The sequence below is a fragment of the Bacillus sp. LQ01 genome (genome assembly GCF_057624735.1).
On sequence record NZ_JBYEZL010000001.1, the window covers coordinates 343,870 to 401,540 of the forward strand.

Annotated in this window: 62 protein-coding genes and 5 pseudogenes (2 of these 67 only partly in view); 53 read left to right on the forward strand and 14 right to left on the reverse strand. The window is 35.3% G+C overall.

Features of this window, described 5'->3' with window-relative positions; all coding sequences use genetic code 11:
- From AC22L0_RS01845 to AC22L0_RS01855, 3 genes are all read left to right on the forward strand, one after another.
- A protein-coding gene (locus AC22L0_RS01845; RefSeq protein WP_487272103.1) for a YhgE/Pip family protein crosses the window boundary here: on the forward strand, positions 1-252 show its end. 3,084 nt of this gene lie to the left of the window's left edge; the window shows 252 of its 3,336 coding nt (coding positions 3,085-3,336); its start codon lies beyond the left edge, outside the window; its stop codon occupies positions 250-252.
- A 145-nt stretch (positions 253-397) separates the two neighbouring features.
- On the forward strand, positions 398-610 hold the full coding sequence (locus tag AC22L0_RS01850; protein ID WP_001986098.1) for a hypothetical protein: 213 nt from the start codon (positions 398-400) through the stop codon (positions 608-610).
- 4 nt (positions 611-614) lie between these two features.
- Positions 615-920, forward strand: a complete 306-nt coding sequence (locus AC22L0_RS01855; RefSeq protein ID WP_000140291.1) for a DUF2087 domain-containing protein — start codon at positions 615-617, stop codon at positions 918-920.
- Between the two features lie 26 nt (positions 921-946).
- Here the strand turns inward: AC22L0_RS01855 and AC22L0_RS01860 are convergent, their stop codons facing one another.
- Positions 947-1,300 carry a PH domain-containing protein gene (locus tag AC22L0_RS01860; protein WP_001068220.1) on the reverse strand — a complete coding sequence of 118 codons (354 nt, stop codon included), beginning with the start codon at positions 1,298-1,300 and terminating at the stop codon, positions 947-949.
- Between the two features lie 133 nt (positions 1,301-1,433).
- Here AC22L0_RS01860 and AC22L0_RS01865 point away from each other — a divergent pair, with 133 nt between their 5' ends.
- Complete coding sequence (locus AC22L0_RS01865) at positions 1,434-1,943, forward strand: GNAT family N-acetyltransferase (protein ID WP_000620018.1); 510 nt, start codon at positions 1,434-1,436, stop codon at positions 1,941-1,943.
- A gap of 194 nt (positions 1,944-2,137) precedes the next feature.
- Positions 2,138-3,151, forward strand: coding sequence for a LacI family DNA-binding transcriptional regulator (locus AC22L0_RS01870; RefSeq protein ID WP_000103715.1), 1,014 nt, complete (start codon positions 2,138-2,140; stop codon positions 3,149-3,151).
- A 39-nt stretch (positions 3,152-3,190) separates the two neighbouring features.
- Here the strand turns inward: AC22L0_RS01870 and yhfH are convergent, their stop codons facing one another.
- Positions 3,191-3,319: a protein YhfH gene (yhfH, locus tag AC22L0_RS01875; protein WP_000567010.1), complete on the reverse strand. Its 129-nt coding sequence runs from the start codon at positions 3,317-3,319 to the stop codon at positions 3,191-3,193.
- 180 nt (positions 3,320-3,499) lie between these two features.
- Here yhfH and AC22L0_RS01880 point away from each other — a divergent pair, with 180 nt between their 5' ends.
- From AC22L0_RS01880 to AC22L0_RS01920, 9 genes are all read left to right on the forward strand, one after another.
- Complete coding sequence (locus tag AC22L0_RS01880; RefSeq protein ID WP_000784680.1) at positions 3,500-4,234, forward strand: MBL fold metallo-hydrolase; 735 nt, start codon at positions 3,500-3,502, stop codon at positions 4,232-4,234.
- Positions 4,235-4,243: 9 nt separating this feature from the next.
- Complete coding sequence (gene lplA / locus AC22L0_RS01885) at positions 4,244-5,233, forward strand: lipoate--protein ligase (RefSeq protein WP_000897281.1); 990 nt, start codon at positions 4,244-4,246, stop codon at positions 5,231-5,233.
- A gap of 260 nt (positions 5,234-5,493) precedes the next feature.
- A complete protein-coding gene (locus tag AC22L0_RS01890) occupies positions 5,494-5,922 on the forward strand; it encodes a hypothetical protein (RefSeq protein WP_098522297.1) in 429 nt (142 codons plus the stop codon).
- A gap of 161 nt (positions 5,923-6,083) precedes the next feature.
- On the forward strand, positions 6,084-7,616 hold the full coding sequence (locus tag AC22L0_RS01895) for a fatty acid--CoA ligase family protein (RefSeq protein WP_044584217.1): 1,533 nt from the start codon (positions 6,084-6,086) through the stop codon (positions 7,614-7,616).
- Positions 7,617-7,782: 166 nt separating this feature from the next.
- Positions 7,783-7,959: a hypothetical protein gene (locus AC22L0_RS01900; protein WP_001999272.1), complete on the forward strand. Its 177-nt coding sequence runs from the start codon at positions 7,783-7,785 to the stop codon at positions 7,957-7,959.
- A 174-nt stretch (positions 7,960-8,133) separates the two neighbouring features.
- On the forward strand, positions 8,134-9,189 hold the full coding sequence (locus AC22L0_RS01905) for a sulfate ABC transporter substrate-binding protein (RefSeq protein ID WP_000758703.1): 1,056 nt from the start codon (positions 8,134-8,136) through the stop codon (positions 9,187-9,189).
- A 34-nt stretch (positions 9,190-9,223) separates the two neighbouring features.
- Positions 9,224-10,051 (forward strand): sulfate ABC transporter permease subunit CysT, encoded by an 828-nt coding sequence (gene cysT / locus AC22L0_RS01910; protein WP_001227879.1) that lies wholly within the window; start codon positions 9,224-9,226, stop codon positions 10,049-10,051.
- Between the two features lie 11 nt (positions 10,052-10,062).
- Entirely contained in the window at positions 10,063-10,920 is an 858-nt protein-coding gene (cysW, locus tag AC22L0_RS01915; protein WP_098347874.1) for a sulfate ABC transporter permease subunit CysW, read from the forward strand.
- Positions 10,921-10,931: 11 nt separating this feature from the next.
- On the forward strand, positions 10,932-12,005 hold the full coding sequence (locus tag AC22L0_RS01920; protein ID WP_098375691.1) for a sulfate/molybdate ABC transporter ATP-binding protein: 1,074 nt from the start codon (positions 10,932-10,934) through the stop codon (positions 12,003-12,005).
- Between the two features lie 209 nt (positions 12,006-12,214).
- On the opposite strand, the gene AC22L0_RS01925 is transcribed toward AC22L0_RS01920, so the two are convergent.
- Positions 12,215-12,802, reverse strand: a complete 588-nt coding sequence (locus AC22L0_RS01925) for a hypothetical protein (RefSeq protein WP_118414187.1) — start codon at positions 12,800-12,802, stop codon at positions 12,215-12,217.
- 155 nt (positions 12,803-12,957) lie between these two features.
- On the opposite strand from AC22L0_RS01925, the pseudogene AC22L0_RS01930 reads away from it, so the two are divergent.
- From AC22L0_RS01930 to AC22L0_RS01940, 3 genes and pseudogenes are all read left to right on the forward strand, one after another.
- Positions 12,958-14,064: pseudogene (locus AC22L0_RS01930) on the forward strand (RHS repeat domain-containing protein); the annotation flags it as partial.
- 287 nt (positions 14,065-14,351) lie between these two features.
- Complete coding sequence (locus AC22L0_RS01935; RefSeq protein WP_098481674.1) at positions 14,352-15,143, forward strand: internalin; 792 nt, start codon at positions 14,352-14,354, stop codon at positions 15,141-15,143.
- A 119-nt stretch (positions 15,144-15,262) separates the two neighbouring features.
- Entirely contained in the window at positions 15,263-15,628 is a 366-nt protein-coding gene (locus AC22L0_RS01940) for a ribonuclease E inhibitor RraB (protein WP_098481675.1), read from the forward strand.
- A 42-nt stretch (positions 15,629-15,670) separates the two neighbouring features.
- Here AC22L0_RS01940 and AC22L0_RS01945 read toward each other — a convergent pair.
- Positions 15,671-15,763 (reverse strand): annotated as a pseudogene (locus AC22L0_RS01945) (IS6 family transposase); the annotation flags it as partial.
- Between the two features lie 8 nt (positions 15,764-15,771).
- Between AC22L0_RS01945 and AC22L0_RS01950 the strand changes: the two are divergent.
- From AC22L0_RS01950 to AC22L0_RS02015, 14 genes and pseudogenes are all read left to right on the forward strand, one after another.
- Positions 15,772-15,954: pseudogene (locus tag AC22L0_RS01950) on the forward strand (RHS repeat-associated core domain-containing protein); the annotation flags it as partial.
- Positions 15,955-15,957: 3 nt separating this feature from the next.
- Positions 15,958-16,401, forward strand: a complete 444-nt coding sequence (locus AC22L0_RS01955) for an RHS repeat-associated core domain-containing protein (RefSeq protein WP_170950092.1) — start codon at positions 15,958-15,960, stop codon at positions 16,399-16,401.
- 107 nt (positions 16,402-16,508) lie between these two features.
- On the forward strand, positions 16,509-16,754 hold the full coding sequence (locus AC22L0_RS01960) for a hypothetical protein (protein WP_000475559.1): 246 nt from the start codon (positions 16,509-16,511) through the stop codon (positions 16,752-16,754).
- 220 nt (positions 16,755-16,974) lie between these two features.
- A complete protein-coding gene (locus tag AC22L0_RS01965) occupies positions 16,975-17,193 on the forward strand; it encodes a hypothetical protein (RefSeq protein ID WP_016109469.1) in 219 nt (72 codons plus the stop codon).
- A 49-nt stretch (positions 17,194-17,242) separates the two neighbouring features.
- Positions 17,243-17,722: a hypothetical protein gene (locus tag AC22L0_RS01970; RefSeq protein ID WP_063246187.1), complete on the forward strand. Its 480-nt coding sequence runs from the start codon at positions 17,243-17,245 to the stop codon at positions 17,720-17,722.
- 222 nt (positions 17,723-17,944) lie between these two features.
- Positions 17,945-18,478, forward strand: a complete 534-nt coding sequence (locus tag AC22L0_RS01975; protein WP_000397228.1) for a hypothetical protein — start codon at positions 17,945-17,947, stop codon at positions 18,476-18,478.
- Between the two features lie 218 nt (positions 18,479-18,696).
- Positions 18,697-19,068, forward strand: a complete 372-nt coding sequence (locus AC22L0_RS01980) for a hypothetical protein (protein ID WP_000264707.1) — start codon at positions 18,697-18,699, stop codon at positions 19,066-19,068.
- A 154-nt stretch (positions 19,069-19,222) separates the two neighbouring features.
- Positions 19,223-19,860: pseudogene (locus AC22L0_RS01985) on the forward strand (hypothetical protein).
- Between the two features lie 407 nt (positions 19,861-20,267).
- Positions 20,268-20,708, forward strand: coding sequence for a DUF7832 domain-containing protein (locus tag AC22L0_RS01990; RefSeq protein ID WP_000487868.1), 441 nt, complete (start codon positions 20,268-20,270; stop codon positions 20,706-20,708).
- 75 nt (positions 20,709-20,783) lie between these two features.
- On the forward strand, positions 20,784-21,101 hold the full coding sequence (locus AC22L0_RS01995; RefSeq protein ID WP_000671650.1) for a ribonuclease E inhibitor RraB: 318 nt from the start codon (positions 20,784-20,786) through the stop codon (positions 21,099-21,101).
- 267 nt (positions 21,102-21,368) lie between these two features.
- Entirely contained in the window at positions 21,369-21,833 is a 465-nt protein-coding gene (locus AC22L0_RS02000; protein WP_139894366.1) for a DUF6882 domain-containing protein, read from the forward strand.
- Positions 21,834-21,943: 110 nt separating this feature from the next.
- A complete protein-coding gene (locus AC22L0_RS02005; protein ID WP_211477957.1) occupies positions 21,944-22,618 on the forward strand; it encodes a hypothetical protein in 675 nt (224 codons plus the stop codon).
- A gap of 40 nt (positions 22,619-22,658) precedes the next feature.
- A complete protein-coding gene (locus AC22L0_RS02010; RefSeq protein WP_139894367.1) occupies positions 22,659-23,285 on the forward strand; it encodes a suppressor of fused domain protein in 627 nt (208 codons plus the stop codon).
- 354 nt (positions 23,286-23,639) lie between these two features.
- Complete coding sequence (locus tag AC22L0_RS02015) at positions 23,640-23,804, forward strand: hypothetical protein (protein WP_000011711.1); 165 nt, start codon at positions 23,640-23,642, stop codon at positions 23,802-23,804.
- Between the two features lie 43 nt (positions 23,805-23,847).
- On the opposite strand, the gene cytK2 is transcribed toward AC22L0_RS02015, so the two are convergent.
- Positions 23,848-24,858: a beta-channel forming cytolysin CytK2 gene (cytK2, locus tag AC22L0_RS02020; RefSeq protein ID WP_139894368.1), complete on the reverse strand. Its 1,011-nt coding sequence runs from the start codon at positions 24,856-24,858 to the stop codon at positions 23,848-23,850.
- Between the two features lie 105 nt (positions 24,859-24,963).
- Between cytK2 and AC22L0_RS02025 the strand changes: the two genes are divergently transcribed.
- On the forward strand, positions 24,964-25,101 hold the full coding sequence (locus AC22L0_RS02025; RefSeq protein WP_002060916.1) for a hypothetical protein: 138 nt from the start codon (positions 24,964-24,966) through the stop codon (positions 25,099-25,101).
- 28 nt (positions 25,102-25,129) lie between these two features.
- Here AC22L0_RS02025 and AC22L0_RS02030 read toward each other — a convergent pair whose 3' ends face one another.
- Positions 25,130-25,675: a TetR/AcrR family transcriptional regulator gene (locus AC22L0_RS02030; protein WP_000410998.1), complete on the reverse strand. Its 546-nt coding sequence runs from the start codon at positions 25,673-25,675 to the stop codon at positions 25,130-25,132.
- A gap of 169 nt (positions 25,676-25,844) precedes the next feature.
- On the opposite strand from AC22L0_RS02030, the gene AC22L0_RS02035 reads away from it, so the two are divergent.
- The 3 genes from AC22L0_RS02035 (at position 25,845) to AC22L0_RS02045 (ending at position 29,127) form a co-directional block, all read left to right on the forward strand.
- On the forward strand, positions 25,845-26,762 hold the full coding sequence (locus AC22L0_RS02035) for an alpha/beta hydrolase (protein WP_139894369.1): 918 nt from the start codon (positions 25,845-25,847) through the stop codon (positions 26,760-26,762).
- A 146-nt stretch (positions 26,763-26,908) separates the two neighbouring features.
- The gene (locus AC22L0_RS02040) at positions 26,909-28,015 is read left to right on the forward strand and encodes a metallophosphoesterase (RefSeq protein WP_000793735.1); all 1,107 of its coding nucleotides are present in this window, start codon (positions 26,909-26,911) and stop codon (positions 28,013-28,015) included.
- 134 nt (positions 28,016-28,149) lie between these two features.
- Complete coding sequence (locus AC22L0_RS02045) at positions 28,150-29,127, forward strand: HD domain-containing protein (RefSeq protein ID WP_000587070.1); 978 nt, start codon at positions 28,150-28,152, stop codon at positions 29,125-29,127.
- 43 nt (positions 29,128-29,170) lie between these two features.
- On the opposite strand, the gene AC22L0_RS02050 is transcribed toward AC22L0_RS02045, so the two are convergent.
- Together AC22L0_RS02050 and AC22L0_RS02055 are read right to left on the reverse strand one after the other, a co-directional pair.
- Positions 29,171-30,295: an anti-sigma factor gene (locus tag AC22L0_RS02050; RefSeq protein ID WP_097994892.1), complete on the reverse strand. Its 1,125-nt coding sequence runs from the start codon at positions 30,293-30,295 to the stop codon at positions 29,171-29,173.
- A 5-nt stretch (positions 30,296-30,300) separates the two neighbouring features.
- Positions 30,301-30,786: an RNA polymerase sigma factor gene (locus tag AC22L0_RS02055; protein ID WP_048568235.1), complete on the reverse strand. Its 486-nt coding sequence runs from the start codon at positions 30,784-30,786 to the stop codon at positions 30,301-30,303.
- A 136-nt stretch (positions 30,787-30,922) separates the two neighbouring features.
- On the opposite strand from AC22L0_RS02055, the gene AC22L0_RS02060 reads away from it, so the two are divergent.
- Both AC22L0_RS02060 and AC22L0_RS02065 read left to right on the forward strand, forming a co-directional pair.
- A complete protein-coding gene (locus tag AC22L0_RS02060) occupies positions 30,923-31,825 on the forward strand; it encodes an AraC family transcriptional regulator (RefSeq protein WP_000446844.1) in 903 nt (300 codons plus the stop codon).
- Between the two features lie 60 nt (positions 31,826-31,885).
- Positions 31,886-32,251, forward strand: a complete 366-nt coding sequence (locus tag AC22L0_RS02065; RefSeq protein ID WP_000473642.1) for a VOC family protein — start codon at positions 31,886-31,888, stop codon at positions 32,249-32,251.
- Between the two features lie 312 nt (positions 32,252-32,563).
- Here the strand turns inward: AC22L0_RS02065 and AC22L0_RS02070 are convergent, their stop codons facing one another.
- Together AC22L0_RS02070 and AC22L0_RS02075 are read right to left on the reverse strand one after the other, a co-directional pair.
- Entirely contained in the window at positions 32,564-34,306 is a 1,743-nt protein-coding gene (locus tag AC22L0_RS02070; protein ID WP_001010440.1) for a sensor histidine kinase, read from the reverse strand.
- A gap of 9 nt (positions 34,307-34,315) precedes the next feature.
- The gene (locus tag AC22L0_RS02075; RefSeq protein WP_000283870.1) at positions 34,316-35,020 is read right to left on the reverse strand and encodes a response regulator transcription factor; all 705 of its coding nucleotides are present in this window, start codon (positions 35,018-35,020) and stop codon (positions 34,316-34,318) included.
- Between the two features lie 140 nt (positions 35,021-35,160).
- Between AC22L0_RS02075 and AC22L0_RS02080 the strand changes: the two genes are divergently transcribed.
- The 10 genes and pseudogenes from AC22L0_RS02080 to aceA all read left to right on the forward strand — a co-directional run bounded on the left by AC22L0_RS02080 (position 35,161) and on the right by aceA (position 45,171).
- The gene (locus AC22L0_RS02080) at positions 35,161-36,009 is read left to right on the forward strand and encodes a CPBP family intramembrane glutamic endopeptidase (RefSeq protein WP_001067984.1); all 849 of its coding nucleotides are present in this window, start codon (positions 35,161-35,163) and stop codon (positions 36,007-36,009) included.
- A 1-nt stretch (position 36,010) separates the two neighbouring features.
- Positions 36,011-36,367, forward strand: coding sequence for a hypothetical protein (locus AC22L0_RS02085; RefSeq protein ID WP_000754332.1), 357 nt, complete (start codon positions 36,011-36,013; stop codon positions 36,365-36,367).
- 31 nt (positions 36,368-36,398) lie between these two features.
- Positions 36,399-36,698, forward strand: coding sequence for a DUF2101 family protein (locus tag AC22L0_RS02090; protein WP_001006050.1), 300 nt, complete (start codon positions 36,399-36,401; stop codon positions 36,696-36,698).
- 228 nt (positions 36,699-36,926) lie between these two features.
- Complete coding sequence (locus AC22L0_RS02095; protein ID WP_025709860.1) at positions 36,927-38,195, forward strand: M48 family metallopeptidase; 1,269 nt, start codon at positions 36,927-36,929, stop codon at positions 38,193-38,195.
- Positions 38,196-38,331: 136 nt separating this feature from the next.
- Positions 38,332-39,111 (forward strand): annotated as a pseudogene (locus AC22L0_RS02100) (MCP four helix bundle domain-containing protein); the annotation flags it as partial.
- A gap of 156 nt (positions 39,112-39,267) precedes the next feature.
- Positions 39,268-40,059: a methyl-accepting chemotaxis protein gene (locus AC22L0_RS02105; protein WP_404978265.1), complete on the forward strand. Its 792-nt coding sequence runs from the start codon at positions 39,268-39,270 to the stop codon at positions 40,057-40,059.
- Positions 40,060-40,498: 439 nt separating this feature from the next.
- Entirely contained in the window at positions 40,499-41,155 is a 657-nt protein-coding gene (locus AC22L0_RS02110; RefSeq protein WP_000727094.1) for an S-layer homology domain-containing protein, read from the forward strand.
- Between the two features lie 138 nt (positions 41,156-41,293).
- Entirely contained in the window at positions 41,294-42,061 is a 768-nt protein-coding gene (locus tag AC22L0_RS02115; RefSeq protein ID WP_114159535.1) for an S-layer homology domain-containing protein, read from the forward strand.
- A 219-nt stretch (positions 42,062-42,280) separates the two neighbouring features.
- A complete protein-coding gene (aceB, locus tag AC22L0_RS02120; protein ID WP_000107348.1) occupies positions 42,281-43,870 on the forward strand; it encodes a malate synthase A in 1,590 nt (529 codons plus the stop codon).
- Between the two features lie 23 nt (positions 43,871-43,893).
- Positions 43,894-45,171 carry an isocitrate lyase gene (gene aceA, locus AC22L0_RS02125; protein WP_487272118.1) on the forward strand — a complete coding sequence of 426 codons (1,278 nt, stop codon included), beginning with the start codon at positions 43,894-43,896 and terminating at the stop codon, positions 45,169-45,171.
- Positions 45,172-45,280: 109 nt separating this feature from the next.
- On the opposite strand, the gene AC22L0_RS02130 is transcribed toward aceA, so the two are convergent.
- Together AC22L0_RS02130 and AC22L0_RS02135 are read right to left on the reverse strand one after the other, a co-directional pair.
- A complete protein-coding gene (locus tag AC22L0_RS02130) occupies positions 45,281-46,072 on the reverse strand; it encodes a phosphotransferase (protein WP_000073788.1) in 792 nt (263 codons plus the stop codon).
- Between the two features lie 19 nt (positions 46,073-46,091).
- Entirely contained in the window at positions 46,092-46,586 is a 495-nt protein-coding gene (locus AC22L0_RS02135; protein WP_487272120.1) for a DUF6584 family protein, read from the reverse strand.
- A gap of 283 nt (positions 46,587-46,869) precedes the next feature.
- Here AC22L0_RS02135 and cspA point away from each other — a divergent pair, with 283 nt between their 5' ends.
- Complete coding sequence (gene cspA, locus AC22L0_RS02140) at positions 46,870-47,073, forward strand: RNA chaperone/antiterminator CspA (RefSeq protein ID WP_000301518.1); 204 nt, start codon at positions 46,870-46,872, stop codon at positions 47,071-47,073.
- Positions 47,074-47,270: 197 nt separating this feature from the next.
- On the opposite strand, the gene AC22L0_RS02145 is transcribed toward cspA, so the two are convergent.
- Together AC22L0_RS02145 and AC22L0_RS02150 are read right to left on the reverse strand one after the other, a co-directional pair.
- On the reverse strand, positions 47,271-47,474 hold the full coding sequence (locus AC22L0_RS02145; protein WP_000356922.1) for a hypothetical protein: 204 nt from the start codon (positions 47,472-47,474) through the stop codon (positions 47,271-47,273).
- A gap of 348 nt (positions 47,475-47,822) precedes the next feature.
- On the reverse strand, positions 47,823-48,008 hold the full coding sequence (locus AC22L0_RS02150; RefSeq protein ID WP_000391373.1) for a hypothetical protein: 186 nt from the start codon (positions 48,006-48,008) through the stop codon (positions 47,823-47,825).
- 284 nt (positions 48,009-48,292) lie between these two features.
- Here AC22L0_RS02150 and AC22L0_RS02155 point away from each other — a divergent pair, with 284 nt between their 5' ends.
- From AC22L0_RS02155 to addA, 5 genes are all read left to right on the forward strand, one after another.
- Positions 48,293-48,874 (forward strand): competence protein ComK, encoded by a 582-nt coding sequence (locus tag AC22L0_RS02155; protein WP_000444439.1) that lies wholly within the window; start codon positions 48,293-48,295, stop codon positions 48,872-48,874.
- A 336-nt stretch (positions 48,875-49,210) separates the two neighbouring features.
- Positions 49,211-49,804, forward strand: coding sequence for a TVP38/TMEM64 family protein (locus AC22L0_RS02160; RefSeq protein ID WP_000347517.1), 594 nt, complete (start codon positions 49,211-49,213; stop codon positions 49,802-49,804).
- Between the two features lie 56 nt (positions 49,805-49,860).
- Complete coding sequence (gene lepB, locus AC22L0_RS02165; protein WP_000751910.1) at positions 49,861-50,424, forward strand: signal peptidase I; 564 nt, start codon at positions 49,861-49,863, stop codon at positions 50,422-50,424.
- A gap of 116 nt (positions 50,425-50,540) precedes the next feature.
- Positions 50,541-54,056 carry a helicase-exonuclease AddAB subunit AddB gene (gene addB, locus AC22L0_RS02170; protein WP_000058605.1) on the forward strand — a complete coding sequence of 1,172 codons (3,516 nt, stop codon included), beginning with the start codon at positions 50,541-50,543 and terminating at the stop codon, positions 54,054-54,056.
- On the forward strand, positions 54,053-57,671 hold the 5' portion of the coding sequence (addA, locus tag AC22L0_RS02175) for a helicase-exonuclease AddAB subunit AddA (protein ID WP_487272123.1). 107 nt of this gene lie beyond the right edge of the window; only the first 3,619 of its 3,726 coding nucleotides appear in the window; the start codon lies at positions 54,053-54,055; its stop codon lies off the right edge, out of view. Before addB ends, addA begins: the two co-directional genes overlap by 4 nt.

Consider the following 57,671-nt stretch of genomic DNA (forward strand, 5'->3'; position numbering starts at 1 on the left):
AGTGCCGGAACATTCCCGCTAGAATTGATTCCGAAGTTTTTACAACCATTCAATGCTTGGTTACCGATGACATACTCTGTATCAGGATTGAAAGCAGTCGTATCGAGTGGAGACTTTGACTTCATGTGGCAAAACATAGGAATGCTCATGATCTTTATCGTTGTATTATCACTTGGAACGATCGCTTCCTTAACTTTGATGCACAAACGACAATTTAAAAATGTTGCTGAAAATCAATCGGTTGAAGCGTAGATAAAAGCACCTTTTTGGTGCTTTTTTATTTTAATAGAGGGCACATCTTTTCCTTAGTTCATCTATAAATCTTTCTAAAAGCTATAGAAACGAAAGAAAAGGAATTACAACAATTTACAGAGAAACATAGGGTAGAGGAGTTGATATGATGAAAGGCAATCTTACTTATTATTTTATCGTAAATCCGCTAATAATCTTTCTTGTTTACGCCCTTTCACCTATATTGTTTGATAAAGAAGTATATACAAGTATGAAAGATGCATTTGGAATACTTACGTTCTATTATGTGTTAATGGGTGGATATTACTTTATTGATATTTTAAGTGAAAAGATAAAGAAAAAAAGTGATGGAGGATAACAAAATGACTGAAAGTGAAATGAAATTCCGGGATACGACCATTCGTAACTTTTTCGATAAAGAGGATCGTTTAAAATCGATTCCAGGTCAAAAGAAGAAAAAACTAGTATTGTTAGAGCATTTAATTAGCAAGTTAAATGCTGAAAATCAATATACAGAAAAAGAAATTAATACATTTATAAAACAATATCATGATGATTTTTGTACAATTAGACGTGAATTTATTGTACAGGGGTTTATGAATAGAGAGGATAATATGTACTGTATAAACGGGAGGGAAGTTTGGACGAAGTGGGAGGAGTTAAAATAATGAATCAGCGAGGGGATCCCCGCTGATTATAAGCCTGTGCTAGTCTTGCTGTTTCTTTGTAGTAAGTCTATGAACGCTTCAACATTCGAACTTGTAATGTATCCAAGCGTTATATATTCATCTTCATAGTAAAATATTATTTTTTTGTCAAAGATTCTTCTCTTCGTTTCTATGGATAGAATTTTTTCATAATCAAATTCGGCAATGAATGTGTTTTTATATTGGCTAAAAAAGAGAAGTCTTTGATTAGTAGCAAGTAACATGCCAGGATACGGGACTTTATGCGTAATCATATAGCCAGTAAGTGAACATTTTAAAGTAGATAAAATCTTTTCTTCTTTATGTAATAGTTGTTTTGCAGCTGTTAAGATTGGATTCATTGCATACATTCCTTTTATTTTGATGTATGAATATTGTATCAAGAGTAAAAAGATTCTCAATATGCAATATTGCATATTGGACGTTTTATAGTTTTAATATTATTTTTTAAAAGAAAAAGTACGAGGTGATTCAATGATACGATTAGCAAAAGAGGCTGATGCAGAAGCAATAATGAACATTAGAAAAGAAATTATATTATCGGAAAATACTACAAAGTTTTTCATAGTATCTCCAAAGAAATTACCGAATGATATTGATGCAGAAAGAGAAAAGATACGGAAAAGTAATGAGAAAGGTAATCTTTATATTGTGTATGAAGTAGATTATAAGGTGGTAGGCTTTTTACTTTTCAACCGATATGAACTAGAACGGTTACAACACGCAGGCACAATGGGAATGGGGATTAAAGAGGCGTATTGTAATCAAGGCATCGGCACGAAATTAATTGAATTTCTTATTAGTTGGGCTAAAGGGCAGAAAGGTTTAGAGAAAATTTGCTTAGGTGTAGTTTCTGTTAATGATCGGGCAATTAAAGTGTACAAACGTATGGGTTTTGTAGAAGAAGGAAGACAACGAAAGCAAATTAAATATGAAGATGGATCATATGGAGATGATGTATTGATGGGCTTTTATATTAAATAAAGAATATATGGTATTAAGAAAAGGAATGTACATAACGTAAATTTCTAAAAGCAGTATATTGCCCCTGCATTAACAGACTTTTACCTATGTATAATATTAATATAGTAAAATCATAACAACCGATATTGCAGTTTCCAATAATATACTATATAATCAATTTAAGAAAACGTTTTCATGCAAAGGGGGAGAATTTCGTGTCGACTATAGAGGACGTGGCGAAATTAGCAGGGTTATCAAGGACAACGGTTTCTAGGGTGATTAATAATCATCCATATGTTTCAGATGAGAAGAAAAAAAGGGTTCAATTAGCAATGAAGCATTTAGGCTTCGTTCCTAATTCTGCGGCGAGAAGGCTTCGTAAACAAAAAACGGAAACAATTGCGGTGCTAGTTCCAAGGATTACAAATCCTTTCTTCAGTAGATTTATTGAAGCAATCGAGATTGCTGCTTCTGAACATAAATATAAACTGATTATTTGTCAAACAAGATATTTACCGGAAAAAGAGATGGAGTATTTACAATTATTATCTACGAAACAAGTAGATGGGATTATTCTATGTTCACTAGAAAATCCGTGGGAAGATGTAGAGCCATACTTACAGCACGGTCCAATCGTGTTGTGTAATGAATATATTGAGGAAGCAAATATTCCAACAGTGAAGTTTGATCATGCGCAAGGAGCATACATAGCTGCGAAGCATGTGTTAGATCAAGGATATCGTAATCTTATTTTTTGCCGTGGTAACGAAACCAAAGTCGTTAGCCAGCAGCGAAAAATGGGCTTTTTACGTGCAATAACTGAGAAGAGCCGCCAAGTAGAAGCGATTGACTTTCTTGAAAACGCTTTCTCTTGGGAAGATGGAAAACGAATATTCCATGAAGTATTAAAGGACAAAAAAAATCCTACCGCGATTTTGGCAGGAGGCGATGAGGTAGCAGCTGGAATTATCTCAGAGGCGAAACGCCATAACTGGAGCATTCCAGATGATCTCGCTGTTATCGGTTTTGATAATCAAATATTATCGCAGATTACAGAACCAGGTATTACGACAATTGAACAGCCAATTGATGAAATGGCCAGAAAAGTTGTCGACCTGATGATGGATAAAATCCATACGAAAAATTATCGAAAAAAAGAATTGTATGAGTTTGAACTGGAGCTCTTGGTGAAAGGTTCAACGATGAAGGATAAGATGTTATTAGCCTAGTAGACTATGTCTGCTAGGTTTTTTTATGTTCACAAACTACTATTCTTCGTGAACGCAATCGTCACATTTGTTATGGTATGCTTCGTGCTGCTCATCAATTTCTTTCCCGCAGTGTGCACAAGTTTTCGTCGGTAAATTTCTGAAAAACTCCATTGGTTGATCGATCATGTCAATCCCTCCATTTCCATTTATTACTATCATTGTATTAGTACAAAAAATAAAAGTCAACAACTGTTTTATAACAAAATTGAAAAATAATGAAAAAGTTTAGGAAATGGATTATAGTTAACAATGTAGGATGTAAGTAAAACATGCATTTCTACTCGGTTTTAGAAAGGATGGATACATATGAAAATGACTGTTGTCGGCTTTTGGGGCGGCTTTCCAGAAGCGGGAGAAGCAACGTCGGGGTATTTGTTTGAACACGATGGTTTTCGTTTACTTGTAGACTGTGGTAGTGGTGTACTAGCACAGCTTCAAAAATATATAACACCATCTCATATAGATGCAGTTGTACTGTCACACTATCATCACGATCATGTTGCGGACATTGGGGTATTGCAATATGCGAGATTAATTATGAGCGGGGCGAAGGGGCAACTACCGGAATTACCAATATACGGTCATACGTTTGACGAGAATGGATTCCATTCTTTAACACATGAACCACATACGAAAGGAATCGCGTACAATCCAGAAGAAACACTTCAAGTTGGACCGTTCTCGATTTCGTTCTTAAAAACTGTTCATCCTGTTACATGCTTTGCGATGCGTATTACAGCTGGAGATGATGCTGTAGTATACAGCGCTGATTCAAGTTATATTCCTGAATTCATTCCATTCACGAAAGATGCTGATCTTTTCATTTGTGAGTGTAATATGTATGCACATCAAGAGGCTGCAAAAGCAGGGCATATGAATAGTACAGAAGTAGCAAGTATTGCAAAAGATGCAAATGTAAAAGAACTTTTATTAACGCACTTACCGCATACAGGCAACCCATCTGATTTAGTAACAGAAGCAAAACAAATTTTCAGTGGCCACATTACGCTAGCGCATAGTGGCTACGTATGGAACTCATGAGGTGATACGATGTTATTTATTGATAATAAAGGAATTACAGATCCTAGAATAAACTTAGCGATTGAAGAATATTGTGTGAAGAATTTAGATATTAACGAAACATATTTACTGTTTTACATTAATGAGCCTTCGATTATCATTGGTAAAAACCAAAACACAGTAGAAGAAATTAATGCAGATTACGTAAAAGAAAAAGGTATTCATGTCGTTCGTCGTCTATCAGGCGGAGGCGCAGTATATCATGATTTAGGAAACTTAAACTTCAGTTTTATTACAAAAGATGATGGAGACAGTTTCAGCAACTTCAAAAAATTCACAGAGCCTGTAACGAAAGCGCTTAGTAAATTAGGCGTAAATGCAGAACTAAGTGGTCGTAACGACATTTTAGCTGAAGGTAGAAAAATTTCAGGTAACGCGCAGTTCTCAACGAAAGGTCGTATGTTCAGTCACGGTACGTTACTATTTGACTCTGAAATCGATCACGTCGTATCGGCATTAAAAGTAAAAATGGATAAGATTCAATCAAAAGGTATTAAATCAATCCGTAGCCGCGTTGCGAACATTACAGAGTTCCTAAATGAAGAAATGACGACAGAAGAGTTTAGACAACTTCTTCTAGAAACAATTTTCGAAGGAGAAACAGAAATCCCAACGTATGAATTAACAGAAGAGGATTGGAAAGAGATCCATAAACTTTCTGAAGAACGCTACCAAAATTGGGATTGGAACTACGGAAAATCACCGAAGTTCAACTTACAACATTCACACCGCTTCCCAGTTGGACAAGTTGACGTTCGTCTTGAAGTGAAAAAAGGAACAGTAACAGAATGTAAAATTTACGGCGACTTCTTCGGTTCACTAGATGTTCATGATATCGAAGAGCGTCTAACAGGCGTTCAATTCGATAAAGATGCATTCACTGTAGCTTTAGAAGGCGTAGATATCGCACGTTACTTCGGTAACATTACAACAGAAGATTTCTTACATTTATTCTTCTAAAAATGAGGGAGGCTGCCATCACGGGCAGCCTCTTTCTTTTTGCGTAGATTGTCAGGTTTTGTCGGTAAGTCGATATAACTGAAAAATCGCTGATATAAATTGAGTTGCGCTGATATATTTGGAAAATCGCCGATATAAATTGAGTTGCGCTGATATAACTGAAAAATCGCTCATATAATTTCATTTACCACAAAACATAAAATCACAGGACATTTGCCCCTCGTAAAGGAATATATATATTCAAAAGGAGGCGAATCGAAATGAAAAGGGTAATGTACGTTGTATTATTACTCAGCTTCGTCGTCGGAATGACAGCGTGTAGCAGTGGATCGCCCTCAAGTCGTACAATTTTGTCTATCGGAAAACCAGCGGAGGATAATGTCATATATTTTACGCATACAGATAACAAACGAAAGATACATGATATACAAGACATGTTTCAAAATAAGAAGTGGAAAAGAAATGAAACATTCAGCACTGTTAATAAAACACCAGATGTCGTCTTATCAATAGATGAAGATAACAAAGGGTTACCGGCATTATATGTTACCGTGTATTTTCATGAAAATGGAGCGGACGTTTTGAATTTGTATGGGGAGTATACGAGCTTAAATAAAGAGGAACTTGAAAATCTTAGAAAAAAGATGAGTGCATATTATCCTAAAATGATTTTTGGTCTAGTGTTATAAATTACTTGTAAATAAAATCCCCTTATTTTTCCAAAGTAAACTAAGAGAAGGTGATCTGTCTATATGCAGTTAATAGAATATCACTTGCCACTTTAATTTTCTTTTAATATAATTAATTTAGAATTTTTAAATATTCTAAAATTTATAAAGGTGGGGTTTTTGTGAATCTCGTTCAATCTTTGGCTGAAACGGCAAAAAAGAAGGGGGAAAAACCGGCTTATATATTTATGGATCAGTCGGTCTCATATGACCAATTAAACAAAATGGTCACAAGGTTTTCTAGCAATTTAGCAGAAATGGGCATTGGAAAAGGGGACAATGTCGCATTAGTTGTTGGGAACTCACCACATTTTTTGGTCGGTTTATACGGAACAATGAAAGCCGGAGCAACTGTTATTCCAGTTAATCCAATTTATACAGCAGACGAAATGCATTATATTTTACAAAATGGAGATGTAAAAACAATCATCGTACTCGACGTCCTTCTACCTGTTATACAATCTCTTACAACAAGACTTCCTTCATTAGAAAACATCATCATATGCGAAACCTCATCAGATTTTAACCATACAGAAACCGAAAAAATGAAAACGTTTACTAGTTTTGTGGGGACTGGAGATACAACTTACGAAGGTCCTGAACTAGATGAAGAAGATGTAGCGGTTATTCTATACACATCGGGCACAACTGGAAAACCGAAAGGCGCTATGTTAACACATAAAAATTTATATAGTAATGCGAACGATGTGGCGTCGTATTTACAATATACGGCTGATGACCGCGTTGTTGCGGCACTGCCTATGTTCCATGTATTCTGTTTAACAGTTGCGGTAAATGCACCGATTGTGAACGGGGCAACGATTTTAATGTTACCGAAATTTAGTCCGAAAGAAGTATTCCGTATTTGTCGTACGTACGAACCAACGATCTTTGCTGGCGTACCGACGATGTACAATTATTTATATTTATTTGAAGAAGCAAGCGCAGAAGATGTGAAGACGCTTCGCCTTTGTATTTCCGGTGGTGCATCGATGCCTGTTGCTCTTCTGCAAAACTTTGAAAAACGTTTTAACGTTATTGTTTCAGAAGGATACGGTTTATCAGAAGCATCACCAGTTACTTGTTTCAATCCGCTAGATCGTCCTCGGAAACCAGGATCAATTGGCACAAATATTTGGCATGTAGAAAATAAAATTGTAAATGAACTTGGGGAAGAAGTACCTGTCGGCGCAGTCGGTGAATTAATTGTTCGCGGACCTAACGTTATGAAAGGATACTATAATGCACCAGAAGATACAGCTGCGACATTGAAAGACGGCTGGCTATATACAGGTGACTTGGCGAAAATGGATGAAGAAGGTTACTTCTATATCGTGGATCGTAAAAAAGATATCGTCTTAGTTGGCGGTTATAACGTATACCCTCGTGAAGTAGAAGAAGTATTATATACGCACGAATCAGTAGCGGAAGTTGTCGTAATCGGTGTTCCTGATGAAAACTTAGGAGAAGCTGTGCGAGCGTACGTCGTTTTGAAGCAAGCAAACGTAACAGAAGAAGAACTAATGCATTACTGTAGGTTACATTTAGCGAAATATAAAGTGCCGAAAAGCATTGAGTTTTTAATAGAATTGCCGAAGAATACGACGGGTAAGTTGTTAAGAAGAGCATTGAGAGAGAAAGCGATGCAAGTGTAAAAATGAGGCAACCATCTTTGGAGGTGGTTGCCTCATTTTTTTTGTATTGATTAAGCGGTGGTGCCATATATTTAAACCTGTATATGACCAACAAGGAGGGGACATACGTAGAACAGAAGAAATTAACGCTTACGTCGGGTGCAATATCTTATTTGTGAAATTATGGATGAACTCTGAAAGTGATAAGAACGGTAATTTTAATCAAAATGGAGTAGTGGACTGTGAATCAATGGCTACGGTGTTAGTAAATGCATATAAATTAGAATGGAATGAAAATAGTAAGTTACCAAAAGAATTTGCTGATTTGAAAAATCATTGGGCTCAACGTATGCCAATATTTTAGTTTAATAAGAAAATTCAAATTCCAAGTTGACACATGTGAATTACAGAATTAAAATGAAAAGAAATCGAATAGAATACATTAGAAGCTAATCAGATAAACTGAAGGCGCACAATGTTCACATTTGTGAATATATTGTGTGCCTTTTTCTATTGTATAAACTAAGGGGGCTTAACGATGAAAAAGTGGGGTAAGACAGCGTTTATGAAAAGTACAGGTGTTTTATTATCAGCAGTTGTACTTTTATCAGGGTGTGGTTCGGCAACATCCACTAGTAATTCTGAAGGAAGTGGAGATAAAAAAACAGTTGAGCTTTTAAATGTTTCTTATGATCCAACGAGGGAGTTATATCAAGATTTCAATAAAGATTTTGCGAAGTATTGGAAAGAGAAGCACGGGCAAACAGTAAATGTAAAACAATCACACGGGGGATCTGGAAGTCAAGCGCGCTCTGTTATTGATGGCTTAGAAGCAGACGTTGTTACACTAGCACTTGCTTATGATATTGATGCGATTAGTAAGAAAAAACAATTAGCAGAAGATTGGCAGAAGCGACTTGCGAATAATTCCACTCCATACACGTCAACAATTGTATTTCTTGTTCGAAAAGGAAACCCGAAAGGCATTAAAGACTGGGATGATTTAACGAAAAAAGGTGTGTCTGTCATTACACCAAACCCAAAAACATCAGGCGGGGCACGTTGGAACTATTTAGCGGCGTGGGGATACGCACTGAAAAAATATAATAATAGTGAAGATAAGGCGAAAGAGTTTGTTAGCCAAATTTATAAAAACGTAGAAGTATTAGATTCAGGAGCGCGCGGAGCAACGACAACATTTGTTGAAAAAGGAATTGGTGACGTATTAATCGCATGGGAAAATGAAGCGTTATTATCCCAAAAAGAGCTTGGAAAAGATAAATTTGAAATTGTAACCCCTTCTATTAGTGTACTTGCAGAACCACCAGTAGCGGTTGTAGATAAAGTCGTTGATAAAAAAGGAACGAAAAAAGTAGCAGAAGGGTATCTTGAATATTTGTACTCAGAAAAAGGACAGGAAATTGCGGCAAAAAACTTTTATCGTCCACGTAATGAAAAAGTAGCAGAAAAATATACATCTCAATTTCCGAAAGTTCAATTATTTACAGTAGATGAACTATTTGGTGGCTGGAAAAAAGCGCAGGAGAAACACTTTAATGACGGCGGCGTATTCGATAAAATTTATCAAAAATAATGCGTACTGCTAAAGGGGGATGAGGTGAAAGAGGATGAGGAAGAAACGTGTTTTACCAGGGTTTGGATTATCGCTTGGATTTACAATGTTGTACATGAGTTTATTCGTACTTATACCACTTTCTATCGTATTTATTCAAACTTCACAGTTAGGTTGGAAGAAGTTCGCTGGGGTTATAACGAACGAGCGTGTGTTGCATTCCTATCAAGTTAGTTTTACAACTTCATTTGCAGCTGCTATTGTAAATGCCATTTTCGGTTTATTAATAGCATGGGTGCTCGTACGCTACAAATTTCCGGGAAAAAGACTATTAGATGGACTCATTGATTTACCGTTTGCACTTCCGACAGCTGTAGCTGGTATTACACTTACAACGCTTTATGCGGAAAATGGATGGATTGGGAAAATATTTAGTCTGTTTCATATAAAAGTAGCTTTTACACCACTCGGAATTATCGTTGCGCTTACTTTTATCGGTTTACCATTTGTCGTTCGAATGGTGCAACCAGTGCTGCAAAATATTGATAAAGAAGTAGAAGAGGCAGCTTCGAGTTTAGGTGCATCCCGCTTACAAATATTTGTGAAAATCATTTTACCAGAAATCTTTCCCGCTCTTCTTGCCGGTTTTTCACTCGCATTTGCAAGAGCATTAGGAGAATACGGATCTGTCGTTTTCATCGCAGGTAATATGCCGATGAAAACAGAAATTGCACCACTGATGATTATGACGAAACTAGAACAATATGATTACGCGGGGGCAACAGCTGTAGCGACCGTGATGCTTATTATTTCCCTTCTTTTCCTTCTTCTTATTAATATGATTCAAAGCTGGAGTAGAAGGCATGAACTAAAAAGTGAATAGGAGGAGAGAAAATGGAACCAACATTATTAGAAAAGAAAATAGTAAAAAGCGTATCAGCTAAAAAAGAATCTAAGCTTGTACCAGGCGTATTAATTACGATTACAGTTTTATTTTTATCTCTCTTTCTATTACTGCCACTCATAACTATTTTTCTAAAAGCCTTTGAAAGAGGGATGGGTGTATACATTGCCGCTATTACAGATCAAGAAGCATTTTCAGCAATTAGATTAACGCTTCTCGTTGCGTTAATCGTTGTGCCGCTTAATACGATATTTGGGGTAGCGGCCGCGTGGCTTATTACAAAGTTTCAGTTTAAAGGAAAACAAATATTACTCTCTCTTATTGAACTGCCGTTTGCTGTGTCACCAGTTATCGCAGGATTAGTATTCGTCTTACTTTTCACACCGAGGGGTGCTCTTGGCGAATGGTTACTTGAACATGGAGTGAAACTCATTTTCTCTGTACCAGGCATTATTATCGCAACAATCTTTGTAACCTTCCCGTTCGTTGCACGTGAATTAATTCCAATTATGCAGGCGCAAGGGAAAAGTGAAGAAGAGGCAGCTTTATCACTTGGCGCAAGTGGCTGGAAAATGTTTTGGCGCGTTACGCTTCCAAATATAAAATGGGGTCTTTTATACGGCATGATTCTATGTAATGCCCGTGCTATCGGTGAGTTTGGAGCCGTTTCTGTCGTATCAGGTCACGTGCGTGGCATTACGAACACGATGCCGCTCCATATTGAAATTTTGTACAATGAATATCAATTTTCAGCAGCATTTGCAGTAGCGACGTTAATGTCATTAATTGCAGTGTTTACACTCGTTATAAAAAACTGGATTGAATGGCGAATAGAAAAACGACAATAAGGGGGATTACGGTGAGTATTCAAATTCAAGGTGTATCAAAGCAATATGGTACATTTCAAGCACTAACAGACATTCATTTGGATATTCCAAAAGGTGAACTTGTTGCCTTATTAGGCCCGTCAGGTTCTGGGAAAACGACGTTATTACGCATTATTGCAGGATTAGAAGAAGCGGATGGAGGTTCTATTTCATTTGATGGAGAAGATTTAACAGACATTCACGTGAAAAACAGGCAAGTCGGTTTCGTCTTTCAGCACTATGCGCTCTTTAAGCATATGAATGTATTTGAGAATGTCGCTTTCGGTTTAAAAGTAAGAAAGAAAAGCTTAAGACCGTCAGCAGAAGCGATAGAAGAAAAGGTAACAGAATTATTAAAGCTTGTAAAAATGGATGGCTTTGCTAAACGTTATCCAGCGCAATTATCTGGTGGACAACGTCAACGTATTGCACTAGCCCGGGCACTTGCAGTCGAACCGAAAATTTTATTACTCGATGAACCGTTCGGTGCACTTGATGCAAAGGTGAGAAAAGAATTACGCAGATGGCTCCGAAAATTACATGACGAATTTCAAATTACGAGCGTATTCGTAACACATGATCAAGAAGAAGCGTTAGACGTTGCAGACCGCATCGTTGTAATGAATGAAGGTTGCATTGAACAAATGGGAACACCGGAAGAAGTATATGAAAACCCAGCAAGTCCGTTTGTATATGACTTTTTAGGAAATGTAAATTTATTTCACGGCCGCGTTCATAAAGGAAAGCTAAATGTAGGATCGGTCGAACTAGAAGCACCAGAGCATAAGCACGTTTCCAACGTAGACGGAATAGCCTACGTAAGGCCGCATGACTTATCAATCTCTCGTACGAAACAAAGCATAGATGCAATCCCGGCAAAAGTATCTTATTCTCACGCAGTCGGACCTGTCGTATATGTAGAATTAAAACGAGACGGAACAGATGAATATTTAGAAGCAGAAATTACGAAAGAACAGTTCAAGCAGCTGAACATTCAAGCGGGTGATTTCGTATACGTACAGCCGAAAGAAGTGAAAGTGTTTATTCCGGAGGATTTTGTAATTTAAGAGTGTTCACTCTTAAATTACAAAATCTATTAATAAGAAAAGGTCTCCTAAAATATCTTTTAGGAGACCTTTTCTTTGTTTATCGTAATAACTTTTTCTCATATGAAATGTAGTAGGAAGTTTGTATATATAATAGCGGAGCGTGTTCGAACAACTATTTGATATGAGTAGTAATGAAGATATTCTTCCTACTTTCTTACATAAAATTTTTAATTTTGGATATTTGTATCATATGTTTCTGCAACAAACACAAAGTCTACATGCTCTTTATCAATAAAAATACTTGTTTTAGATGGAAGACCTGTTATGGTAGAAACAATATCAACCTCAACAAGGTCAAATCCTACACGATAAGCATCTGCAATTTCAATTCCACCAGTTAGAAAATGCAATCCATCCCCAAATGACTTAAATACAAATACATTTTCTTTCAAACTTTTATTATCCATTTCAATCCATTCTTCGTTAATATAAATCTTAAATGTCGTGCACTTTGGAACACACTCGATGTGATGTATCCCTTTATAACTATTAAGCGAAAACATATAGGTATGAGTTTCTTTAAAGTTAATATCTATCCCGTATTTAAAAGCAAAGGTTTTATATACCATTTCATAAAACAATGGCATTACAATATCATCCCATGCGTCATAGGCAAAAGCATGAATTGGTATTAGATGAGGATATAAACTTACAATCGCTTTTTGAAAATTAAGTAAGATGGTTGTATCTGTAATTTCTTTTAAAGAATCATCTATTTCATGGTCATAATCTTTCGGAATTCTGTTATCAATCATATGACAAACTCCTTACATAGTCTTCTATATACTACGTTTTTCCGCATCATCAGTTTGTGCCTTCTTCAACTAAATTGCAAGTTTAACCGATGATTCCAAAAAAGCCCTTGTCTTATTTTATCAATTGTTAAATGTATTTATCTTTAAACTTCAATACGAAGTTTAAACATGAAGGTGCGGGCGGAAAAGTAACAGAAACAAACTTTGTATATGACCCGATTAACCAACTATTAAACGAGGCATTACCAAACGGAACAACTAAATCATACACATATGATGGATTTGGAAACCGTACAAGTGTGAAAGTTGTAGAGAATGGAAAAGAAACAAAGTCTATAGCAGCAACATTCAATGAAGGAAATCAGCTTGTAAAATTCGGAAATGAATCGTTAACGTATGATGCGAATGGTAATCGTACGTCTGATGGAAAGTATAAATATACATGGAATGAAGATGACCAACTTGTATCTATTACAAAACAAGGTGAGAGCAATGCCTTCGCAACTTATAAGTATGATGAGGATAATCGTCGTATTGAAAAGAGTGTGAATGGTCAAGTAACACGCTACTTCTATGATGGAGACAGCATTAATCCGTTATATGAGACGGATGGTAGTGGAACTGTACTTCGTCAATATGTATACTCAACAAGTGGTACGCGCCTAGCGATGAAATCAAAAGGACAAACGTTATACTATCACTACAACCCTCGTGGTGATGTCGTTGCGATGACAGATCAAAATAGAGAAGTTGTAGCAACGTATGAATATGATTCGTGGGGTAACGTATTAAAGAGCGAAGTAAAAGGTATCGCAGCAGACAATCCATTTGGATATGCGGGATACATGTATGATAAAGAAATTGGCATGTACTACTTGATTGCGAGATACTATAACCCAGACCATGGTGTATTCTTGTCGGTGGATCCTGATCCGGGTGATGAAGATGATCCTGTTACGATGAATGGGTATACTTATGCGGATAATAATCCGGCGATGATGACGGATCCAGATGGGCATGCTGCTTGGTTAGTTGTTAATGCTGGTTTTGCGCTTTATGATGGATATGGAGCGTATAAATCAGGTAAGAATTGGAAAGGTGTAGTAGCGGCAGGCGCTATTGGGTTTGTTGGCGGCTCAAGGATTAAAGCTGCAAAACATACTGTTTATGTTTTGAAAAATAGTGCAGGTAAAGTGGAGTACGTTGGGAGAACGATTAGTCCAGCTGTTAGAAAAATAGCGCATAGAGCAAGTACATCCTGACTTGAAATTTACACGTGTAAGGCGCAATTTAAGTTATTCTGAGGCCAGAGGGATGGAACATCGATTCTATCTAAAATATGGTGGCCAAAAAGAGTTAAGAAATAGAATTAGACCCATAGGTAAAAAGAATAAAAAATATAAATCTTATATGCAGCAAAGTGGTACAAAATATAAAAAGTGGAAGTAAGTGAACATTTCATTTTTAATAGAGTGGGGCAAAATGATTTATTTTCATTGATGTTGAATTATTGTCACTTTTAAACTAACTAGTATTTGGAGGAGATTATATGTTTCCATTAGGTAAACAACCTAAGGTTACTAGAGATTTAGTTGGAGTTAATACTGATGTACAAAAGTTATCTGTTGATGGTGAAACAAAGAATATAGAACTTTTAGGCAAGTTGAAAATTCAGGAATTATGGGTTTTTGCAGTGAATCAGGAGCAATTTGATAATATTATGACGCATGTTAATCCTGAATTACTATATGTTTATAAAATGAGAGTAGAAAATTTATCGATTCTACAGATGATGTCTAATCTTAGGGAAGTATATTTGTGTTGGAATACTAAAAATACTGATTTGTGGAATTTTATTTATAATAAAAATCTTACTTATCTATTAATAGAAGACTTCTCGAAATTAGAAGATTTAACACCAATAAAAGATGGAGGAAACTTAGGAGGTCTTTATTTAGGAGGCGGGATAACAAAAGCACTTAATGTAAAAACGTTGGAGCCAATTGGTGACTTAGTACGATTAAATGAGCTAACTTTAATGAATATTAAAGTTAAAGATCATTCTTTAGAGCCATTAATGAATTTGAAAAAGCTTAAGAAATTAAACTTATCCAATCAATTCCCTATGGAAGAATATGCTAAATTATCGGTCGTATTACAAAATACAGAATGTGAATTTTTTAAACCATATGTACGCATGGAGTCCACAGAAGGAAAGGATATAATGATGATTGGTAGAAAAAGACCTTTTCTTAATTCAAAGACAGATATTGAGAAAATAAAAAAATATGAACAAGAATTCAAAAATATACAAGATGAATTTAGAAATAAAATCAAATGAATTTTGTAACTAAATGAAAATATATAAAGTGAAATATTTAACAGGCAAAAGACAAATTAGAAAAGAAACATGGGTTTGTCGAAGAAATACACTATAAATTGGTCTGAAGGAGATTTATAATGTTAGAAACAATTCATGAAAAACAGGAACGAGAAAAACAGGACATAGCAACGCTAACTGCTTTGAAGAACGCAGGATCTAATTTAACAAAGGTACATTACCTAGAACATTACTTTTTAGTAGATACAATAGAGATTGCAGAACAAATTGCAGAGGTACTACATGTAAAAGGTTATGATATTTATGAACCATCTGAACAACTTTCAGAAGATGGGTTACGTTACTATGTATTTATAGTGGGGAAAAATTGTATACCAACAAAAGAAAAGGTTTGGGAAGAAACAAAACATATGGCGGAGTTAGCGATTTTATATAGTGGAACATGTACTAGTTATGATGGCTGGGAAACACAAGTAATAGAATAAGTTCGGTGGTAAGTTTTGAAAAAAGCATAAACAGAACAATGTTTAGGTAATAGCTAGTAATTGTTGAAGTTCATTGTACATTGAAAAGGCGGAGTCTCTCGGAAGGCTTCGCCTTTGTTTATATAAGATATAAATTAGTCTTATTATTCTACCACTACGATGCACGTGGCGATGTAGTAGCGATGACAGATCAAAATGGACAAGTGGTAGCAAACTATGAATATGATGCTTAGGGAAATGTCCTAAAGGGCGACGCAAAAGGAATAGCAGCAGACAATCCATTTGGATATGCGGGATACATGTATGATAAAGAAATTGGCATGTATTAATTGATTGCGAGGTACTATAATCCAGAACATGGTGTGTTCTTATCGGTGGATCCGGATGGGCATTGTGCATATCGTCCTTGGGGGACGACACAATTGTGGGTTTATGATGACAGAACAGCTTATGCAAACTCTAGGGGAGTAAAAGCGGGAATAAAGGGTTGGGCAGAGAGCTATAGTTTTAATTTTATGGGTGGAGGGAATTTTGTTAGTAAATTGGGATCGTTTATAACGGGAGCATCTAAAGAGTGGAAACAATCTAAAACAAAATCTACGGTAAAGGCATCCCAAGTAAAAGTTGGAAATCGAAAAGCGATGCAAAGTGTGCTGAAAAGTGCAGGTAAACAAGCAATAAAGGCTGTTATAGTAAGAGGTAGTAATAAAGCTGTAGGAGTATCATCTAAGGTGATTTTAAATGCTGTTAAAACTGGCGAAAAAGTGCGGTAGAACTAAATATACTAGTAAACAGGCTGTAGTAGTTTTAAATAAAAAAGGTAAAGTAATTACAACTTTTGCTAAAGGTTCAAAATACATAAGGAAAGGAAAAAATAAGGTTGTTTAAATTAAATAAAGAGATGCACATTTTATTGAAACAGACATTAGAATCACAAAATAAACATTTACTATGGTTAAATGTTTATGAAGACTTAAGTATGATAGAAACTGAAAAAATAAATAAATTGAGAGATATTATAGCAGATGAATTAATGGAGAAAGGTTTTGATGAACGAGACAATATAAACGATTTGGGAAGAGCATTAGAAGAGCTAATTGATATCTTAGGAAATTTAATACCTTAGAAGATGTTAAGCTGTATGGCAACGTTTTTAGCAGATGGAAAGTTCCGTTAATTACAGAATGAAAGATTATATAACTTTTAACAATGCGCTTAATACGAATGTAGCTATGATTAGAGGGTTTTGTATGTGTAAAATAACTTCAAAAATATAAGGATATATTTTGAGGGTGTATGATTATATAGTATATATATTGATTCGAATATTTAAAAGGAGGGGAAACATGGGGAAAATAATAGGGATTATTCTGATTATAGGTGGTATGATTCCATTAATTTATGCAATGATGCAAATCTATCGGCAATGGAAAGAAAAAGGGTCTTCTTTTGCTCTTAAATTAATAATTTTCCTAGCCGTAAGCATTTTGCTAGATACTGCAACAACTATTATATTGTGTATAGTAACAGTATTCATTGGTATTTGTTTAATTAGCTACACATAATAAGTTCAAGAAGGCTAACTTATCGATTGTTACTAATTGGAGGGATTGGATGAACTTCATTTTACATGGATCTAAACATACAGTTTTAGCTTCCGTTTTTGACTCATTTCAAGGTAGGGAAAAAGAGTTTAATTGGCTTATAACAGACATGGAGATTGTCGCACATCAGGAAGAGAAACTTATCCGAGATTATCCTAAAATGTCGTATCCAATAGTTTGGATAGCAGGTGAAGATCTTTCAAATCTCGTAAAAAAATATAATCCTCAATTTATTTGGGGCGTACTATCTGCATTTGATAAGTCTATAAACATTGATATTCATAATTTGCTTGTAGAGCCCTATGCAAATGGAAACGAAGGGCTCTGGGTACCAAGTCCAAATATTCAGCACCCTCAAGCAAAACTTGAAATTGTTTGTTGGGATTCCAGTTTGATGTTGTTATTAAGTAACGATATAAATATTGATGATAAATTTAGAAATTACTTTAAAGAAGCTAGGGATTTAAATGCCTATAATTCGGAATTTTGATTTTAATGGAGACAACATTAATCCGTTATACGAAACAGATATGAAAAAGGGAACGGTATGCATACTCTACAAGTAGCGTATTATAAGGTGAAAAGCGGATTCTCTGTGAGGAGAATTAGATTATTATTGATTTATAAAAACAATTAGGAATAATAAACTTAATATTATTAAGTAAGAATAGGATGGGAATAAATATAACTTTGAGAGAAAAGAAGGTGTATTATGGAGTTTACATTCGAAAAGGTTCAATGTATTGAAGATGCAAATATATATCGTGTTAGTAATGTAACTGATATTTATGAAATAGATTTATTTGATGATGATAATCGTAATGTTGATAATTTAAGTTTACTTGTTCAAGAGAGGATTAATCAGTTTATTGTACATGTAGATAAATCTGAGGAAAAAAATGTGAAAGAAGAAATAGAGTCTAAAAACATTTCCTACACAGTTTTTGATTCGGGAAGAAGGAACCTTTTCTTTGTTTTTGATTCTATACCAAGGACAGAAGTATCATATATAATCAAGTATTTTTATGGTGTAAGTATAGAAAATACTTTTGCTATTATCAGTTTAGGAAATAGCGTTGGTATTAAACTAGAGGAAATAAATCAAAGTAAATTGATGAAGTGTTTAATGGGAGAATGTGTTGTACCACAAATCGAATTAGTTCCATCATCGGCGTGTGCATTTATCCAATATGATGGTGCGCTTTTAACAATTGCTAGTAATAATTTTGATATTTGTGCAACATGAAAATAATAAGATGTAATTAAATGATTTTTTTAGCGCAAGGAGATACAAGAGGATAGTTTCTAAGCTATTAAATGATAGTTTAGGATACATGACAATGTTACATATTAGTATGGTGTAGATGCAAAATGATTGTCGAATCTTTCTAGTGAAAATAGAATAGCTGCATTAAAAATTTACAATGAACCTTATGCTATAGGAAAAGAAAGAGGGAATTGTTGATGTGGATAGCGTTTCTAGAATTTTTAGAGTTTATTATAGTTTTGAGTTTAAGTCTTATATTAACATTGGTCGTTTTTTTTCAAGAAAATTATCTGTTTGATATTAAAGAAAGTATTACCAATAATAGGATCTTGTTAATTATTCAAGTCACACGTATTTTAATGGGAATGTGGATAGTATTTGTTACGGAAACTACTATAATTGCTGTCTCAAAAGTGACTGCAATTCAATTAATTATTTTACTTCTTTTTTGGGCATGTTCGAAGTATGTACAAAAAACTCGTGAAAATTGGCTAATTACTATAGTTGCTTTTGTTATTTATGGTGTTGGTACATACTTGTATATTCAGTTTGCTTTTAGAGGCTATTAATATATCACCAGAAAAGTTAGTGGTTAGAAAGATGCATTTGTTAAATGTGTATATGAAGGAAGAGCGAATATAGGCTCTTTTTTCTTTATATATAGGATAGGACATGTATCTAATCCTCGTGGGACAAATTAAAATAGAGAGCGGAAGGAATTATATGAACAAAAAAGAATTAAAATTAAAGCTACTGCAAGGTCTAGGTGAAGCATTAAAAGAAAACGGTTATAAGACTAGAATTACACAACAAGACCTGGTGAAAAAATTTGATAAAGGAAAAATCGGTATACATTTAGCCTTTATCAATCACCTAGAAGATTTTGATGTGACGGTGGATGTGGGAATTCGTTTTGATGAATTAGAAAATATGAAAAATCAATGGGCTGACGGTTTAACAATTAGAGAGAAAAAGGAGACCTATATACAATTGGAGTTGATTTAGGGAATTTAGTCTATAGAGAGCAAAAAAGGTGGCGTGTTGAAAAGGAAGAAGATATTTTACCTGTTACTATGGATATTTTAAAAGAAGTTAAGGAATACTTCATTCCATATATTGATAAGTATGTAGATATGGAAAATGTATTTGATTTATGTGTAAGAGATGATGATGAGGCTGGATTAATAGGGACAATATTTGATGGGACGCGAGCACAAAATGCTATTGGATTAGCCTTGTTATTAAATAAAGAAGAGATATTAGAACAAATCATTGAGAAAAAGAGAGAGTATTTAAAGACGAGGGATAAATTTGAATTGGAGTTATTTGAAAACTTTCTTTCTAATATGAATCTAGGATAAACAAGGTTAGTTATTCATTTTCGTGATTATAGTGGGGTTAATTGTTTATATCTGGTTTTTCTGGTTGGAAAAACATTAAACTCTAGATTTTCTATTAATCATAAATATTGGTAGCCCCTAGAAGGAAACATTTGACATTTTTATGATTAGATACAAACTTCGAATGTAACTTATAGGGGTTTTTATTTACAGGTTTTATAATACTGGAAAGCCCATATCGAATTTTAGCCGGTTTGAGATAGTGCCTGCGAGTGATGATGGTGCACTGTAACCTTGAGCAGTAGCGATAGACTTAGCCTTTGGAAGCAAAAACCCCACAGAGTCTAGTCAACTTACCTTTTTAAAAAGTGTATCAAAGAATTATTTATTTGAGCTCAATTATATTATGTGAAATAGGAGTGAGAATCTTGTTCCAAACAATAATTTACGATAAAGCTAAATATCATTATGAAGGAGATTTCCCACAAGAATTACCGATGGAGCAAGCATTTGTACATACTGGAATGTTCTTAGGTTGGATTATTGATAATAATTTATTTAGTGATGAATTTTTAGAAGAGACCGAAGAGGAAATTAATAAATTTAAGCTTAGAAAAATGACTGGGACTCAAGTTTATATGTTCTGGGATGGGGTTTTAAGCGATGACATGTTAAATGATGAAGGGAATCAATTTGCAATAGATTATTTTGATTTTGAAAAAGGTTTATATTTAGATGATTATGATGATGTATTTTTAGAGTGTGATACATTATATCAAGTGCAAGATACTTGGGAAAATTACTTTAAATTAAAAGAAGTGATCGATATTAGGTATACAGAATGGAAAAAACTTAAAAATAACGGGTAAAGAGGACTTTAAGTAATGGAATATTTTTTGTTCCAAATGAAGGTTTATTATATGCTATAGAAAAGGGGAGAAATAATGAAATTCCCAAAAGATGAAGATGGACAAGTATTAAATATGTTATACAAGCAAGGTATAGATTTTAATAAAAAACATATAGTAGATTTCTTTATTGCAATTCCTGATCAAGGTAATGGAGAAAAAATAATTGGCAGACTACAAGAGCTGGGCTTAAATTGTGAATTAGATTATAATGAAGAATTTGAAGATTGGACATGTACTTGTTCTAAAGAAATGTTCTTGATTTATGAGGATATTGTAGAGATGCAAAAGGAATTGAATAAACTGGGTGAAGAGTTTGGTGGATATACAGATGGTTGGGGTGCATTTGTGTAATGTTGAATTTATTTATCGTGATAAAATAAATTAGACGGAGTAAAGAAACTATTTATGGAAAGAAGGGCTTATATAAGTTCTTCTTTCTTTGTATATATTAAGATATCTTAGTGATAGAAACGTATATGATATGTGGGCGGGGGGCTATTGGTAAAAGCCCGATTGGTAAGGGCTAATTAAAGTTTCACTTTATATAGGTTTTGAGAGAGTAAGATATAAGATATATTGTTTGTAGTGGAGATCTTGAATGAAGGGAGCGTGTGATAATTGGCAATGACGGATGAACAATTCGAGAATTATCTTGTTATGTGTTATGACAAATTAGAAAGTAAACAGCAAAAATTCATTTCAGATTATAATATCTATAACTTTGATGAGTATTGGTATGATCAAGATCAATGTATATTACAGTTTAAAAAAAATGGTCAAGTATTACTTGAATTTAGTGTTGTTTTTATAGGTTCTTGGTCTGAAAAGAGTAACAGTTGGATGTGGTCTTGGGCTAATGAGAATGTGGCTGATTATGCAAGAAGTAAGTCTAACTGTTTGAAATATTTACAAAATATTACAGGGAATGAAGTTTTTGTAAATTCACTTTTTGAATGTGATCAAGAAATGGCGTATGAGCTAGCAGCCTTTTCCATTGAATATTTAAACGCAGAAGGAGTGTATATAGCACCAGGTGAGAGAAGTGATGTATTTATGGCTGTTATGTCACCGCATGCATTGTGAGTAGAGCATATTAAAAATATAGATAAGGTAGAATGAAAAAGGAGTACAGTTTAATAAAAGGTATCATAGGTCCTCGATGCATGGTGATAAATTTAAAGGAGTGAATTATATTGCTTGAAGTAAAGTTTTACGATTGGAAAAAAAAACGTCCTAAAAAACATTATTTGCTTGTACATGAAATTAGAATTTTCGAGCTAATTTTCTCAAAGAAAGTTAGCGAGTTTGAGATGGGATTAAGAGAGATTGAAAAAGTAACTGTCTTTTGTTTAGCTAACGAAAACACTGATATTTCATATGAAGTGAATAGAGCTTTGGGTGAAATTCGTATATATGTTCCATATGATTTTATGGACTTTTTAGCATTAAATTCAGTTGAAGAGAAATACAAAGAGTTTTGCAAATTAGTACGCCAATATGTTGTCCTTGGACTTGAAGAAAACTCTACTCTTTCATCATCTGTTGTTAAAGGGTATATAGAGGAATCTTTAGATGAAATTGTGAAGCAAAACTATGAAGGAATATTTTTAGTTGGGAAGACACCTAAGAAAAGCCCAAGCCGTAAGAAGATAGCGATATTAAAAGGAATTCATCGTGTTAAAGGTTTCCAGCTACGATGTGAAGTGTATGATGAAAAGGGATTAAAGATTCGAGATCAACTATTGGTGGAAGAGGTAGGGAATGAAATGGTATATTCTAGATTCTTAGGGACATTAAAATGGGAAAGTGAAAATCTAATAGTAGTTCAATCTAAATCCAGTAGTTGGAAAGAAGAAATCTATCTTTAATAACAAGGTTGTATAGTAGAAAGAGGGTTGTAGAGCATAAATGAATTTTTTTCGAAAAAATAAATTAAGTGACATTCAGAAAAAATACTATGAACATTTTGGAGAGCCTAGTCAGATTCTTGAATATACCTGGGGTGAAAGAGGAGCTAAAAGAGTAGAATTAGATAATACCGCTCTAAAAAAAGGAATGCTATACGTTTTAGAATTCCCGAAAAATGAAGATAGGCCAGTATGGACATATGTGACATTAGGGATGTCAGCTGAATATATGACCAATGGTGCTAAAGGAGAATTAATTTGGTTAAATGCAAATCAAAATGAGAAAATAATTGATTTGCTTGCTGGATTAGCACATTATCCATTTATAGATGAGACCTCGTTTGATTATGAGGATACAATTTCTAATGCGGATGCTGAATCTAATTTTTCAATGAATGTGCTTTTAGTAAGCCCGGCAGTTATTGAGGCAGGAGAGTCTCCAGAGCTAATGGAGTTTTTTGAAGAAAAGGAGCTTGATTTATTTTGGTTATTACCTATTCATCAAGCAGAAAAAGAGTATATGATGGAACAAGGAGATGGAGATATTAGTGCACTCTTTGACCTTTGGCTGGAAAAAGAGATTGATACAGAAACTTTCTGTGATCCACATCGTTTATCTACGGTTTGATAAAAATATTTTAAATAATAATTGTGAGTAAGCATCAAACTTATTAATATTAAGGAAGTTTGATGCTTATTTTTTATGTTTAGAATAAACGAGAGGTTTTTGATATATATGAAAGATATTGTATGTAAAGAATTAATAAGTTTTAAGTCTATTGTTGAAGCCTATCAATTTAAAAAAATGAGTATAATGTTGAAATAGTACTATGGAAAGAAGGCTGAATGTATTAGAGTGTTTTGAAACAAATTGGATGAATGGTTGGGTTTATTATTAGAAGAAGTGGTACGTGTTTTAGTGTGATAGAAAGAAAAAGAGAGTCTTCAAGGGATATGTATAAGAGAGTAAAGGAGAGGAAATATGTCTTTTTATAAAAAGGAAATAAAAGGGGATAAATTGATTATAAGTGACGAAAGCATTGATATTTTAATGGATGCTTTTCAAAATAAAGGTGAAGAGATGCCTAAAAATATATCATGGAATTTCATAGCGACGGTATTACTCGCGGGATCTTATTATGAATAAGTAAAAAAACGAAGAGTTTAAATAGCCCTTCGTTTTTTTTACTTTATTTTTTCTCTACTAATTTCTTATTCTTCCAATCTAGTGTGAACAATTTATTAAATGTTTTTTGATCAACGTCTTTTACGTTGTTTCCAACCCAGTTTGCAGTTCCGAATGTGTAGCCTGGACGAAGTTGGTAGTCGTCGGCGTGTTTTGTATAAGCGACTTGTAAGTTAGATTGATCTGTATTTTTTTCAGAGATAACAACAGCAATCATACCAGGAGAGAAACCACTATTTGTTAGCGCTGGAAGTTGATCCATCGGTATTAAATTACCTTTTGCATCAGATTCATATAGGTATGTGCGAGAGTACATAAACAGTTGGTTTCCGTATAAAGAATGGTAGGAATCACGTGTGTAAATACCCCAGTTTTGATTGTTATATCCGTTAAAGAATACGTTCCATTTTACGTTTTTGTTTGTTTGGTCAATTAAATTTGTTTTATAACTAGTTTGTTTATAGCTTACAGAGTCCGACCAAGTTACTTGACCAGTTGCACCAGCTTCACCGCTAGGGCCATTAGGCGTTACAGAAGCTTTAACAGAGCCACCAAGTTGATAAGATACGCTAGATGTTACAGTCGTTTCTTCTACAGCATTTGTAGGTGCTACGTTAAAGAAACGAGCGCTGTTATCTTGAAGGTTAAATGCAACATCATATTGTGAAGGATAACGTAATGTTGCACTAGCGCCAGGGATTGGGTAGTTATCAATAGGTGCATCACTTATAGTAGGATTTGCTTTTAGAAAACTACCAGTTGTATTAATAACGGCAATCTGTTTATCAGCGCTTGGGTCATCGATAAAAGTTACCTTTAAAGACATTGTCATATTATCAGCTTGATCATTATTAAATGTATTATAGCTCGTATGTGTTTTTGCATTTTGCCCGATATCTGTTACAACTTGCGATGTTGTTTGAGCATAAGCAGCAGGTATTGAAAGAGTTACAGCGCTACTAGCAAAAACAGCGGATAATGCTAAATATTTTAAGTATGTTTTAGAACGTTTCATACAATCACTTCCTTTTATCTTTGTCGATATATGTCGTATTACATTTATATCGTAACATGAAAATAAAACGGAATGGATGGTTATGCATAATTGCATAGATGAGTTTTGAAGGATAACGATAATAGCATTTTATCAATCCTTATTAAGGAAATTGATGTGATTTTATTTTATCCCGCTATTTGCTGGGCAGTAAGACCCCCACCTCAAAATGCAGCGAAAGCAAAGAAGTTAGGTGGGGGATGAATAAATCCCCACTGATAAAAGTTTCATTTTATATATTTCTCCTAATCAATTCTCCAACTTGCGTCGCAACAAACGCAACATCACTATCAATTTCATCCAACACGTAAGACTCTAAAATGCCCATTACAGCTGTTCCTAAAAATTTTAAGACGATATGTTTATCGATGTTTTTATTTACTGATGTGTCTGTATTTAATTTTTTCTCTATTTCACCCATGATGAAAGTTAGTAATTTTTTTTGAAATGATAAGGTGCTGTTACTTCTAAATAGTGCCGCAAAAAATGGTTTGTGTTCTTTGAAGTATTCAAACCATATGATTGTTCCTTCTATAAATTCTTTGTTTTGCTTCTCGTAGCATATTTCTTTTAATTGGTCTAAATGATCGTCCACAATTTTATCTAATAAATTGTACTTATCTAGATAGTGTAAGTAAAACGTTTTTCTTCCGATGTTTGCTTTTTCGGTAATGTTTTTAACTGTAATTTCATCAAATCCATCTGTAATTAACATTTCTATAAATGCCGATTGAATGGCGTTTTGTGATTTTATAATTCTTCTATCGATTTTCTCCATATCGTGTTCCTCCGTTGTTGATACACATATTTCTTTATGTGTGTATTATCACCCAAATGCGTAAATGTGGTCATTGAAACAAGGTTCTACTCATTTTATTATAAATATACATGTGAGTAATAACTCTCGCAAGTGTAAAATTAATAATAAGATAAGGGTGGTTTTATATATGGCAGTTACGAAGGAAAATATAAGATTTTATGCAAGAGGTTTACAAGTTGCAGGTATTTTGAACATTCCTGAAGGTGCTGAGGAAAAGAAACAAAATCCAGCGATTGTTTGTGTGCATCCAGGTAGTAGCTGTAAAGATCAAACAGCAGGATTGTATGCCGAGAAGTTAGCGGAACAAGGATATGTAACGCTTGCGTTTGATGCATCGTATCAAGGTGAAAGTGAAGGTGCACCGAGATATATGGAAGAACCAGCTGCGCGCGTTGAAGATATTCGCTCAGCGGTAGATTATTTGACTACTCTTTCTTATATAGATGAAGAACGTATCGGTGTGTTAGGCGTTTGTGCGGGCGGTGGTTATGCGGTAAATGCCGCAATGACAGAGCGCCGCATTAAAGCAGTTGGCACAGTTGTTGGTGCAAATATTGGCCGATTAAATCGTGAAGCTGATCCAATTGGGGTGTTAGAGGCGATTGGTAAACAACGTACTGCTGAAGCACGCGGAGCAGAGGAACTGATTACAAATTGGATTCCTAAAAATCAGGAAGAGTTAGTAGCAGCGGGTATGACCGATATAGATATTGTAGAAGCAGTTGAGTATTACACAACGCCACGAGGGCAAAGTGTTAACTCTCCAAATAAGCTAAACTTTACGAGCATGGGATCGGTAATTGGTTTTGATGCGTTCCATTTAGCAGATACGTTATTAACGCAGCCGCTGCAAATTATTGTCGGCAGTAAGCAAGGTGCATTTGGTTCTTATAAAGATGGTCATGAGCTTTATGAGAAAGCAGCTTCAGAGAAAAAAGATTTACTTGTTGTGGAAGGTGCGAGTCATTACGATTTATACGACCAACCAGAACCAGTAAGAATTGCAGTTGAAAAATTAACAAGTTTTTATAAAGAGCATTTGTAAAAACAATGTTGATATAAATGGTGCCTATAGTTGTTAGATACAAGTCTAACAACTATAGGTTTTTGCTATGATGAGCGAAGTGCTTAATATTTACGTTATAAGTGCATAACAAGTTATAATAAAAGAAATCAATAAGGAGGCTGGCTGTGAAGAATCTTCGTTATCTCAATATATTTACCATATTAATTATATACACACTACTTATGTTTTACATCGGCTGGAACGGATGGGTTTGGCTTCATGCGGTATTTGGCTGGGAATCTTGGGGATATTATGCTTTTATAGTTGCATTTATTTCATATGCGTACATTCTCGTGCAAGTGTTTAAGTTTTTGCCATTTCTGCGAACGATAGGTTCGATTTGGTTTGCGGTTATACAATATGCGCTTATGCTGTTGCCATTAGCTAATATTATGGTCTTTCTTTTACAGTTTTCAGTAGAGAAAGAAGCGGCAATTATTTGGACAGGGGCGGCTGTGATAGCTGCATTTATCTTTATCTTTGCGTATGGAGTATTTAATGCGTATAGCCCGGTAGTAAGAAAGTACGAGGTGCACATACCGAAAAAAGTAGAGGGACGTAAAAGTTTACGCATTGCGATGGCTTCTGATATGCATTTCGGTAAACTGTCTGGCGTTTCGCATTTAAAAAGGCTTGTTCGTCATGTAAATGAGATGGAACCTGATATTATTTTACTGCCAGGTGATATTATCGATGATCATCCAGGTGTGTTCATTCAAAAGAATATGGGACCAATCATGAAACAAATGAAAGCACCATTAGGCGTATATGGTGTTTTAGGGAACCATGAATACTATGGTAGAGCGGTTCCAGAGTTTTTACAAGAGATGGATAAGATTGATATTCGTATTCTTTTAGATGAAGTAATTACAATTGAAGATGACTTTTATCTCGTTGGAAGAAGAGATAAAACAGAGCGAGATCGTCAAAGCTTTGAACAATTAATGAGTACGGTAGATAAATCGATGCCTGTTATCGCAATGGATCACCAGCCATTTGAGTTGAAACAAGCAGCAGCGGCAGGTGTAGATTTATTATTATCCGGTCATACGCACCGCGGACAAATGGCGCCCAATCATATTGTAACGAGAAGAATGTATGAGCTAGACTGGGGATACGCACAAAAAGGTGCATTCCACGCGATTGTTTCTTCTGGTTTCGGATTCTGGGGACCACCGCTTAGACTTGGTAGTAGGTCGGAAATTGTGCAGGTAGAAGTTACATTTGAATAGGGGTTATGAAATAGAGAGCTGATGGCTCTCTATTTTTTTAAATAAAAACAAATAACAATAAATATTTATGTTGGTGCTAATTTCATAAAAGAGATAAGATTATAAGACTCGATTAAAATAAAGGGGGATTGTAAGTGATCATATCAGATGTACTATACGGAGAATTTGAAGTGGATCAAGTAGTAGAAGAATTAATTTCAAGTAAGTCTATGCAAAGGCTAAAAGGTATTCATCAAAATGGCGCAAGTTACTTAATGAACGAGAAATGGAATGTAACGCGCTTTGATCATTCAGTTGGTGTTATGTTATTAGTTAAAAAATTAGGTGGTTCAGTAAAAGAACAGATTGCTAGTTTACTGCATGACGTATCGCATACTGCTTTTTCCCATGTGATTGATTACGTTTTTGATAATGAAGATGAAAGTTATCATGAAGAGATATTTAGTTCTGTTGTGAAAAACTCAGAAATTCCAGCGATTCTTGCGAAGTATGGTTATAACTATGAAGATATTTTGTTAGATGATTCGAAATGGACGTTACTGGAAAGGTCAGCGCCCGAATTATGTGCAGATCGAGTGGATTATACGTTACGAGATATGTATACATATGGGTATATTTCTTTAGAAGAAGTTCACAGTTTTTTAGAGGATGTCATCAAAGTAAAGGGGAAAATGGTTCTGCAAAATATCGAAATAGCGGAATGGTTTACAGAAACGTATTACAAGGAAGTAATCGATTTCTTTATGGAACCAATGAATATTTACGGAAATGATATGTTAGCGAAAACGTTAAAGGTAGCTCTTCATAAAAGGATTATTCATGCAGATGATTTTCTTCTTGAAGATGAGGAGCTTATTTCGAAATTGCAGCAATGTAATGACCCCGAAGTAGAAGCTTTATTAAGCAAAGTTCATCGAAATGTAAAGGTAAAAGAAGATAGAAACGATTATGATTTACATCAGAAAAATAAAGTGCGTCTTATTGATCCGCCGTTACTTCGTGAAGGGAAAATCGTTCAGTCGTCTGTTGTGTCAGAAAACATAAGACAGATGAGTGATATTGCTTATGAAAAAGCGGTGAGAGGGATGTATGTGAAAGTGATTTCGAATTAAAAAAGAAGTAGCGCATCGTTTTTAGAGCGCTACTTCTTTTTTATTAATGATCAAACCAATTCCAAATCTCAATATCTCCAAGAGTCGCATAACGTACGTGCGGGGAGTTTTGTAATTTTAATAACTCTTTCGATGGGCCAGTAATAACAATTCCGTATACTTTTACACCGTTATCCTTTACATATTGATAACGTTTATCTAAGTTTAGTTCTTTCTCAGAAAGCGCTGCTATTTTGCTTACCGTTTTTTTATGGATAGAAAGGACGCGCATCATTTCGGTTACTTTGTCTTCTTGCGTTTTCTGCCCGTCAGTTTCATTACCGAGGAATCTTACATGTTCTGGAAACCCTATAGCTTCTCCGCCATGTAGGATATAGTCATCTACATTTTTTCTTTCTTGTCCTGTATCTAAAGCGTACCATACAGGAGTTGGAGGGAGTTCTTGTGCCTCGAATATGCTATATAAAAGCGGTTCTAATTCTTTTAAAGTGTAAGCTTTATCAAAAGAAATTGCTACTTCTGCAACGGTTCCATCATGTACTTTTGCAAGTGTATCCCATACTTTTTTTGATGAATCCTTTAAATAATCACCCTGCTCTGTTTTGGGATGAACAAAGAAGAGTTTTGGTTGATAGAACGGATTCATCCAAGTTTGCTTCGTGATATCTACAGATGATAAGAAGCTTTTTGTTTCTATTGTACCAAGTGGCATTTCTTTTTTACCGACGGTTCTTACTAAATCAAATTGGCTATTTGTACGGAAAAAAGCTTCTACACTTGTTCCACCTCCCATAACGCGGCTATTTGGGATAGTTGCTTCAAGTGCCAGCGAAGGAACCTCTCTAATTTCTTTTAGCCTTTTATCATTATTAGCTTGAAAATAAAAGGCTGATAATACCCCGCCGATTATATAGATAACGATGCAAATTGATAATATAAAACCAAACGTTTGTAAACGATGTTTCCACTTAATTCTCCAAAAAGGAATTTTAAGATCTTTTGGAGGTAACTTTTTCTTAATTGGTTCTGTTTTTGTTAACAGCTCATCTAAGTAAGCTTCACACTCTTCACATGACTCAATATGACTTTCTAACAGTTCTTGTTCATCATGCGTGAGCGTTCCATTTTCATACTTCTTCCATAGTTTTTTAAATTCTGCACAGCCCATCTGTATCACTCCTTTATGCTTTTTATTTCTTTTCGTCCCCTGTGTAATTCAATTTTCACTTTCGCTAATGAGAGACCAGTCATTTCTGCTATTTCCTTATAGGAGAATCCATAGTAATCTCGTAGTAGCAGGGCATTTCGTCGTTCGAGCGGAAGAGAAGATAAACTTTCTAACCAACTAGCAATCTCAAATTTTACGAAATATGCATGTTCTGTACTTGGAACGTTTGGTAAATGGAATTCTGCAACTTCTGTTGTTTTATATTTCTTTTCTTTACGATACCAATCGATAAAGGCATTGTAGGCAATTGTAAATAACCACGGCCTAATTTCTTCTCCTTTATAATAGTCAATATGGACGAGCATTCGGTAAAAGGTTTCTTGCATGAGATCTTCCGCATAGTGGGAATCTCCGGTTAGGGAGAGAAGATAGCGAAATAAATCTTGCATATGCTCGGAGTAAATGTCTTCTAATGATTGTTTGCGTTTCACTACATTTCCCTCCCTTCATACATAACAACGAAATACATATAAAAAAGTTACAATTTTTATGGAATTATAGTAAAAAACGTCAAGAATTGGATAGGATTCTCTTTTATCATAATACATATAAGGCGGGTGAACAGAGATGGAAAGCTATGAAACACAAATTCAAAGGTCAATTGATTATATTGAGGAAGATGTAATGGAAAAACAGACGCTGCGTAATTTAGCACGTATTGCAGGTTTTTCTGAGTCGCATTTTCATCGTGTATTTCAGGCATTAGTAGGTGATACAGTAATGGAGTATGTTCGAAAGCGGAGGTTAGCCCGGGCAGCTTACCAACTTTCTCATACGGATGAAAAAGTTATTGATATCGCATTTGAGCATGGCTTTCAATCTCACGAAACGTTCACGAGAGCCTTTAAGAAATTATTTCAAATGACACCGAGTGAATATCGAAAACAAGAAATTGAAACACCGATGTATTACAGCGTGAATGTAAAGCAAAGAAAATTAAATCCGTATTTAGGAGGCATACAAATGGAATATCGTATTGTAAATAAACCAGAATTTTTAATGGCAGGTTATGAACTGAAGACGACAAGTAAAGAGGGGAAGAACCATCAAGACATCCCAGCATTTTGGCAAGAATATTTACAAAAAGATCTTGGAACAACGATTCCGAATCGTAAAGATACGAGCCAATGGGTAGAGCTTGGATTATGTACTGATTTTAATTTAGAAACAGGGGACTTCACTTATATTATTGGAATGGAAGTTACAGACTTTGAAAATGTACCAAATGAAATTGCAAAGCGTACTTTCCCTGCAGCAACATATGCAGTATTTACAACGCCGAAAGTTCCTCATAAAGAAATGGTATCGTCTATTCACCAAACTTGGAATGCAGTATTCTCAGAATGGTTTCCGCATTCAGGGTATGAACATTGCGGAGTTACAGAGTTTGAACTGTACGATGAGCGTTGCCACGAAGATAAGAGTGAGTTTGCACAAGTAGAGCTTTGGATACCGGTGAAGAAAAAATAATAAGGTAAGAGCGAATCATTGGGAGATGGTTCGCTTTTTCATAAAAGGAGAAATGGGAAAATGTTCAAAAAACTAGAATGTGTATCTATACATACGAAAGATATAGAAAGATCAGTTTCTTTCTATAAAGAAATGGGAATGAAGCAAAACTGGATGATAGAAAGAGAACTAGAAGAAGGAGCTATTTGGACGTTAATAGGATTGAAGTTTCCAGATGAAAAAAGTTCGGAGTTAGTAATAAGCAATCATCCGGATATTAATTTTATGGAAGTCGAAGTATTAGTAGAAGATGTACAACAAACGTATGAGAGTTTAAAAGATAATAAAGATGTAAAGTGGATTCGCGAACCATTTCCAACAGAATCAGGACATGTTGCAGTAATGGAAGCACCTGATGAGAATGTGTTTGTGTTAGTAGGGAAATAGCTGAAATATGGAGTGACCTTTCATAGTGAGTTATGAAGGGTTATTTTTACTTTGTATAGTAGTAGAGGAAGTAGGTTAGTATTGTCGGTTTTTGTCGGTAAGTCGATATATCTAGAAAATCGCTGATATAATTCGAGTTGCGCTGATATATTCAAAAAATCGCTGATATAATTCGAGTTGCGCCGATATATTCAAAAAATCGCCGATATAATTTCATATACCGCTAAAACACCCCAAAAAAACGATTTGCATAATTTCAATTACCGCAAAACTCTCCCAGAAAAGAAAAAAAGACGCCACATAGCGTCTTTCCTACGAACGAAACGGAAACACAAGAATAATCGTCGTTCCTTTTCCGAGTGCACTATCAACGGAAATTGTCCCGTTATGAGCATGAACGAGCTGTTTTGTAATGGCTAGGCCAAGTCCAGTTCCTATGTTGCTTTCTTCTGTGTTTGTTCCGCGGTAATATCGTTCAAATAGAAGTTCTTTCGTTTTTTCATCCATTCCTTTTCCGTCATCTGAAATGGAGAGTGTAAAGGAATTAGCGTTTTGTGATAATTTTACGATGACAGTAGTTGTTTCGTTATTATGTTTTACCGCGTTTACGAGTAAGTTTTCGATAATACGCTGGAACCATTTTTCTTCAATGAAATATTGAATTTTATTTGAGCTCGGTACGAATTCAATATTTTGATTTTGAAGTGTTGGATTATTAATAAATTGCAATAATACTTTTTGAACGAACTGATTGATTTCAACGTTTACGTGTTGGGCAGGAAGGCTGTTATTTTTTAATTGATACGTTAAGCTTAAATCATCAATTAATGTCGTCATATATTGAGATTTCTCTTTCATAACACTACCAAATTGCTGAATATCACGATCAGTCCAGTTATATTGATTCGATTCGAGTAATAATGCGTAGCCATATATAGAGCTAAGTGGTGTTTTTAAATCATGCGTTAGACCGGTAATCCATTCTTCTCGTGTTTGCTGGAGTACTTGCCTCATCGCATCATTTTTTTTGAGTGTAATAGAAAGGTGTTCTAGTGAACTTGTTACATCTCTAAACAAACGGAATGACCATTTTTCTTTACCAGATCGCCGGAACCTGACAGGTTTTCCTTTTTTACTAATAGGTTCTTCATACTTTCCACCAGCGATATTTTTTAGCCAGCGCATCGCATGTAATAACGGTTTTCCGAATTTATTACCGTACCAAATAGAAAGAATGACTAAATAAACAAATACGATAAGAAGGATTAATCCGCATCCGATGAGAAACTTCTTAGTAAATACATCTTCAATTTCGTCATCTGGATAGTAGTGCTCATTTTTTGCAGTTACAACGAGAAGGTTGCCACTATTTGCATCGTAAAAGCTAGACGTGTTTTCTTTATGATTCCACGGTTCTTTTTCATTAAGGGCAATTTGTATTGCTGAAAATGTTTTTTTCTTTCCAGTTGGATAGGAAAAAACCTCTTCGCCATTTTGATTAAATATTTGAAGTGTTGCTTTTTCTTTAGATAGTAACTGTTTTTCTTGGTCTGTTAATGCGAACGAATCCATCGTTAAAGAGGAATGCTCCTTTTGAATTGCTGTCAGTAACGCATTGCTTTTTAACATACCACCATAAATAACAAGTGCTTTCTTTTCTTCTAATTCAATTTCCCAATATGTAAATTTATAATTGCTTTCGATATGATGTTGTATATATGCGACTAAAGATGTCTTCGTATAAGCATCCGGAACATCATTTGGTGTATTAAAGTGGTAGAGGATTTTTCCGTTTTCATCTACAACTTGGAGCCAATCATTTTTCTCCTTTATTAAATCTTGCACTTCAGATTGTAACGAAATATGCCCATCTTCTGAAGAGATGTATCTTGAAATTGTAAAACTATCAGAATCTGGAATGTTAGGTTCGTATAAAGTACTAGTAAGAAGAAAAATTAAATAAGTAAAAGCAGCAACTACAGCGATAAGTAATGTAACTAAAACAAAAACGTGTTGCATGATAAATTGAATAATAAGTCGTTTATTAAAATTCATATCGTCACCCTACTTTGTAACGAACTTATAACCAAGCCCGCGAACGGTTTTTATATATTCTGGTTTACTTGGATCATGTTCAATTTTTTCACGTAGTTTTCGAATGTGGACCATAACAGTGTTGTCATCGCCATTATAGGCAGGTGCTCCCCAAACTTTTTCATATATTTCCTCTTTCGAAAATACGTAGTTCGGATTCTCGCAAAAGAAGAGTAGTAGTTGAAAGAGTTGAGCAGAACATTCGACAATGTGCCCATCTACTGTTAGTTCTGCAGAGTGCTGATCAATTTCAAATCTTCCAAATGAAATTGAGTGTGGTTTTTGTTCGTGTGGTACGGTTTGTTTCATATGTCTCCGAAGCTGTGCTTTCATACGTGCTACTACTTCTAATGGATTAAATGGTTTCGTAATATAATCATCTGCACCGTATGAAAATCCGGATATTTTATCTAAATCAGATGCTTTTGCTGATAGGAAGAAAATTGGACAATCTGTTTGTTGGCGAATGATTGGACAAATATCAAAACCAGATTGTCCAGGAAGCATTACATCTAAAATAATTAAATCGTAATTGTTTTGCTTAGTTAGAGATAAAGCCATTTCAGCTGATGTTGCAGTTGTAATATGAGAAAAGCCTTCTTTTTCAAGAATGGTAGTTAGTAATTGTAAAATTGCTGTTTCATCATCAACGAGTAAAATATTTGCTTGGTACATAAACATCCCTCCTAATTTTCTCGAATATCATATCATCATTTTGTAACTTATGGAATTTTTAAGGGAATTTTAAGGTTTTCTTTCGCAAAAAATTAAGAATCAAATGATATGATAAAAGTAACATAGGGGAGGAGATGAGTGTGAACCCGTTTCAAGTGATGCGAGCTAGATATTTTTTAATTGTATTTGCACTATTAATTTTAATAGCGAGAAGTAGTGGCGATTTGCTAACAAGTATATTTCATATACAAAATTCTTCTTTTATAAATATCCTTATATTCTATATCCTTCCGATGGTATGGATTTCTTATGAGTATAGAAAGCACCACATTTCATTTTCATTATTTGTTAATAAAAATGAAACATTTAACTTGGTACAAGTTTTATACATTACGGTTATGTTATGCATGTTTAGTTACGGGTATCTTATTTTGTATATGTATAGTTTTGCATGGATTACACCGGACTTTATTATGAACGCCCTGCATGAACCAATTGTAGATAGTACTGGGGGATATGTATCTCAAGTCATTAGGGTCGTATTCATCGCACCAATTATCGGGGAATTTGTTTTTCGCGGATTTTTACTTCAACGTTTTGCAACAAAATGGGGAACGAGCATAGCGACCATCGTTGTAGCAATATTGTTTGCGTTGTTACATGTTGATTTCCTCGGTGCAGCCATATTCAGCATCGTATTGTCAATCGTATATATTCGTACGAAAAGTTTACTCATGCCAATTGCAATACATATGTTAAACAATGCATTTGTAATAGGTGCGTCTTTTCTAATAAGTAGAGAAAAAATTATTAGTTTTGCCGATTTCTCAAATTATACGACATTCTTTCCTGGACTTATTATTTTTATAACAGGATTAAACTTAGTACTTATCTTTTTATTTGTTAATCGCAAATATTGGAGTAAAGAAGTGCCGGTTATATATGCAGAGCAGGAAAAGAGCTTTTCAGATGTAGTCGGGAGTAAATAAGATGAAGAAGACGGTTGAAAAAATATTAAAAGACATTATAGATTCTACGTCTATTACAGATATGTGTGATAAAAGCGTTTGTCATTGGCTTCAACCTGTAGTAGATACGATTGTGTTTCCAGAGTATTACTTATTTTCTAGTACTCATTTAAAAGAAAATATTATTTCTCTTCTTATTGTGTTCGGGGTTTTACTAATATTTGGTCTAATTGTAGAAGAAATGATGAAGCGCATCTTCAAAAAGAATGAAGAGAAGTATATGTGGATTCATAAAGTATTCGAGAAAGTAATGGTGGCTTTCCTTTTGTTTTATGGTATAAAAACAATCATTTACTTTATAGCTTTGAAACATCATTAATTCGAAATTTGAAAGGGATGTATAAAATTATATGAATGAAACGATATCATCAAATAAGTTTTTTTATTTGATTTTACTTAGTCTAGTGTTAATAACGACAGTGAATGTTATTTTGCGCTGGGAGGAAGCTTATTTTTTCATGTATTTAGCGCTCCATTTGCTAGGGATTTTATGTATAAGTGGTGGAGTCGTTACTGAAAAAAAGAATGAAGAAAGCGTTAACTATATGTGTGTGATTGGTCTTGTTTTACTTTTAGCCGTACAGGGTATTATGAAATATAGTTCTTTCTCTTTACAAGATTTTAGTTTATTAATAGATGTACTTCCTTAAAGAGGCTTTTTATTTTATCTAAAAAGGAAGTAGGGTACGTGTTGGTTTGTAAGTGTACGGATTGTGAACCGAAGAAAGTGTTTAAAGATAGGTAAAACTCTTCTTATGTAGAAGAGTTTTTTTATGTAAATAAAAAGATCCAGAGCAATTCACATAATAAGCTTGTTCTAATTTAGCGTGTACGAACTTACAATAATAATAGACAGGCAGCATAGAGGAGGGAATAGCGTGAAGAAGGTTATCGGTTGGTCGCTTTTTTTGTACGTTGGATTTGCGTTACTTATATATTGGTATTTATTTGGATGGAATCATGAACTTATTCCGGACATGTATAAGGGAACGAGTGCAGATCCAGAAACGTTTATGAGTACGAGAGAGCTTACGCTAAGCCAAGATTATTCGCGCGTGAAAAATTTACTATACTTTTTAGCGGCGCCTCTTGAATGGATTATTTTATTATTTGTACTTGTGCTAGGTATTTCAAGAAAGTTTGAGAAATGGTCGAAGGAAACGACTAAAATAAGTGTTTTGCAAGTTGCGATTTATTTCTTTTATTTATCATTACTGACAACAGTGCTTGCCTTACCGATGCAATGGATTGGCCGGAAAGTGTCCGTTGATTACGGCATTTCAACACAAAGTACACAAAGCTGGATAAAAGATCATGTTATCGGTTTTTGGGAAAGTTATGCGACTATGTTAATCGTAGTTACCGTTCTATTATGGCTTATCCGTAAATTTCCGAAGAGATGGTGGCTCGCAGGATGGGCGCTCTCTGTTCCATTTACAATCTTTTTAACATTCATACAGCCTGTCGTTATTGATCCACTGTATAACGACTTCTCGACGCTGAAAAATAAAGAATTAGAAACGAAAATTTTAGCGATAGCAGACAAAGCGGACATTCCTGCTAAACACGTATATGAAGTAAATATGTCAGAAAAAACGAATGCATTAAATGCTTACGTAACAGGAATTGGCCCTAACGCCCGTATTGTAATGTGGGATACAACACTTAAGCAGTTAAAAGATAAAGAGATTTTATTTATAATGGCCCATGAAATGGGGCATTATGTTATGAAACATATATATTTTGGCGTTGCAAGTTATGTATTGCTATCGTTTATAGGTATGTTTTTAATTAGTCGTATTATAAATATGTGTATTCGCAAATGGGGAGATACATTGCAAATTTCAAAAGTAGCATGTTTCTCCATGTTACCTTTATTTTTCTTAATTTCTTCTGTCCTCTCTTTTGCAGCACAACCAGCAACAAACTACGTTTCACGTATAGAAGAAAGAGCGGCAGATCAATATGCTTTAAATATGACGAAGGATGGGAAATCTGGTGTGAAAACTTTTCAATATTTATCAAAAACAAGTTTAAGCCAAGTAAATCCGCCTGCGTTAGTAAAATTTTTCTTATACACGCACCCACCAATTTTTGAAAGAATTCATACGTTTGAACAATATGAGAAACAAAGCAAAAAGGAGTAGCATGATAGCTACTTCTTTTTTTATAGAGATATAAGTTTCATATTGGGAATATTTATCATTGCTTTTTATTACGATTTTGTAAATAATAAGCTATAAAATTCTAAAAATCTATATATAAAGGAATAAAGGTGGAAAAATGTATTTTTTACAAAATTTAAAAGTGAAATATAAATTATTAGCGCTTATTTCATTAGCAGTTTTAGGTATGGTAATTATGAGCAGTGTAGCAATTCATTCTATTAATAAGATTAAGCACGATACAGAGGTTGTAGTAGATGATTATCAATATTCTGCAATTTTATTAGAAGGAATGCTTCGTACACAAAATTCATTAGAATATAACTTACTAGAATTAATTACGGCATCACAAAATGAAGTGGCAAATAAAGAGGGGATAATTGATAATATTGAAAAGGATCTTAAAAAATATGATTCTTTATTAAAAGAATATGATGATGGTTTTAATTTAAGTAAGCAAGAGGATGAACTATTTCAGAAGATGAAGAAATCTTTGCCAAGTTATAAAGATACATATAAAAAATTATTTGAAAAGGCGAAGGCAACAAATGAGCCACAAATGGTAAATGAATTTCAGAAGGAATTAAAACCGAAGGGAATAGAGTTAGCTGGTTATGCAGTGGATCTAGAATCGTATGTTTCAAATTTAGCTGACCAAGTATTTAAAGATTCTCAAAAAATGATTGATCGTTCCGTTATTACCTTTATCATTCTTGTAGTATTTACTACAATCGTTATATGTATAGTAAGTTATATTATTAGCAAGCTCATAGTTGCTCCTTTACAAACGGTTAGTCGTATGATGGAAAGAGCGAAAGAAGGAGATTTAACCGTACATGGTGATTATACTGCTAAGGATGAATTAGGTGTATTAGTAAGTAATTTTAACGAGATGATTGCAGGGCTAAGAACAAATATGCAAGAAGTAGAGAATAATATTCAGCTTTTATTCCAACATGCAGACGGAGTAGTATCTGCATCAGAAGTATCTAGTAGTGCAGCGAAGAAAATCACTATGGATATTGAAGAAGTTGCAAATGGTGCAGAGAGTCAAATGCAAGCAATGGAACAAACTGCGGGTGCGATGGAAGAGTTGACGCAAGGAATGCAGAGTATAGTCAATACATCATCCTCTGTAAATGAATTATCTGCTCAATCAGCATTAGATGCAGAGAGTGGTAACAAATTAATGAAACAAATGATTCAACAGATGGATACAATCCAAAATTCGGTACATAGCGGTGTGAAACAAGTAGAGACTATGAAAGAACAATCAGAAGAAATTGTTAAAATCATTGATGTTATGCAAGGTATTACCTCCCAGATTAACTTATTAGCATTAAACGCCGCAATTGAGGCTGCACGTGCTGGTGAAAGTGGTAGAGGATTTGCAATTGTGGCAGATGAAGTGCGGAAATTAGCAGAACAATCTAGTGATTCTGCAAAACAAATTGAGAATCTTATTACTCAAGTTATGGGAACAACGAACCATACGGTACATATGATGGGGAAAGTAGATAATGAGGTACAGGCAGGTACACAAGTAGTAATGCATACAGAAAAAGTATTTGGAACAATTACAGAAAAAGTACAGCAAGTATCTGAGCAAATTCAAACGGTATCTATGTCTACAGATGAAATTGCAGCGAGTAGTGAGGAAATCTCGGCTTCTGCAGAAGACATGGCTCAAATTTCCCAAAGATCATCTGACCGAACTGATAGGGTAAAAGAGTCTATTCAACAGCAAGAAAAATCTGTTCAAGAGATTTCGGTTTCAATTGAACATATGCATAACGCAGCAGGAAAATTAAAACAAATAGTTGCCCAATTTACTCTTCAAAAGTAGTAGCATATTTGAGTGTTAATAAATATAAAAAAATCATCCTCTTTTAAGAAAAAAGGATGATTTTTTTATCCCGTTATTTGCTGGGCAGTAAGACCCCCACCTCAAAATTCAGCGAAAGCGAGTTATCAGTGAAGGGGGATGCTACCTCTGAAATATAAACCATGAATATAGTAATCTCCATTAGGCATCTCCTTTAGGTGCCAATAAAGGGAAGTTATAAAGTGAAAAGGAGTTTATAAAGAGATTGTAGAATGTTTTAGTATATAACACCTTAGATGTGACAACTTCCTTTTTGAAAAAGAAAGAAGGGGGTATAAAGCAGAAAGGTAGTGGGAATATTTCTTCTAGAAGATTTGCATTTTATCTTACATTCACAAAAAAATAGTACTCCTGAAACGATGAAGTTCATTTTATTTGAATGAAATAGGGAGAGAGGATAATGAAGAAAAAAATATTGGGTGTAATGATGATTGCGACAATGGCAGGAGGTATATTTGCAGGGGCGAATGTGACACCTGTAAAAGCGGAAGAGTATCCACAAATGATTGTGTTTGAAGATGTTCCATACGGATTTTGGGCATATGATGCTATTATGGATTTAGCGTATCATAAAATTATATTAGGGTATGGAAACGGGAAGTATGGTGTTGGCGATCTTATAACACGTGAACAAGTAGCTGGGACTATTTACAGAACACTTGAGATAAAAGAAGAAGGGCCAGTAGCGAATCCATATAAAGATGTTTCTGATAGTACAACCACTTTTAAAAAGGAAATTTTAGCGTTAACAAAACGTGGTGTTTTTACAGGGGATGGCCAAGGGGATTTTAGACCGAAAGCACCAATCTCTAGAGCGGAAATGGCTGTCATTTTAAAACGAGCATTTAATTTTGAAACGAAACAAAAACATACATTTAAAGATATTCCAAAAGGTCACTGGGCAGAAGATGCAATTAGTGCGTTACAATCTAATAATGTTGTGAGAGGAACTGGGAATGGCATGTATGAATTAAATCGCCCTGTACCTAGAGAACAATATGCTCAGTTTATTAATAATGCGATTATTAATTATCATTTGAAAGAGGATTGGAAGTAGAGTGAAATATGAAAGCACAAATAGAAAAATTTGTGCTTTTTTGTTTGTTTAAAAAAGAATTATTATTCGTATTTATGTATTTTTATGGTTATAAACAAGCTTTATAATCAACCCGATGAAAAAGACATGATGTGTAATATGATTCACAAAACCGTCACGAAATGTGTCGGAAAATATATTGTCACTATACCATTTATTCTGTATATTTTTAAAAAAACATATACATATTGGGGAGATAATTTGATGAGCAAAAAATTATTAAAAACAGCTACAGCATTAACAATTATGGGTGGGGTGTTATTCTCAGCAGAGAGTAATAGTGTAAAAGCGGAAAGTGCACCGTTGCAAAAAGCAAATACAATTGTATTTAAAGATGTACCAAAAGGACATTGGGCATATGAGGCAATTCATGAATTAGCGGAACAAGAAATAATTTTGGGATATGGCGATGGAATATTCGGTTTTGGGGATAATGTAACACGTGAGCAAGTTGCAGCTTTAATTTACCGTGTGTTTGATATGGAAGAACAAGATGAATATGAAAACCCATATGGAGATATCGATGAAAATTCAACAAGCTTTATCGAGGAGATATTGGCTCTAACGGAAATCGGAATTTTCCAGGGAGACGAGAATGGAAACTTTAGACCGAAGGCGACGTTAACGCGTGCGGAAATGGCACAAGTTCTTACGAATGCTTTTGACCTACAGGCAAAGGGATCTCATAACTTTAATGATGTTTCAGCAAATTCATGGGCAACGAATGCAATTAGTGCAGTACAAACAAATGGTATTACAATGGGAATCGGAGAAGGTAAATTCGGTCCGTCTATGAAGGTAACGAGAGAACAATACGCACAGTTTTTACATAGAGCAATATTGCATGATATGGAACAAGGGCAGTAATAAAGTTTAACTAGTCAAAGTGAAATTCAAAAATAATACAAAAAGGTCGTTGTTGTATAACAGTGGCCTTTTTTGTATGAAATAAAGCGCGAAAGAATGGCGTTTTGAAAAAAAACGAAATGAATTTTCAAAAAAAACTTCCTTTTCTGAAGATTTGTTATATAATATAAAACATGAAATCAAATCTGTTATAAAACAGTTTAAGAAGGGGATGCTAATATGTCGACGCAAACTTCACGGGTTACACTCGTTGGAGAAATGTTACCAGCGTACAGCGAAATATTGACACCTGAGGTGCTTAGTTTTTTGAAGGAACTACATGAGAATTTTAATGAGCGCCGCATAGAACTTTTACAAAAACGTGTAGAAAAACAAAAGAGAATTGATGCAGGGGAGTTTCCGAAGTTTCTAGAAGAAACAAAACACATACGTGAAGCGGATTGGACAATTGCCAAGCTGCCAAAAGACTTAGAGGATCGCCGTGTAGAGATTACTGGACCGGTAGATAGAAAGATGGTCATTAACGCTTTAAATTCAGGAGCGCATCTTTTTATGGCGGATTTTGAAGATTCGAATTCACCAACTTGGGAAAATGCAGTGGAAGGCCAAATCAATTTACGAGATGCAGTAAAGGGAACGATTTCACATGAAAATGATAAAGGGAAAGAATATAGATTAAATGAGAAAACAGCTGTACTCATTGTACGTCCAAGAGGATGGCATTTAGAGGAAAAGCATATGCAAGTTGATGGGAAAAATATGTCGGGTAGCTTAGTAGACTTCGGCTTGTACTTTTTCCATAATGCGAAAGCTCTTTTAGCAAAAGGGAGCGGCCCATACTTTTACTTACCGAAAATGGAAAGTTATTTAGAAGCGAGATTATGGAATGATGTATTCGTATTTGCTCAAAAATATATCGGCATTCCAAATGGAACGATTAAAGCAACTGTGTTACTGGAAACGATTCACGCTTCGTTTGAAATGGATGAAATTTTGTATGAGCTAAAAGATCATTCTGCTGGCTTAAACTGCGGAAGATGGGATTATATTTTTAGCTTTTTAAAGAGTTTCCGTAATCATAATAAATTCTTACTACCAGATAGAGCACAAGTCACGATGACGGCGCCATTTATGCGTTCGTATTCTTTGAAAGTAATTCAAACATGTCACCGCCGTAATGCACCAGCAATTGGAGGAATGGCGGCACAAATTCCGATTAAAAATAATCCAGAAGCAAATGAAGCAGCTTTTGAAAAAGTGCGTGCTGATAAGGAACGCGAAGCTTTAGACGGTCATGACGGGACTTGGGTTGCCCACCCTGGACTTGTACCGGTTGCAATGGAAGTGTTTAATCACATTATGAAAACACCAAATCAAATTTTTAGAAAACGTGAAGAAATATGTGTAACAGAAAGCGATTTACTAGAGGTACCGGTGGGAACGATTACAGAAGAGGGCCTTCGCATGAATATTAGCGTAGGTATTCAATATATTGCATCCTGGTTAAGCGGACGGGGAGCAGCACCCATTTATAACTTAATGGAAGATGCGGCAACAGCTGAAATTTCAAGAGCACAAGTATGGCAATGGATTCGTCATGAAGGTGGAAAACTAAATGATGGTCGTAATATTACGCTTGAATTAATGGAAGAATTAAAAGAAGAAGAATTAGCAAAAATAGAAAGAGAGATTGGTAAGGAAGCCTTTAAGAAAGGGAGATTCCAAGAGGCGACAACGTTGTTTACAAATCTCGTTCGAAATGATGAATTCGTACCATTTTTAACATTACCGGGTTATGAAATTTTATAAAAAATGAAAAGGGGATGGAACAAATGAAAAACGAAAGAATCGAGAAGTTACAAGAAAGCTGGGAATTAGATGAGCGTTGGAAAGGGATCACACGTCCATATTCGGCAGAAGATGTAATTCGCCTGCGCGGGTCAATTGATATTGAACATACGTTAGCGCGTCGTGGTGCTGAGAAGCTTTGGACATCGCTTCATACAGAAGACTATATTAACGCACTTGGCGCATTAACAGGAAACCAAGCGATGCAACAAGTAAAAGCTGGGTTAAAAGCGATTTACTTAAGTGGTTGGCAAGTAGCAGCTGATGCAAACCTTTCTGGGCATATGTATCCAGACCAAAGTTTATATCCAGCGAACAGCGTACCTGCTGTAGTAAAACGAATTAATCAAACGCTTCAACGTGCGGATCAAATTCAGCATATGGAAGGAAGCGATGATACAGACTATTTCGTACCGATTGTAGCAGATGCTGAAGCTGGATTTGGTGGGCAATTAAATGTATTCGAACTGATGAAAGGTATGATTGAAGCAGGTGCATCAGGTGTGCATTTTGAAGATCAATTATCTTCAGAGAAAAAATGTGGCCATTTAGGCGGAAAAGTACTACTACCAACGCAAACAGCAGTACGCAATTTAATTTCTGCACGCCTTGCAGCAGATGTAATGGGAGTGCCGACAATTATCGTTGCAAGAACAGATGCGGATGCAGCTGATTTAATTACGAGCGATATTGATCCTGTTGATAAAGCATTTATTACAGGAGAAAGAACACCAGAAGGATTTTACCGTACGAATGCAGGTCTTGATCAAGCAATTGCGCGCGGGTTAGCGTATGCACCGTACGCAGACCTCGTTTGGTGTGAAACGTCAGAACCAAATTTAGAAGATGCAAAACGATTTGCGGACGCAATTCATAAGGAGCATCCAGGGAAGCTACTTGCATATAACTGCTCACCTTCATTCAACTGGAAACAAAAACTAGATGAAAAAACAATTGCAAGCTTCCAAAAGGAAATCGCATCTTACGGTTACAAGTTCCAATTCGTAACACTTGCTGGATTCCATTCATTAAATTACGGTATGTTTGAACTAGCACGTGGCTATAAAGAGCGCGGCATGGCAGCATACTCTGAACTACAACAAGCAGAATTCGAAGCTGAAAAACATGGCTACTCTGCAACACGTCATCAACGCGAAGTAGGAACAGGTTACTTTGATGAAGTGGCACAAGTGATTACAGGCGGAACTTCATCAACGACAGCGTTAAAAGGATCTACGGAAGAAGCACAGTTTACGAAATAAAAGGAAGGGGCACCTTTTTGAAAGGTGCCCCTTGTTATTTTCTAAACGATTCGAAAAGAGAGATTGCGTTGTCGGCAAAAAACGATACTAACTTTTCTTTATTACTAAATCAACTCCACTCAGCCCTATGATCACGAATAAACTTCATATCTTTCTCATAATGCTCTAGATGTCCTTCATCGATCATTCTTTGGAAATTCAAGTCGCCTTCTTGAGCTTTTCGTTTCATATATGTACATAACCCTTCTAATCGAAGCAACACCATTCCTAAGTAATCTTCATCCATATTTTTATCATAGGACTGAACGAACAAATTCACTCTCTCTTTAATACGATCTGCATGTTGCGATGAGTCATAATGAACGGCTTCACCGGATTCAGTATAATACACTCTACTTAAAGGCACACAAGTATAGAGTGTATAAGCGATATCCCATAGTCTTGGACCAGGAGCAGCAACATCGAAATCAATAATCCCTACTGGCTTCTTATTATTAAAAATAATGTTATATATGGCAAAATCATTGTGACATAAAACCTCAATGTTATTTGGAGTATGATCCATCGGTTTCCAATCAGCTAATAACGGAAAATCACTTACAGCATCATGGTAAAGGCGGAGCATCTTTGCTATTTCTTTTAATACATCATTAGATCGCATATATTCTTTTAAAGGATAATTGCCAGCTTCTCCTTCAATAAAGGATAAAATCTCTCTATCCTTTTCATCTACACCTAAAAACTTTGGAGCATAATGAAATCCTTTGTTTTCTAAATGTTGCAATAGCTTATGAATCTTTTCACTGTCTGGCTTTAACTCTCGCCGAACAGTATTTTCAGAACGATATACGCTTGAGACGTTTCCCCCTGTTAGCCTTTCTTCTTTAGCGTAGTTTGACATGTGAAAATTCCCCCTGTGATTAAAAAATCCAATTCCAAATAGTGAATAGACCAACAACGGCAGAAAAGAGAAGGGAAGCAAGCAATGCTAGACAGCCAAAAGGAACTAGCTTATCTTTCCATGTTTCTTTATACTCATAAATTAACTCCTCTGCTACTTTCTTCTGCACTGAAGATAAAGGTTGATCTTTATACAAACCTTTTATATGGTTAGAATCGCCTTTAAACTTTAAAGCACGTGCAATATGATGAGGACTATTTCCCATTGATTTTTCAAATAATAAACATGATTCATGCATAATACCTGTTTTATGCTCTTTTAGATACCAGTAACGTCCAGCCATTTCTGGATATTGTAATTTATAATAAATATCTCCGAGTTGTTTTCGAAGATGTAATTCATTTGGGTATGTAAAGATGAGGCCATGCAATCTATCTCTTGCTTTTCCAAGATTATTATTTTCAATATCCTCTTCAATTCTTTTTAATGTTTTTTTAGGAATTTTATTGGTCATAAACTCCTCCTTATTTAGAATAGAGATAATTATATTTTATAAGAAATACTAAAAATTAGAAATTCTATTTTCGAAAAAGATTGTACATTTTATTTTAATGTGCTATGATGATGTCAGTTGAATAGTTAAATTAAGCAATCCATATGTTATCAAGTGCTGAAAACGAACGAGAAAAAGTATGTGAGAACTAGTTTATGTTTCGTATTTGATAATGTGTGGATTCTTTTTTTAGACAGGAAGACTAAAAAATTTAAAATTTGTATTTTCTTAGGAGGAAATAATTATGGCAGTAACAGGACAAGTAAAATGGTTTAACAACGAAAAAGGTTTCGGTTTCATCGAAGTTCCAGGCGAAAACGACGTATTCGTACACTTCTCAGCAATCGAAACTGACGGTTTCAAATCTTTAGAAGAAGGTCAAAAAGTTAGCTTCGAAATCGAAGACGGTAACCGTGGACCTCAAGCTAAAAACGTAATCAAACTATAATTTTATAGTTGATGATGGAAAAAAGGATGGCTAATGCCATCCTTTTTTTGTTGTGGAGAAAGTTTTTTTAGAGCCTGTTTTTATATCTAAATCTCTTTTTCGATGTTACAACTGGTAAAAAATTATCTGGAATGCGTATTAGTTTCTGTAGAAGAATTAGTTCAGCAAGAGCATTTGCTGCGTATGATAGTAAATAACTATAAATTTGTATTCTCTGTTGAAATGGGGAAATCTTTTCCAGATAGACCTTGAGTAACATCTTTTTTGTTAGCGTTGTTGTTGGAATTTTGTACGTTTTGAGATGATGTTTCTAACAGTTGTTCTTGTTCCTTACTAGGGGTATTCAGAGCATCTGAGGGAATGCTATTAACCTGCTGATTTAATGGATTTTCTTTATCCATAGTATACAACTCCTTTTTAGAATTCGATAAAAAGCAATGTAATTATAAATAGCTACTTATATATATTGTGTTTTTGAATGACATTATATACAAAACTTATATTACAAAGTTAACTAATTAACGAATTGTTAGTGATGGATAAAGATGTGCAAATTTGAATTTTTTAATAAAAATTAAAAGCGGATAACAAGTACAAATACTCTTTCTCATGTTTTATATAAGGATCATATTACAAATCAAAAAAGATGTAGAGAACCTTGGAAGAAAATATAGTCGTTTTTTAGGGTGAAGAAGAATAAATAAAATGATACTACGAATGTAAAAAGGCATTCCATAAAGGAAGGCCTTTTATTGTTCTTGCCCTGATTTTTTCTTCTCACGTTTTTTACATTCTGGACATTTTGATTTACGAAACGGTTTGGCAAAGAATAGCAGAATGAAAAATAAACCGAATATAATACTAGCTGAGTTTTTCACGATAATGACGCTACTATTTTTCATTTGAATCGATGGTTGAATCTCTTTTTCTTCCATAGTGGCCCTCCATATATTGGATTTACATTTTAATTATAGCAAAGTTAGTTGTTGTAATGATGTGAAATGAGGAATGGATAATAAATATTTATAGGTAGTATAAATGCTGTTTTTATAACTTTAAAATTAATTAATTTCTATATTGTGATTTTATTGTTTAACAAATGTTTGATAAATGATAAAAAATTGTAAAAAAGCGGAACTTGTAAGCTATTTCCTTTTCATAGATGCTAAAATTATATATGCAGCTGCTAATATAAATGGAAAAAAGGAGATAATGGAGTATGGAAAGTAAAGTGGAACGCTATGTCGAAAATTATGTTGTAACGAAAAATACGATGGCCTTACTTCCTGTTATTCTAAGTGAAAAGAAAATTGTTACGCGAGTCGTTGAAATGAATGATTCTTTTTTCGTATTTCAAAAACCTCTAGATATTATAGAAAGAAGTTGCCGCAAGCATGGCTCTAGTTTCTTAGGCAGAAAAGAAGGAACGAAAGAGTTAACTCATATTACACATAAAGCACCGATTGCGATTAGTCCAGCAGATCAACTTTATTTTTTCCCTACCTATTCTTACTCTAGAAAAGAGTGCGCTTGGTTGTCTCATTTTTATATTGAAAGTAATAAAGAATTAGAAGATGGAAATCTTATTATTAGATTTATAAATGGCTTTGCTGTGAAATTAGAAATATCAAAAACTAGTTTTGAAAATCAACAAAATCGTACAGCGAAATTACGTACTGAATATGAAGATCGTAGGAAAAAACAAGGGAATCCTTGTTTTAAAGAGGTCGATAAAAAAGAGGAATCAACATTAAGACCCGCTTATGAGAAGGTGTATTTTGTGAAGGAAGGCGAAGTGTGAAAGGATGGGGGAATCCCCATTCTTTTTTTGTTTGTCAGTCAGTCTTTGTAGATAAGGCGATATATTAGAAAAAACGAGTTGTAATTGATATATTTAGAAAATCACCAGTATAATTTCATTTACCGATAAAAACCGAAAAACAATCTAAATAACAAAATGAACGACACGTCCTGTCGAATATTGATAGATTATCATAGCTAAATAATGAAGGAATTCTTATGAAAGATATGGAAACTTTAATAAATACATCTCCGTATGTCGTATCTACCATTTCCTCTTTCATATAAGCAATGATACAGTAGGGATAGTATTTAGAGTAAAGGGGTAAAGTGTAGAATGGATTTTCAGACAATCAAAGAGTATTTTTCACCAGAAAATATGGATCATATTGTTGAGAGTTATAAAGCGTTCGGACCACTTCTTGGTATTGGTTTACCGATGATAGAGGCGTTGATTCCAGCATTACCGCTTATTGTATTTGTACTGGCGAATGCTGTTGCATTTGGCTTTTGGCTCGGTTTTCTTTATTCATGGCTTGGATCAGTAATGGGTGCATTACTTGTCTTTTTCATCATCCGCCATTTTGGTCGCAGTCGTTTCTTTTCGTTTGTAAATAAGCATGAGAGAGTACGAAAAGCAATGGGGTGGATTGAAAGGAAAGGATTCGCACCGATTTTTGTTATATTTTGTTTTCCGTTTACACCGTCAGCGCTAATAAATGTTGTCGCTGGTTTATCCCGAATTAGTGTAAAACAGTTTGGTCTAGCGTTAGCATTCGGAAAACTTGTGATGATTTTTATTTTAACGTATATCGGTCATGATTTAATGTCATTTATTCATAATCCAGTGAAATCAGTTATTGTAGCGATTGGTATTTTTATTTTATGGTATGTCGGTAAGAAAATCGAAGTAAAGTTAGAACTACATTAAGAATAGTCTTCTTTGTAAAGGAAAGCTTCAGTATTAAAGGATAAGGGGAGAAGCAGATGAAGAAAACTTTGAAAAAAGAAGGCATAGAGTGGATACGAACAATTTTAATTGGTGTATTATTAGCTGTATTTTTTCGAACGTTTTTCTTTTCAACGTATGTTGTAGAGGGGAAGTCAATGATGCCGACATTGCAGGATGGCAATATGCTAGTTGTAAATAAGGTGAGTTATCAAGTTGGTGACTTGAACAGATTTGACGTTGTGGTATTTCATGCGAATAAAAAAGAGGACTATGTAAAGCGGGTTATCGGTTTACCTGGAGATCATATTGAATATAAGCAGGATAAGTTATATATAAACGGTCAATTTATTGATGAGCCGTATTTAGAGAAGTATAAGAAAGAGATAAATGGAAGGCAACTAACAGGCGACTTTACATTAGAAGAGTTAACGAAAGAAAAGCTGGTGCCACCCGGGTTTATTTTTGTAGTAGGTGATAACCGGCTCGGGAGCTGGGATAGTAGACACTTTGGCTTTGTAAAAGCTGATACAGTTGTCGGTAAAGTTGATTTGCGATATTGGCCAATTCAAGAGGTGCAAACGAATTTTTCAAAAGGTTGATATAATGAAGTAGAAGTATAGAAAAGACAAACAACTCAGTTTGTCTTTTTTCGTGTACTATAATACAATTATAGTAGCAAACTAACGTTCGTTATGTAAGTGAAAGGTGGGGTTACATGTCACTTCGATTTGTGATTGGTAGAGCGGGAAGTGGAAAAAGTACACTTTGTTTACGCGAAGTGCAAGAAGAGTTAAAACAACGCCCGAGAGGGAAAACAATATTATATCTTGTGCCAGAACAGATGACATTCCAGACGCAGCAGGCGTTAATTGGAAGTGAGGATGTAAGAGGTTCTATTCGGGCACAAGTTTTTAGTTTTTCACGATTAGCGTGGAAGGTACTACAAGAAGTTGGCGGAGCGAGTCGTCTTCATATTGATGAAGCGGGTGTACATATGTTACTCCGTAAAATTGTAGAGTCTCGTAAAGATGGATTATCGGTGTTCCAAAAAGCAGCGGAGCAAAACGGTTTCTTTGAACATCTTGGCAGTATGATTGCAGAGTTTAAACGTTACAATGTAACGCCATCTAACGTATATGAAATGTGGCAACAATTGGATGCGCATAGTAGCAGTGCCGAACAAAAGTTACTAGCGAATAAAGTGTATGATTTACAGTTACTATACGATGATTTTGAACGTGCTTTAATTGGAAAATATTTAGATTCAGAAGACTACCTACAATTGCTAGTGGAAAAGCTTCCGCAGTCTGAATATGTAAATGGTGCGGAAATTTATATAGATGGATTTCATTCACTCTCCCCGCAAGAGTTAGAGATTGTAAGACAGCTTATGATTTGCGGAGCGAGAGTTACGATCACGTTAACGATAGATGAAAAAGCGTTAGCACAGCCAGTAAATGAACTCGATTTATTTTATGAAACGACGTTAACGTATGAAAAAATCAAACAAGTAGCGCGTGAAGAGAAAATAGAAATTGAAAAAACAATTCCACTTATGGAACAGCCGCGTTTTCATTCTCCCGCATTAGCGCATTTAGAAGCTCATTATGAAGCGCGTCCGAATGAAAAATTTAACGGTGAAGCGAGTGTAACGATTAGCACAGCTGCGAATTTACGAGCGGAGGTAGAAGGTGTTGCTCGTGAAATTCGTAAACTTGTTGCGAATGAAAAATATCGTTACCGAGATATTGCAGTGCTTCTTCGTAATGGGGAAAGTTATTACGATGTGATGCGCACGTTATTTACAGATTACAATATCCCGCACTTCATCGATGAAAAGCGCCCGATGTCACACCACCCATTAGTAGAATGTATTCGTTCTGCACTCGAGATTATTAGTGGGAATTGGCGTTATGATGCGGTGTTCCGCTGCGTGAAAACAGAGCTTTTATATCCATTAGACGTAAGAAAAGAAACGATGCGTGAAGAAATGGATGAATTTGAAAATTACTGTTTAGCGTACGGTGTACAAGGAAAGAGGTGGACTTCAGAGGATCCATGGATGTATCGCCGTTATCGTTCTCTTGATGATACGAACGGGATGATTACAGACAGTGAACGTGAAATGGAAGAGAAAATAAATAGGTTACGTGACGTTGTAAGAACACCTGTTATTCGCATGCAAAAAAGGTTAAAGCGTGCAGGAACAGTTATGCAAATGTGTGAAGCAGTTTACTTATTTCTAGAAGAGCTGGATGTTCCGAAAAAACTAGAAGAATTACGTATACGTGCAGAAGAAAGTGGAGATTTCTTATTTGCGACAGATCATGAACAAGTATGGGAAGAAGTAATGAGCCTTCTTGATACGTTTGTAGAGATGCTTGGTGAAGAGAAAATGTCTCTTTCTATGTTTACGGACGTTATGTCGACAGGTCTTGAGGCACTTCAATTTGCTAACATTCCGCCGTCATTAGACCAAGTGTTAATTGCTAATATTGATCACTCCAGGTTATCTGACGTGAAAGCAACGTTTATTATAGGTGTAAATGAGGGTGTTATTCCAGCAGCACCTATGGACGAAGGTATGCTTTCTGATGAAGAAAGAGAAGTTCTTGGTGCAGCAGGGATTGAATTAGCGCCAACGACGAGACAAACTTTGTTAGAAGAACAGTTCGTTATGTATCAAATGGTAACGAGAGCATCTGAGAAGTTATATATTTCATGCCCGCTTGCAGATGAAGAAGGAAAGACGTTACTTGCGTCTAGCTTTATTAAGAAAATAAAAAGAATGTTCCCTAATGTGAAAGATTCATTTATTACCAATGACGTAAACGATTTATCACGTTCAGAACAAATTTCATACGTAGCAACGCCAGAAGTAACGTTATCTTACGTTATGCAGCAACTACAAACGTGGAAGCGATACGGATTTGAAGGGAATTTAGACTTTTGGTGGGACGTATATAATTTCTACGTAACTTCAGATGAATGGAAACAAAAAAGTAGCCGCGTCTTATCAAGTTTATTCTATCGAAATCGTGCGAAGAAACTAAGTACAGCAGTAAGTAGAGATTTATACGGAGATATAATTAAAGGAAGCGTCTCTCGTATGGAACTATTTAACCGTTGTGCATACGCTCATTTTGCGCAGCACGGTTTATCGCTTAGAGAGCGTGATATTTTCAAGCTTGATGCGCCGGACATCGGCGAATTATTCCATGCGGCATTAAAGAAAATTGCGGACAAGCTATTGCGTGAAAACCGTACTTGGGCGGATTTATCCATAAAAGAGTGTGAGCATCTTTCTGTTTTAGTAATAGAAGAAATCGCACCGTTATTACAACGACAAATTTTATTAAGTTCAAACCGTCATTTCTATTTAAAACAAAAACTACAACAAATCATTTTCCGTACGTCAATCATTCTTCGTGAACATGCGAAGTCAAGCGGATTCGTACCAGTTGATTTAGAAGTGCCGTTCGGTATGGGTGGTACAGGATCACTTCCGCCGATGGAATTCTCATTACCAAATGGTGTGAAGATGGAAGTTGTCGGCCGTATTGACCGTGTTGATAAGGCAGAAGATGAAAATGGGACGTTCTTACGTATTATTGATTATAAATCAAGTTCAAAAGCGTTAGATTTAACGGAAGTGTATTACGGATTAGCACTTCAAATGTTAACGTATTTAGATGTTGTTACTTCGAATGCGCAGACGTGGATGAAAAAAGGTCACGCAGCATCACCAGCTGGTGTATTGTATTTCCATATTCATAACCCAATCGTTGAGATGAAAGGTGACGCATCTGAAGCTGAAATTGAAAAAGAAATTTTAAAGAAATTTAAAATGAAAGGACTCGTATTAGGAGATGCTGACGTTGTTCGTTTAATGGATAACAAACTTTCAACAGGAAGTTCAGATATTATTTCTGCTGGCCTGAAAAAAGACGGTAGCTTTAGTGCGCGTTCAAGTATTGCAAGTGAGCAAGAGTTTAACGTACTGCAAAAATATGTACACCATACGTTTGAAAATATCGGAAAAGATATTACAGAAGGTGTTATCGATATTGCTCCTTATAAAATGGGAAATAAAGCAGCATGTACGTTCTGTAACTTCAAATCTGTTTGTCAATTTGATGAGTCACTTGAAGATAATCAGTTCCGATCGTTAAAAGATATGAAAGATAGCGAAGCGATGGAGAAAATAAGAGAGGAGGTTGGCGGAGAATGATAGAAAATTGGCCTGAAAAACCAGAAGGTAGTCAATGGACAGATGACCAGTGGAAAGCTGTTGTAGCGAATGGACGTGATATTTTAGTTGCGGCTGCAGCTGGGTCAGGGAAAACAGCAGTATTAGTTGAACGTATTATTAAAAAGATTATTAATGAAGAGAATCCAGTCGATGTCGACCGCCTGCTCGTTGTAACATTTACGAATGCAGCGGCGCAAGAGATGAAAAACCGAATCGGGGAAGCGTTAGAAAAGGTATTAATTGATGAACCAGGCTCTCAACACGTAAGAAAGCAGCTGAGCCTATTAAATAAAGCTTCCATTTCAACAATTCACTCATTCTGTTTACAAGTAATTAGAGGATATTACTACATGCTTGATGTTGATCCTCGTTTCCGTATTGCGAATCAAACAGAAAATGAATTGTTAAAAGAAGAAGTGTTAGATGACATATTAGAAGAAGAGTACGGAATCGAAGATAATACAATCTTCTTTGAACTTGTTGATCGTTATACGAGTGACCGTAGTGATGATGACTTACAACGTATGATTTTAGCGCTTCATACAGAGTCAAGAGCGCATCCAAATCCGGAAAAATGGCTTGATAAATTAGTAGAAGCATATGACGTAGAAGGAAAGACAATTGAAGATTTAGTATATGCTTCTTATTTATTAGAAGATGTGAAATTCCAGCTTGAAACAGCGGAACAGCATATTCGTAAGGCAACTGAACTCGCAATGCTTCCTGACGGTCCAGCGCCTCGCATTGAAACCCTGCAAGCAGATGTAGCTTTACTTGGAACGCTATCATCAGCTGCTCAGGAGTCGTGGACAAGTTTGTATGAAGCGATGCAAAACGTATCGTGGCAAACGTTAAAGCGTATTAAGAAAAGTGATTACAATGAAGATGTTGTAAAACAAGTAGACTCTCTTCGTAATAAAGCGAAAGATGAAGTGAAGAAATTACAAGAAGAGTTATTTAGCCGAAAACCTGAAAGTTTCTTACGAGATTTTCAAGATATGCACCCAGTATTAGAAAAGCTTGTTCAACTTGTAAAAGTATTTACAGAGCGTTTCCAAGCGATGAAGCGAGATAAAGGAATGGTCGATTTCACAGATTTAGAGCATTTCTGTTTACAAATTTTAAGTGAACAAAGTGAAAATGGTGAAATGAATCCGTCAGCAGTGGCGCTCCAATATCGTAATAAATTTGCTGAAGTATTAGTCGATGAATATCAAGATACGAACTTTGTACAGGAATCTATTATTAAATTCGTAACGAAAGATTCTGAGAGTGAAGGAAACTTGTTCATGGTTGGTGACGTAAAGCAGTCGATTTATCGTTTCCGACTAGCCGAACCAGGACTATTCCTAGGAAAATATAAACGCTTCACACAAGAAGGATTGGGCGGTGGAATGAAGATCGACTTAGCGAAAAACTTCCGTAGTCGTCATGAAGTGTTAGCAGGTACGAACTTTATCTTCAAACAAATTATGGGTGAAGAAGTCGGAGAAATCGACTACGATGCAGACGCTGAATTAAAGTTAGGTGCTACCTATCCAGAAGGTGAAGATGTAGCGGCAGAACTACTGTGCATTCAGCAAACGGAAGAAGAAGTAATAGACGGAGAAGAAGGTGCAGAAGTCGAAAAAGCACAGCTTGAAGCTCGTCTTATGGCGCAGCGCATTAAAGCGATGGTTGATTCAGGTTATGAAGTGTATGACCGTAAAAATGATAGTATGCGCCCAGTACAATACCGCGACTTCGTTATTTTACTTCGCTCCATGCCGTGGGCCCCGCAAATTATGGAAGAGTTAAAATTACAAGGAATTCCAGTGTACGCTGACCTTGCGACTGGTTACTTTGAAGCGACGGAAGTAAATATTATGATGAACGTATTCCGCGTTATTGATAATCCGATGCAAGATATTCCGCTTGCAGCTGTACTTCGTTCTCCAATCGTTGGATTGAGCGATGAAGAACTTGCAACGCTTCGTGCTCATGGAAAGAAAAGCTCGTTTTATGAAGTAATGAGCTCATTCTTAAAAGGGGCACCACTTGAAGAGGAGCAAGAACTTCATGATAAATTAGAGTGGTTTTATAACTTACTGCAAGGATGGCGTGAATTTGCACGTCAACAATCACTTTCTGATTTAATTTGGAAAGTGTACGGTGAGACAGGTTATTACGACTTCGTTGGCGGTTTACCAGCTGGAAAGCAAAGGCAGGCAAACTTACGCGTACTATATGACCGCGCAAGACAATACGAAGCAACATCATTTAGAGGATTATTCCGCTTCTTACGTTTTATTGAACGTATTTTAGAACGCGGTGATGACATGGGTACGGCGAGGGCCCTCGGTGAACAAGAAGACGTTGTTCGCATTATGACGATTCATAAAAGTAAAGGGTTAGAGTTCCCGGTTGTATTTGTAGCTGGACTCGGTCGTCGTTTTAATACACAAGACTTAATGAAACGTTTCTTATTGCATAAAGATTTCGGTTTCGGTTCGCAATTTATCGATCCGCGTAAACGAATTAAATATACAACATTATCACAGCTTGCGATTAAGCGTAAAATGAAAATGGAATTAATTGCGGAAGAAATGCGCGTACTATACGTAGCGTTGACGCGCGCGAAAGAGAAGTTAATTTTAATCGGAACAGTTAAGGATGCAAATAAGGAAATGGAAAAATGGCTTGATGCGAGGGAATATAGTGAATGGTTATTACCAGATCACATACGTGCCGGGGCGTCTTGTTATTTAGACTGGATTGCACCTTCATTATATAGACACCGTGATAGTGAAATGCTTCTTGAATTAGGACAAGGAAGTATTCCAGATGAAATTTACGGGTATGACACGAGCTGGAAAGTAGAAGTTGTGGACGGTAATACGCTACTTGCACCAGAGCCAGTTCAAGAAGAGAAACAAGAATTGTTAGAAGCGCTTCGTGAGAAAAAGGCTGTGCCGTTAGAAAGTGAACGAAAAGATGAAGTGTACGACAGATTAATGTGGAAGTACGGATATGAGGAAGCAACATCTCACCGTGCGAAGCAATCTGTTACAGAAATAAAGAGAAATTATCAATCAGAAGATGGTAGTGATAACGCCTTTATTAAAAAACTACGTGCACCAATTAAAACACGTCCGCGCTTTATGGAGAAAAAAGGGTTAACGTACGCAGAGCGCGGAACAGCAGTCCATGCCGTTATGCAGCATGTTGATTTGAAGAAGCCGATTACGGTTGAAGTTCTTCAAGAGCAAATTGCTGGAATGGTAAATAAGGAATTATTAACATTCGAGCAGGCGGAAGAAATAGCGATTGAAAAAGTAATTTCATTCTTTGACAGTGACTTAGGTAAAAGGGTATTAGCGGCGAAAAGTGTTGAGCGTGAAGTTCCATTTACGATGATGCTTGCAGCAGAAGAAGCATATCAAGATTGGCAAGGGAATAGCGGGGAATCGATTCTTGTCCAAGGGGTTATCGACTGCATGATTGAAGAGGAAGATGGCATTACGTTAATCGACTTCAAAACAGATACGATTGAAGGGAAATTTCCAGGCGGATTCGAACAAGCGAAACCAATTTTAGAAGATCGATATAAAGTGC

Bases quoted from the DNA above. Each gene is read 5' to 3' on its own strand.
- AC22L0_RS01850 (WP_001986098.1), top strand. From the start codon at position 398: ATGATGAAAGGCAATCTTACTTATTATTTTATCGTAAATCCGCTAATA.
- AC22L0_RS01855 (WP_000140291.1), top strand. From the start codon at position 615: ATGACTGAAAGTGAAATGAAATTCCGGGATACGACCATTCGTAACTTT.
- AC22L0_RS01860 (WP_001068220.1), bottom strand. From the start codon at position 1,300: ATGAATCCAATCTTAACAGCTGCAAAACAACTATTACATAAAGAAGAA.
- AC22L0_RS01865 (WP_000620018.1), top strand. From the start codon at position 1,434: ATGATACGATTAGCAAAAGAGGCTGATGCAGAAGCAATAATGAACATT.
- yhfH (WP_000567010.1), bottom strand. From the start codon at position 3,319: ATGATCGATCAACCAATGGAGTTTTTCAGAAATTTACCGACGAAAACT.
- AC22L0_RS01880 (WP_000784680.1), top strand. From the start codon at position 3,500: ATGAAAATGACTGTTGTCGGCTTTTGGGGCGGCTTTCCAGAAGCGGGA.
- lplA (WP_000897281.1), top strand. From the start codon at position 4,244: ATGTTATTTATTGATAATAAAGGAATTACAGATCCTAGAATAAACTTA.
- AC22L0_RS01890 (WP_098522297.1), top strand. From the start codon at position 5,494: ATGAAAAGGGTAATGTACGTTGTATTATTACTCAGCTTCGTCGTCGGA.
- AC22L0_RS01900 (WP_001999272.1), top strand. From the start codon at position 7,783: ATGAACTCTGAAAGTGATAAGAACGGTAATTTTAATCAAAATGGAGTA.
- AC22L0_RS01905 (WP_000758703.1), top strand. From the start codon at position 8,134: ATGAAAAAGTGGGGTAAGACAGCGTTTATGAAAAGTACAGGTGTTTTA.
- cysT (WP_001227879.1), top strand. From the start codon at position 9,224: ATGAGGAAGAAACGTGTTTTACCAGGGTTTGGATTATCGCTTGGATTT.
- cysW (WP_098347874.1), top strand. From the start codon at position 10,063: ATGGAACCAACATTATTAGAAAAGAAAATAGTAAAAAGCGTATCAGCT.
- AC22L0_RS01925 (WP_118414187.1), bottom strand. From the start codon at position 12,802: ATGATTGATAACAGAATTCCGAAAGATTATGACCATGAAATAGATGAT.
- AC22L0_RS01935 (WP_098481674.1), top strand. From the start codon at position 14,352: ATGTTTCCATTAGGTAAACAACCTAAGGTTACTAGAGATTTAGTTGGA.
- AC22L0_RS01940 (WP_098481675.1), top strand. From the start codon at position 15,263: ATGTTAGAAACAATTCATGAAAAACAGGAACGAGAAAAACAGGACATA.
- AC22L0_RS01965 (WP_016109469.1), top strand. From the start codon at position 16,975: ATGGGGAAAATAATAGGGATTATTCTGATTATAGGTGGTATGATTCCA.
- AC22L0_RS01970 (WP_063246187.1), top strand. From the start codon at position 17,243: ATGAACTTCATTTTACATGGATCTAAACATACAGTTTTAGCTTCCGTT.
- AC22L0_RS01975 (WP_000397228.1), top strand. From the start codon at position 17,945: ATGGAGTTTACATTCGAAAAGGTTCAATGTATTGAAGATGCAAATATA.
- AC22L0_RS01980 (WP_000264707.1), top strand. From the start codon at position 18,697: ATGTGGATAGCGTTTCTAGAATTTTTAGAGTTTATTATAGTTTTGAGT.
- AC22L0_RS01995 (WP_000671650.1), top strand. From the start codon at position 20,784: ATGAAATTCCCAAAAGATGAAGATGGACAAGTATTAAATATGTTATAC.
- AC22L0_RS02010 (WP_139894367.1), top strand. From the start codon at position 22,659: ATGAATTTTTTTCGAAAAAATAAATTAAGTGACATTCAGAAAAAATAC.
- AC22L0_RS02015 (WP_000011711.1), top strand. From the start codon at position 23,640: ATGTCTTTTTATAAAAAGGAAATAAAAGGGGATAAATTGATTATAAGT.
- cytK2 (WP_139894368.1), bottom strand. From the start codon at position 24,858: ATGAAACGTTCTAAAACATACTTAAAATATTTAGCATTATCCGCTGTT.
- AC22L0_RS02030 (WP_000410998.1), bottom strand. From the start codon at position 25,675: ATGGAGAAAATCGATAGAAGAATTATAAAATCACAAAACGCCATTCAA.
- AC22L0_RS02035 (WP_139894369.1), top strand. From the start codon at position 25,845: ATGGCAGTTACGAAGGAAAATATAAGATTTTATGCAAGAGGTTTACAA.
- AC22L0_RS02050 (WP_097994892.1), bottom strand. From the start codon at position 30,295: ATGGGCTGTGCAGAATTTAAAAAACTATGGAAGAAGTATGAAAATGGA.
- AC22L0_RS02060 (WP_000446844.1), top strand. From the start codon at position 30,923: ATGGAAAGCTATGAAACACAAATTCAAAGGTCAATTGATTATATTGAG.
- AC22L0_RS02065 (WP_000473642.1), top strand. From the start codon at position 31,886: ATGTTCAAAAAACTAGAATGTGTATCTATACATACGAAAGATATAGAA.
- AC22L0_RS02070 (WP_001010440.1), bottom strand. From the start codon at position 34,306: ATGAATTTTAATAAACGACTTATTATTCAATTTATCATGCAACACGTT.
- AC22L0_RS02075 (WP_000283870.1), bottom strand. From the start codon at position 35,020: ATGTACCAAGCAAATATTTTACTCGTTGATGATGAAACAGCAATTTTA.
- AC22L0_RS02085 (WP_000754332.1), top strand. From the start codon at position 36,011: ATGAAGAAGACGGTTGAAAAAATATTAAAAGACATTATAGATTCTACG.
- AC22L0_RS02090 (WP_001006050.1), top strand. From the start codon at position 36,399: ATGAATGAAACGATATCATCAAATAAGTTTTTTTATTTGATTTTACTT.
- AC22L0_RS02105 (WP_404978265.1), top strand. From the start codon at position 39,268: ATGCAAGCAATGGAACAAACTGCGGGTGCGATGGAAGAGTTGACGCAA.
- AC22L0_RS02110 (WP_000727094.1), top strand. From the start codon at position 40,499: ATGAAGAAAAAAATATTGGGTGTAATGATGATTGCGACAATGGCAGGA.
- AC22L0_RS02115 (WP_114159535.1), top strand. From the start codon at position 41,294: ATGATTCACAAAACCGTCACGAAATGTGTCGGAAAATATATTGTCACT.
- aceB (WP_000107348.1), top strand. From the start codon at position 42,281: ATGTCGACGCAAACTTCACGGGTTACACTCGTTGGAGAAATGTTACCA.
- aceA (WP_487272118.1), top strand. From the start codon at position 43,894: ATGAAAAACGAAAGAATCGAGAAGTTACAAGAAAGCTGGGAATTAGAT.
- AC22L0_RS02130 (WP_000073788.1), bottom strand. From the start codon at position 46,072: ATGTCAAACTACGCTAAAGAAGAAAGGCTAACAGGGGGAAACGTCTCA.
- AC22L0_RS02135 (WP_487272120.1), bottom strand. From the start codon at position 46,586: ATGACCAATAAAATTCCTAAAAAAACATTAAAAAGAATTGAAGAGGAT.
- cspA (WP_000301518.1), top strand. From the start codon at position 46,870: ATGGCAGTAACAGGACAAGTAAAATGGTTTAACAACGAAAAAGGTTTC.
- AC22L0_RS02145 (WP_000356922.1), bottom strand. From the start codon at position 47,474: ATGGATAAAGAAAATCCATTAAATCAGCAGGTTAATAGCATTCCCTCA.
- AC22L0_RS02150 (WP_000391373.1), bottom strand. From the start codon at position 48,008: ATGGAAGAAAAAGAGATTCAACCATCGATTCAAATGAAAAATAGTAGC.
- AC22L0_RS02155 (WP_000444439.1), top strand. From the start codon at position 48,293: ATGGAAAGTAAAGTGGAACGCTATGTCGAAAATTATGTTGTAACGAAA.
- AC22L0_RS02160 (WP_000347517.1), top strand. From the start codon at position 49,211: ATGGATTTTCAGACAATCAAAGAGTATTTTTCACCAGAAAATATGGAT.
- lepB (WP_000751910.1), top strand. From the start codon at position 49,861: ATGAAGAAAACTTTGAAAAAAGAAGGCATAGAGTGGATACGAACAATT.
- addB (WP_000058605.1), top strand. From the start codon at position 50,541: ATGTCACTTCGATTTGTGATTGGTAGAGCGGGAAGTGGAAAAAGTACA.